General features: G+C 22.7%; 53 protein-coding genes and 1 pseudogene (2 of these 54 cut by a window edge). 41 read left to right on the top strand and 13 right to left on the bottom strand.

The window, feature by feature from the left end; all coding sequences use genetic code 4:
* Window positions 1-970 carry the 5' portion of a hypothetical protein gene (locus ACJA27_RS01755; protein ID WP_406618279.1) on the bottom strand. It extends 266 nt beyond the left edge of the window, so 970 of the gene's 1,236 nt are visible here — the first part of the coding sequence; its start codon is at window positions 968-970; its stop codon lies beyond the left edge, outside the window.
* 282 nt (window positions 971-1,252) lie between these two features.
* Between ACJA27_RS01755 and ACJA27_RS01750 the strand changes: the two genes are divergently transcribed.
* The 4 genes from ACJA27_RS01750 to ACJA27_RS01735 all read left to right on the top strand — a co-directional run bounded on the left by ACJA27_RS01750 (window position 1,253) and on the right by ACJA27_RS01735 (window position 7,699).
* On the top strand, window positions 1,253-2,926 hold the full coding sequence (locus ACJA27_RS01750; RefSeq protein ID WP_406618278.1) for an MAG3090 family protein: 1,674 nt from the start codon (window positions 1,253-1,255) through the stop codon (window positions 2,924-2,926).
* A gap of 91 nt (window positions 2,927-3,017) precedes the next feature.
* Window positions 3,018-4,382, top strand: coding sequence for a glycine--tRNA ligase (locus ACJA27_RS01745; protein WP_406618277.1), 1,365 nt, complete (start codon window positions 3,018-3,020; stop codon window positions 4,380-4,382).
* 10 nt (window positions 4,383-4,392) lie between these two features.
* Complete coding sequence (gene dnaG, locus ACJA27_RS01740) at window positions 4,393-6,228, top strand: DNA primase (protein ID WP_406618276.1); 1,836 nt, start codon at window positions 4,393-4,395, stop codon at window positions 6,226-6,228.
* Window positions 6,209-7,699 (top strand): RNA polymerase sigma factor, encoded by a 1,491-nt coding sequence (locus ACJA27_RS01735; RefSeq protein ID WP_406618275.1) that lies wholly within the window; start codon window positions 6,209-6,211, stop codon window positions 7,697-7,699. The genes dnaG and ACJA27_RS01735 overlap by 20 nt, the downstream gene beginning before the upstream one ends.
* A gap of 66 nt (window positions 7,700-7,765) precedes the next feature.
* On the opposite strand, the gene ACJA27_RS01730 is transcribed toward ACJA27_RS01735, so the two are convergent.
* A complete protein-coding gene (locus tag ACJA27_RS01730) occupies window positions 7,766-9,004 on the bottom strand; it encodes a hypothetical protein (RefSeq protein ID WP_406618274.1) in 1,239 nt (412 codons plus the stop codon).
* Window positions 9,005-9,288: 284 nt separating this feature from the next.
* Here ACJA27_RS01730 and ruvA point away from each other — a divergent pair, with 284 nt between their 5' ends.
* The 3 genes from ruvA to secDF all read left to right on the top strand — a co-directional run bounded on the left by ruvA (window position 9,289) and on the right by secDF (window position 13,584).
* Entirely contained in the window at window positions 9,289-9,888 is a 600-nt protein-coding gene (gene ruvA / locus ACJA27_RS01725; RefSeq protein ID WP_406618273.1) for a Holliday junction branch migration protein RuvA, read from the top strand.
* Window positions 9,875-10,834: a Holliday junction branch migration DNA helicase RuvB gene (gene ruvB / locus ACJA27_RS01720; RefSeq protein ID WP_406618272.1), complete on the top strand. Its 960-nt coding sequence runs from the start codon at window positions 9,875-9,877 to the stop codon at window positions 10,832-10,834. Before ruvA ends, ruvB begins: the two co-directional genes overlap by 14 nt.
* Before the next feature lie 122 nt (window positions 10,835-10,956).
* Window positions 10,957-13,584, top strand: coding sequence for a protein translocase subunit SecDF (gene secDF, locus ACJA27_RS01715; protein ID WP_406618271.1), 2,628 nt, complete (start codon window positions 10,957-10,959; stop codon window positions 13,582-13,584).
* A 42-nt stretch (window positions 13,585-13,626) separates the two neighbouring features.
* Here secDF and ACJA27_RS01710 read toward each other — a convergent pair whose 3' ends face one another.
* Complete coding sequence (locus ACJA27_RS01710) at window positions 13,627-14,085, bottom strand: Sua5/YciO/YrdC/YwlC family protein (RefSeq protein ID WP_406618270.1); 459 nt, start codon at window positions 14,083-14,085, stop codon at window positions 13,627-13,629.
* A gap of 64 nt (window positions 14,086-14,149) precedes the next feature.
* Window positions 14,150-15,334, bottom strand: a complete 1,185-nt coding sequence (locus tag ACJA27_RS01705) for a phosphoglycerate kinase (protein WP_406618269.1) — start codon at window positions 15,332-15,334, stop codon at window positions 14,150-14,152.
* 122 nt (window positions 15,335-15,456) lie between these two features.
* Here ACJA27_RS01705 and ACJA27_RS01700 point away from each other — a divergent pair, with 122 nt between their 5' ends.
* The 10 genes from ACJA27_RS01700 (at window position 15,457) to ACJA27_RS01655 (ending at window position 25,059) form a co-directional block, all read left to right on the top strand.
* The gene (locus ACJA27_RS01700) at window positions 15,457-15,753 is read left to right on the top strand and encodes a hypothetical protein (RefSeq protein WP_406618268.1); all 297 of its coding nucleotides are present in this window, start codon (window positions 15,457-15,459) and stop codon (window positions 15,751-15,753) included.
* A gap of 2 nt (window positions 15,754-15,755) precedes the next feature.
* The gene (locus ACJA27_RS01695; protein WP_406618267.1) at window positions 15,756-16,355 is read left to right on the top strand and encodes a diadenylate cyclase; all 600 of its coding nucleotides are present in this window, start codon (window positions 15,756-15,758) and stop codon (window positions 16,353-16,355) included.
* A gap of 21 nt (window positions 16,356-16,376) precedes the next feature.
* Window positions 16,377-17,876, top strand: coding sequence for a magnesium transporter (mgtE, locus tag ACJA27_RS01690; protein ID WP_406618265.1), 1,500 nt, complete (start codon window positions 16,377-16,379; stop codon window positions 17,874-17,876).
* Between the two features lie 42 nt (window positions 17,877-17,918).
* On the top strand, window positions 17,919-18,134 hold the full coding sequence (locus ACJA27_RS01685; protein WP_406618264.1) for a hypothetical protein: 216 nt from the start codon (window positions 17,919-17,921) through the stop codon (window positions 18,132-18,134).
* Complete coding sequence (locus tag ACJA27_RS01680; protein WP_406618263.1) at window positions 18,134-20,044, top strand: M13-type metalloendopeptidase; 1,911 nt, start codon at window positions 18,134-18,136, stop codon at window positions 20,042-20,044. Before ACJA27_RS01685 ends, ACJA27_RS01680 begins: the two co-directional genes overlap by 1 nt.
* A gap of 143 nt (window positions 20,045-20,187) precedes the next feature.
* The gene (locus ACJA27_RS01675) at window positions 20,188-20,631 is read left to right on the top strand and encodes a division/cell wall cluster transcriptional repressor MraZ (protein WP_406618262.1); all 444 of its coding nucleotides are present in this window, start codon (window positions 20,188-20,190) and stop codon (window positions 20,629-20,631) included.
* 1 nt (window position 20,632) lies between these two features.
* Window positions 20,633-21,541, top strand: a complete 909-nt coding sequence (rsmH, locus tag ACJA27_RS01670) for a 16S rRNA (cytosine(1402)-N(4))-methyltransferase RsmH (protein ID WP_406618261.1) — start codon at window positions 20,633-20,635, stop codon at window positions 21,539-21,541.
* A gap of 11 nt (window positions 21,542-21,552) precedes the next feature.
* Window positions 21,553-22,764, top strand: coding sequence for an MAG3720 family protein (locus ACJA27_RS01665; protein ID WP_406618260.1), 1,212 nt, complete (start codon window positions 21,553-21,555; stop codon window positions 22,762-22,764).
* A complete protein-coding gene (locus ACJA27_RS01660) occupies window positions 22,749-23,849 on the top strand; it encodes a cell division protein FtsZ (protein ID WP_406618259.1) in 1,101 nt (366 codons plus the stop codon). The genes ACJA27_RS01665 and ACJA27_RS01660 overlap by 16 nt, the downstream gene beginning before the upstream one ends.
* A 469-nt stretch (window positions 23,850-24,318) precedes the next feature.
* On the top strand, window positions 24,319-25,059 hold the full coding sequence (locus tag ACJA27_RS01655) for a hypothetical protein (RefSeq protein WP_406618258.1): 741 nt from the start codon (window positions 24,319-24,321) through the stop codon (window positions 25,057-25,059).
* On the opposite strand, the gene ACJA27_RS01650 is transcribed toward ACJA27_RS01655, so the two are convergent.
* Complete coding sequence (locus ACJA27_RS01650; RefSeq protein WP_406618257.1) at window positions 25,024-25,437, bottom strand: hypothetical protein; 414 nt, start codon at window positions 25,435-25,437, stop codon at window positions 25,024-25,026. The genes ACJA27_RS01655 and ACJA27_RS01650 overlap by 36 nt on opposite strands.
* Before the next feature lie 84 nt (window positions 25,438-25,521).
* Between ACJA27_RS01650 and ACJA27_RS01645 the strand changes: the two genes are divergently transcribed.
* From ACJA27_RS01645 to ACJA27_RS01610, 8 genes are all read left to right on the top strand, one after another.
* Entirely contained in the window at window positions 25,522-26,880 is a 1,359-nt protein-coding gene (locus ACJA27_RS01645; RefSeq protein WP_406618256.1) for an MAG4530 family protein, read from the top strand.
* Between the two features lie 707 nt (window positions 26,881-27,587).
* A complete protein-coding gene (rpsB, locus tag ACJA27_RS01640) occupies window positions 27,588-28,598 on the top strand; it encodes a 30S ribosomal protein S2 (RefSeq protein ID WP_406618255.1) in 1,011 nt (336 codons plus the stop codon).
* 20 nt (window positions 28,599-28,618) lie between these two features.
* A complete protein-coding gene (gene tsf, locus ACJA27_RS01635; protein ID WP_406618254.1) occupies window positions 28,619-29,506 on the top strand; it encodes a translation elongation factor Ts in 888 nt (295 codons plus the stop codon).
* Window positions 29,507-29,548: 42 nt separating this feature from the next.
* Window positions 29,549-30,286, top strand: coding sequence for a diacylglycerol cholinephosphotransferase Mf1 (gene mf1 / locus ACJA27_RS01630; protein ID WP_406618253.1), 738 nt, complete (start codon window positions 29,549-29,551; stop codon window positions 30,284-30,286).
* 191 nt (window positions 30,287-30,477) lie between these two features.
* Window positions 30,478-32,100 (top strand): sugar phosphate nucleotidyltransferase, encoded by a 1,623-nt coding sequence (locus tag ACJA27_RS01625; protein ID WP_406618252.1) that lies wholly within the window; start codon window positions 30,478-30,480, stop codon window positions 32,098-32,100.
* On the top strand, window positions 32,081-33,181 hold the full coding sequence (locus ACJA27_RS01620; protein ID WP_406618251.1) for an EamA family transporter: 1,101 nt from the start codon (window positions 32,081-32,083) through the stop codon (window positions 33,179-33,181). Before ACJA27_RS01625 ends, ACJA27_RS01620 begins: the two co-directional genes overlap by 20 nt.
* 64 nt (window positions 33,182-33,245) lie before the next feature.
* Window positions 33,246-33,809, top strand: coding sequence for an elongation factor P (efp, locus tag ACJA27_RS01615; RefSeq protein WP_406618250.1), 564 nt, complete (start codon window positions 33,246-33,248; stop codon window positions 33,807-33,809).
* The gene (locus ACJA27_RS01610; protein ID WP_406618249.1) at window positions 33,809-34,114 is read left to right on the top strand and encodes an MMB_0454 family protein; all 306 of its coding nucleotides are present in this window, start codon (window positions 33,809-33,811) and stop codon (window positions 34,112-34,114) included. Before efp ends, ACJA27_RS01610 begins: the two co-directional genes overlap by 1 nt.
* Before the next feature lie 68 nt (window positions 34,115-34,182).
* Here the strand turns inward: ACJA27_RS01610 and msrB are convergent, their stop codons facing one another.
* Together msrB and msrA are read right to left on the bottom strand one after the other, a co-directional pair.
* Window positions 34,183-34,620: a peptide-methionine (R)-S-oxide reductase MsrB gene (msrB, locus tag ACJA27_RS01605; RefSeq protein WP_406618299.1), complete on the bottom strand. Its 438-nt coding sequence runs from the start codon at window positions 34,618-34,620 to the stop codon at window positions 34,183-34,185.
* 36 nt (window positions 34,621-34,656) lie between these two features.
* A pseudogene (gene msrA / locus ACJA27_RS01600) lies at window positions 34,657-35,136 on the bottom strand (peptide-methionine (S)-S-oxide reductase MsrA); the annotation flags it as partial.
* 318 nt (window positions 35,137-35,454) lie between these two features.
* Between msrA and ACJA27_RS01595 the strand changes: the two are divergent.
* Window positions 35,455-35,907: a hypothetical protein gene (locus ACJA27_RS01595; protein WP_406618248.1), complete on the top strand. Its 453-nt coding sequence runs from the start codon at window positions 35,455-35,457 to the stop codon at window positions 35,905-35,907.
* Window positions 35,908-35,965: 58 nt separating this feature from the next.
* On the opposite strand, the gene ACJA27_RS01590 is transcribed toward ACJA27_RS01595, so the two are convergent.
* Window positions 35,966-36,760: an MAG0110 family membrane protein gene (locus tag ACJA27_RS01590; protein ID WP_406618247.1), complete on the bottom strand. Its 795-nt coding sequence runs from the start codon at window positions 36,758-36,760 to the stop codon at window positions 35,966-35,968.
* 472 nt (window positions 36,761-37,232) lie between these two features.
* Here ACJA27_RS01590 and ACJA27_RS01585 point away from each other — a divergent pair, with 472 nt between their 5' ends.
* The 15 genes from ACJA27_RS01585 (at window position 37,233) to ACJA27_RS01515 (ending at window position 52,266) form a co-directional block, all read left to right on the top strand.
* Window positions 37,233-38,150 carry a DnaB-like helicase C-terminal domain-containing protein gene (locus tag ACJA27_RS01585; RefSeq protein ID WP_406618246.1) on the top strand — a complete coding sequence of 306 codons (918 nt, stop codon included), beginning with the start codon at window positions 37,233-37,235 and terminating at the stop codon, window positions 38,148-38,150.
* A complete protein-coding gene (locus ACJA27_RS01580; RefSeq protein WP_406618245.1) occupies window positions 38,140-38,289 on the top strand; it encodes a hypothetical protein in 150 nt (49 codons plus the stop codon). Before ACJA27_RS01585 ends, ACJA27_RS01580 begins: the two co-directional genes overlap by 11 nt.
* A 282-nt stretch (window positions 38,290-38,571) precedes the next feature.
* On the top strand, window positions 38,572-40,287 hold the full coding sequence (locus ACJA27_RS01575; RefSeq protein WP_406618244.1) for a hypothetical protein: 1,716 nt from the start codon (window positions 38,572-38,574) through the stop codon (window positions 40,285-40,287).
* A gap of 14 nt (window positions 40,288-40,301) precedes the next feature.
* Window positions 40,302-40,904 (top strand): hypothetical protein, encoded by a 603-nt coding sequence (locus ACJA27_RS01570; protein WP_406618243.1) that lies wholly within the window; start codon window positions 40,302-40,304, stop codon window positions 40,902-40,904.
* Window positions 40,873-42,024: a htpn gene (locus tag ACJA27_RS01565; RefSeq protein WP_406618242.1), complete on the top strand. Its 1,152-nt coding sequence runs from the start codon at window positions 40,873-40,875 to the stop codon at window positions 42,022-42,024. The genes ACJA27_RS01570 and ACJA27_RS01565 overlap by 32 nt, the downstream gene beginning before the upstream one ends.
* Window positions 42,005-43,192 carry a hypothetical protein gene (locus ACJA27_RS01560; protein WP_406618241.1) on the top strand — a complete coding sequence of 396 codons (1,188 nt, stop codon included), beginning with the start codon at window positions 42,005-42,007 and terminating at the stop codon, window positions 43,190-43,192. Before ACJA27_RS01565 ends, ACJA27_RS01560 begins: the two co-directional genes overlap by 20 nt.
* 2 nt (window positions 43,193-43,194) lie before the next feature.
* The gene (locus ACJA27_RS01555) at window positions 43,195-44,265 is read left to right on the top strand and encodes a hypothetical protein (RefSeq protein WP_406618240.1); all 1,071 of its coding nucleotides are present in this window, start codon (window positions 43,195-43,197) and stop codon (window positions 44,263-44,265) included.
* 47 nt (window positions 44,266-44,312) lie between these two features.
* Window positions 44,313-44,846, top strand: a complete 534-nt coding sequence (locus tag ACJA27_RS01550) for a hypothetical protein (protein ID WP_406618239.1) — start codon at window positions 44,313-44,315, stop codon at window positions 44,844-44,846.
* 15 nt (window positions 44,847-44,861) lie between these two features.
* On the top strand, window positions 44,862-45,749 hold the full coding sequence (locus tag ACJA27_RS01545) for a hypothetical protein (protein WP_406618238.1): 888 nt from the start codon (window positions 44,862-44,864) through the stop codon (window positions 45,747-45,749).
* A 2-nt stretch (window positions 45,750-45,751) separates the two neighbouring features.
* Complete coding sequence (locus ACJA27_RS01540; protein ID WP_406618237.1) at window positions 45,752-47,158, top strand: hypothetical protein; 1,407 nt, start codon at window positions 45,752-45,754, stop codon at window positions 47,156-47,158.
* Entirely contained in the window at window positions 47,146-49,218 is a 2,073-nt protein-coding gene (locus tag ACJA27_RS01535) for a hypothetical protein (RefSeq protein ID WP_406618236.1), read from the top strand. The genes ACJA27_RS01540 and ACJA27_RS01535 overlap by 13 nt, the downstream gene beginning before the upstream one ends.
* 154 nt (window positions 49,219-49,372) lie before the next feature.
* Complete coding sequence (locus ACJA27_RS01530; RefSeq protein ID WP_406618235.1) at window positions 49,373-49,939, top strand: hypothetical protein; 567 nt, start codon at window positions 49,373-49,375, stop codon at window positions 49,937-49,939.
* Window positions 49,940-50,135: 196 nt separating this feature from the next.
* Entirely contained in the window at window positions 50,136-50,345 is a 210-nt protein-coding gene (locus ACJA27_RS01525; RefSeq protein WP_406618234.1) for a hypothetical protein, read from the top strand.
* 369 nt (window positions 50,346-50,714) lie between these two features.
* Entirely contained in the window at window positions 50,715-51,737 is a 1,023-nt protein-coding gene (locus ACJA27_RS01520) for a tyrosine-type recombinase/integrase (protein WP_406618233.1), read from the top strand.
* Window positions 51,738-51,777: 40 nt separating this feature from the next.
* Window positions 51,778-52,266 carry an ethanolamine utilization protein gene (locus tag ACJA27_RS01515; protein WP_406618232.1) on the top strand — a complete coding sequence of 163 codons (489 nt, stop codon included), beginning with the start codon at window positions 51,778-51,780 and terminating at the stop codon, window positions 52,264-52,266.
* A 156-nt stretch (window positions 52,267-52,422) separates the two neighbouring features.
* Here the strand turns inward: ACJA27_RS01515 and ACJA27_RS01510 are convergent, their stop codons facing one another.
* From ACJA27_RS01510 to ACJA27_RS01490, 5 genes are all read right to left on the bottom strand, one after another.
* A complete protein-coding gene (locus ACJA27_RS01510; protein WP_406618231.1) occupies window positions 52,423-54,294 on the bottom strand; it encodes an MnuA family membrane nuclease in 1,872 nt (623 codons plus the stop codon).
* 142 nt (window positions 54,295-54,436) lie between these two features.
* A complete protein-coding gene (locus tag ACJA27_RS01505; RefSeq protein ID WP_406618230.1) occupies window positions 54,437-54,877 on the bottom strand; it encodes an RpiB/LacA/LacB family sugar-phosphate isomerase in 441 nt (146 codons plus the stop codon).
* Between the two features lie 19 nt (window positions 54,878-54,896).
* The gene (locus ACJA27_RS01500; protein ID WP_406618229.1) at window positions 54,897-56,069 is read right to left on the bottom strand and encodes a hypothetical protein; all 1,173 of its coding nucleotides are present in this window, start codon (window positions 56,067-56,069) and stop codon (window positions 54,897-54,899) included.
* Window positions 56,044-56,787, bottom strand: a complete 744-nt coding sequence (locus tag ACJA27_RS01495; RefSeq protein ID WP_406618228.1) for a pseudouridine synthase — start codon at window positions 56,785-56,787, stop codon at window positions 56,044-56,046. The genes ACJA27_RS01500 and ACJA27_RS01495 overlap by 26 nt, the downstream gene beginning before the upstream one ends.
* A 14-nt stretch (window positions 56,788-56,801) precedes the next feature.
* On the bottom strand, window positions 56,802-57,671 hold the 3' portion of the coding sequence (locus ACJA27_RS01490; RefSeq protein ID WP_406618226.1) for a nicotinate-nucleotide adenylyltransferase. The gene runs 264 nt beyond the window's last position; 870 of the gene's 1,134 nt are visible here — the last part of the coding sequence; its start codon lies beyond the right edge, outside the window — the gene reads right to left on this strand; it ends in the stop codon at window positions 56,802-56,804.

Here is a 57,671-nt window from a genome sequence, read left to right as displayed (position 1 = left end):
CAATAAAATTGCTTACTAAAATATTTTTATTATTTTCTGTTAAATGTTGTCCTATTAAAAATATATCATTTGGATAAGTAAAACTATATGAAATTACTTTTCCATTATAAAAACCATTTCTTATTTTTGAAATTTCATTCAAAGAATTTTTTAAATAATATTTATTTGATAAATTAATGATTATTTCTTTTTCTTTTGTTAAAAAATTTAAACAATAAGCATATTGAAAAGCAAAATTTTCTGTAATTTTATTGTTAATTCATTCTAAAGAACCTTGTCTATATCCTTCCAAAACTTCTTCAATATTTATATTATCAATTAATAATAAAAATAAATTTGGTTCAGAGAAAAAAGAATATGTATTAGGTAAAATATTTGGGACAATTAAAGTATTTTTTTCATTTATTTTTAAATAGCTAAATTGCTCTTCAAAAGTTTCTTTTCCTATAATAAAAATGCTTTTATGTAAATTAAAATATCCAATATTTATTTGTAAAAGATTTATTAAATGTTTAACAAAATTAAAAAATTCATTTGTTGTTTTTTTAAACCCCATTAAAACTAAACCTGTTTTTTTCAAAGAAATTATTTCTTTTATATACTTAATTTTTTCATTTAAGACTACTGTAGAATCATTTTCTGAAATAAAAATTAGATTAATTTTTTTATCATTCAATAGATTGTTTTTTAATAAAAAATTATGAGCAAAATTAAAATTTGAAAAAATTTTATCATTGCCTACAATTATTAAATCTTCAATTTTTTGATTGTAAATTTCAGAACCAAACTCATAAACATTTTTTAAAATTTCTTCATCAAAATTCGAAGCAAGATCATGAAAATTAAAAATTTCAAAATTATCTATATCTTTAATTTTTATTTTTTTTATTAAAGCACTACTTTTTTTTCTTAATTCTTCATTGGAAAAATCTGGATAAAAATTAAAGGTTTTTAAATTTATTTTTTTCATTTCTTCCTTTTTTATAGACATATTCAAAAAATTAACTTTTGTTATACATTTAAGCATTTCTACATAAAAACAAAAATATTTTCATAAAAAATGTATTTTTTAATCTTAAAATATTATATTAAAATGACCATATAAATTAAAAAATAAATATAAATGTATTTACCTTATTAAGCAAAAATATCTTATATTTATATTCTTATTTACTTATATAATATAAGTATTAAATTTAAATAAAATAATCATTATATTTATAATGCTTTATTTTTAAATATTGGGGTAAATATGAAAAGATTGAATTGTTTATATGAAAATAAAAAAGATAAAAAATATCCTTGATTATTAAAACATCCAAAAATTAAAGATGGTTTAGCAAAGTTTCAAACTAGACAACAAGCTATTGATTGATTTTTATCATTAGATATGGAAGTTGCTCTTTGATTTCAAAATGATAAAAAGATTTTTGATGGTCAATTAACATCTGATTTTGATGAAAATAAATTTAGTTATTACATTAAAACTGGTGGTTTTGATGGTGGTGCTACTTATGAACAATGCTGTGATGAATTCTTTATTAGTCCATCAGAATTTACAAGAAATAGATATGCTGAACATGATAGAATAAGAAGTTTGGATTTTGTTTTATTAAATGATCCAAAAACCTACTTTCCTCCGGAATTAGAAATTTCTAAAAAAGCTAAAAAGGAAATTGTTGATGTAGAAGCAATTAAAAGTGCTTATCAACAACAAATTGATTTGCTTTTAACTCAAATGAATGATCAATCTGTTGAAGCACAAAATGCAATGGATCAACTAAAAGAAGAAATTGAAAAAAAAGATACCAACTTTGTTGAAATGCGCAAATCTATGGAACGTTTAAAAAACAATATAAAAGTTTCAGAAGGAATTAAATATTGTCGTTACATTGATTTAGATTCATCTGAATTTTTAGGAGCATTAGGTTTATACATTGAAAAATTAAATAAATTAAAACCTACTATTTATGCTAAGAAAGTTTCTTCAAAAGATTTTAACTTAATTAAAAATAATTTCCAAAATGTTGAAAATGAAATAAATGGTGTTGAATCAAATGAAAACTTTGAACATTTGAAAACTTTAAAAAGATTACATAAAGAATTCATAATAGTTAAAGATGAAATTATCTCACTTTTAAATGAAGATGCTTCAGTACAAGATTTACCAATTTATAGAGCATATTCAAAGGATTCAAAAACAAATACTTATACCCCTTTATCTTGAGATACTTCATATGTAATAATGAATATGAAACACATAGGTTTTGTTCCTTATGAAGATTATTCATATGCAATTTCATACCTAGCACAAAATGTTGTAAATAACTTTATGATTTTAACTGAAGATAATGAACCTGAAGAAAATATCTCTTCAAATACCAAAGAAGAAATTATTGAAGAAGTTGTAGTAGAAGAAACTAAGCCTGCTTCTTCGAAAGGAAAAGAGCAAATGAATGAAACTAATAATAAAGTAGTAGAAGAAACTACACAAAAAAATATTCAAGAAGAAACAGTTGTTGAACCAGAACCAGTTGTTACTAAACCTCAACCAGAATTGCAACCTGAAACTTCACAACAAACTGTAATTAATAGACAAGATCAATTATTAGTTCCTGAACCTATTGTTCCTGTAAATGAACCTAATCAATTTGTTCCTGCTCCGCAAACAACTAACTTGCCTACTATGGCAATGCAATCTAATTTAATGCCATTCAATGCAATGCCACCTGCTGTTGCTACTATGGGTATGCCAGTTCCTGTTACTCCTACTGTACAGGCATCTGAAGAAGTTACTGGTCCTGATAAAACTAATTTGTACAAAATTTTAGCCATTGTATTTGGAGTTGCTACTTTAGTATTTCTTGTTTTAATCATTTTATCTTGTTTACAAATTTTTGGTGATATAACCATTTTCAATTTTTAATAATCATTTATATAAAAAACACTTTATTTATAAGTTTTTCACTTATTAAAAAGTGTTTTTATTTATTTTATTGTAGATATAAGGAGAAAATATGCAAAATAAAGATAAAAAAATGATTGACATTGTCAATCATTTAAAAAGTGTTGGTTTTGTTTTTCAAGGTTCTGAAATTTATGGAGGTTTAGCTAATACATGAGATTATGGACCTCTAGGGTCAATTTTAAAAGATAATATAGCTAAACAATGAAAAAATTATTTTATTCACACAGAACCAAATTTTTATTTAATAGATTCAAAAATTTTAATGAATCCTCAAGTTTGAATTACTTCAGGACATGTTTTAAATTTTAATGATCCTCTTATTGAAAATAAAATAAATAAAAAACGTTATAGAGCAGATAAACTTATTCAAGAAATTAATCCTAATCTTATTCCTGAAAAAATGACATTTGAAGAAATGCAAACTTTTATAAAAGAAAATTTAAAAACTTATGAAAATGAAAAAACAGATTGATCAGGAATAAGAAAATTTAATTTAATGTTTGAAACAAAACAAGGAGTCATAGAAGACTCAAAAAATATTATTTATCTACGTCCAGAAACTGCTCAAGGTATTTTTGTTAACTTTAAAAATGTTCAAAGAACTACAAGAGCAAAATTACCAATGGGTATTGGTCAAATAGGCAAAAGTTTTAGAAATGAAGTAACCCCTGGAAACTTTATTTTTAGAACTAGAGAATTTGAACAAATGGAAATAGAAATTTTTTGTCATCCAAATGAAGCACAATATATTTATAAAAAATATATTGATAAAGTAAAACAATTTACTACTTTTTTAGGTATTCAAGAAAAAAATATTAGAATTAGAGAACACGAAAAGGAAGAATTATCGCACTATTCTAAAGGAACTAGTGATATAGAATATCTTTTTCCTTTTGGTTGAGGTGAACTTTTAGGAGTTGCAAATAGAGGTGATTATGATTTATCTTCACATATAAAAGCAACTAAAGAAAATTTAGAATATTTAGATCCTTTAACAAATGAAAAATATATTCCTTATGTTATAGAACCTTCTATTGGATTAGATAGATTAATGTTAGCAATATTGATAGATGCTTTCGAAATAGAAAAAAATAATAATGAAGAAAGAATAATTTTAAAACTAGATAAAAAACTTTCTCCTTACAAGGTTGCTATTTTGCCTTTAATGAAAAATTTATCAGAGGAAGCTAAGAAAATCTATAATTTTCTTATAGAAAACAATATTTTAGCTACATATGATGAAACTGGTTCTATAGGAAAAAGATATAGAAGACAAGATGCTATAGGAACTCCTTATTGTATAACTATTGATTTTGATACTCTAAATGATCAAAAAGTCACTATTAGAGATCGTGATACAATGAAACAAAAACGAATTTCAATTAAAAATATTTTAAAATTTATAAATAAATAAAGCAGATAAAATGAACAAATACATTGACCAAAATACTATTAATAGCATTATAAATGCTAATAAAATTGAAACAGTTATAAGTGAATTTCTTCCTTTACAAAAATATGGAAGAAATTTTCGTGCTATTTGTCCATTTCATAATGATACTAATCCTTCTTTATCTATCAATGTAGAAAAGCAAATATATAAATGTTTTGTATGTAATAATGTTGGAAATGTTGCTAAATTTCTTACTGAATATAAAAAAATTTCTTTTATAGAAGCTATTAAATGACTAGCAGAAAAAATTAATTATAATTTTGATTTTACTGATTATTTAAATCAAGCAAATTCAAAATATAATGAAGAAGAATTAAAAATATTAGACATATTAGAAAAAGCAAATAGTTATTTTTTATTAGAATCTCAATTATTACCAACAAATCATAAAGTTAAAGAATATTTTGATAATAGAAAATTAGATATAGAAACAAGAAAAATGTTTGATATAGGATATGTTCCAGAAATAGGGTTTTCTAATACATTTTTAAAGCAAAATGAAACAAATCTATTAATTAAAGCAGGTTTATTGAATAGTGATAATCTTTTACCTTTTTTTAAAAATAGAATTACTTTTGCTATCAAAAATGAAAATAATCAAGTTGTAGGTTTTTCAGCAAGAACATTAGAAAAAGAGCAAAAACCTAAATATATTAATTCACCTGAAAGTATATTTTTTAAAAAAAATTCCATAATTTATAATTATGGAATTGCTAAACCTTATATTGAACAAACTAAACAAGTTGTTATAACTGAAGGATTTTTTGATGTTATTGCTCTTTTTAAAGCTAATATAAAAAATTCTGTATGTTTAATGGGAACAGCTTTAACAAAAAATCATTTATATTTATTAAAAAATAAAGAAATTATTTTATTTTTAGATGGAGATATTCCTGGCATTCAAGCATCTATGAAATCTTTTTTAATTTTAAGAGAAAATCATTTTAAAGTAAAAATAGTTAATAATGATACAAGATTAGATCCCGATGAAATTTTTAACCAAAAAGGACCTAATGTTTTAAAATCATTGATAGATAATTCTTTGATTGGAATTGATTTTATATACAATAAATTACTTGAAAAAAATAACCTAAGAATTAAAAAAGATTTACAAAATATAAAAAATTTTGCTAATGAATTTAAAAATTATTTAATGTTTGAAGATAAAAATGATATTGATTTTTATATATCAAAATTTATTCAAGAATTTAATTATAAAATTGACATAGAAAATATACTTTTTGAAGAATCTACTTACACTCCTGAAGAAAAACAAGAAAATAATAATACTTATATATCTAAATCATATCCACTTAAAAATTATCAAAATGAATATGATAATACCAATTGAATCAAAGGCTTGCTTCTTATGCTTGTTAATTATCCAGAATTAATTTTAGACTATAAAAAAATAATAGAAGACGGAAAACAAAAATTTAATTTAGAAATGGAAAATGAACTCTATAACTATAGCTATAAAATAATTAAAACAAATCCAGAAACTAAAGAATTTAATGATTTAAAAGAAAAATTAAATGAAAAATTTAATGATATAATACAAAATACCATTTTTAAGAATAAGATAAATGATATTAAAGAGAAAAAAATAACTATTAAAAAATGCTTTCAAGATATATTTGAAAAAGCTAATAAACAAGTTCAAAATTTATTTAATGATTGATATAAAGATAAAACAAATACACAAGTCATAGATGATTTAGATGAAGAACTAAAATTAAAATTCTTTAAAAGAGAAAGAGAAATAGTTAAAGAAAGGTGTGATGACAATGCAAGAAAAAAACAATAGTATAAAAATTGTAGTTGATTTAATTAAAAAATGAACTAAAGAAAAAAATAAAACTCAAATATCACAAACTGAAGTTTATGATTTTTTATCTGATAAAAATTTAGAATTAGATGAAAATAGCACAGAACAACTTTTCGAAAAACTATATAAAAATAATTTAATTTATGAAGATCCTGATGAAGGTGATTTAGAATTAATTGATGAAGAGGAAATTGAAGAAGAACTTCCTAGTAAATATAAAAAAGAATATAACAAGAAAAATAAAAAAAATAAAGATATCTATGATGAAGATGATGATTCAAGTGATGAATTACATTCATACCTTTTAGATTCTGGATATAGCCAATATAGTGATGAAACTTCCGAATATGATCTTGATGATTATGATGATTATGATGATGGTGAAGATGAGGATGATGAAGAAGATGAAGATGATGAAGAGGAAGAAAAAGCTAGAAAATTAGAAGAAGAAAAAAGAAAGAAAAAAAATAAAAATGATGATCTTAAATTAGAAGATTATGATGAAGAAGTCGATCTTTCTATTTCTAATGATGAAAAAATTAAAGCAAAAGAATTAAGAAATAAATTAACTGAAACCAATGATATTGTTAAATGATATATGCGATGAATTGGTAAATATGGTCAATTATTAACTTCTGAACAAGAACAAAAATTAGCAAAAGAAATGGAAAAAGGCGGTTTCAGAGGAAAAAGAGCACGTGATAAATTAATTAAAAGAAATTTGCGTCTCGTTATAAATAATGCTAAAAAATATAAAAATAGAGGTTTAAGTTTTATAGATTTAATATCTGAAGGTAATTCAGGAATTGTTAAGGCGGTTCAAAAATATGATGTTTCTAAAGGATTTAAATTTTCAACTTATGCCACTTGATGAATTCGTCAAGCTATAACAAGAGCAGTTGCTGATCAAGCTAGAACTATAAGAGTTCCAGTTCATATGGTAGAAACTATTAACAAAATAACCAAAATTGAAAGAGAATTACAACAAGAAAAAGGCTATGAACCCACTGATGAAGAAATTGCTTTAAGATATGGAAATGGATATACACCTGAAAAAGTTAGATATATTAGAAAAATTAATATTGATCCCATTTCTTTAGATAAACAAATTGGTAAAGAAAATGATTCTGCATTTTCAGATTTTGTTAAAGATGAAAATGTTGTTAGTCCTAATGATTTTGCTTCACAAGAACAATTAAGTGAAAAAATGGAAAAACTCTTAAAAGATACTTTAGATGATGATGACTATCAATTGATTTGTAAAAGATATGGTGTTGGATATGATGAAAATGGTAATAAATATCGTCAATATTCTTTAGAAGAATTAGCTGAAGAAAGAGGCGGAGTTTCTAAAGAAAGAATTAGACAAATTGAAAATAAAATTTTAAGAAAATTAAAAAATAGTAATAAAAATGATAGTAAATTTTTAAAAGACTATTCAAAAAATTAAATTTTAATATAAAAAACTTAAAAATAAGTAGGCTAAAAAATTACCTACTTTTTTTAATTCTAATTATTATTCAAAATACATATTTTTTATACTTTCTATCATTTTATTTCATTCTTTAAAGATATGTTTTTTTGAAAAATAATTCATTTCATAAACATAACAATATTTTTTATAAGAAAAATAAGTAATAATTTGATATTTATTAGTTCAAACTTTTTTATATTTTGATAATAGAAAAGAATTTTCATTTTCCAATTTATAAATTTCTTCAAAATTTTTATATTTATTTTTTAAGTCATTTTTAAATTCAAATACTTTTAAATTTATTAATTTAATTGTAGTTTTACATTTTTTTGAATTGCCATCCTCTTCTATTAAAAAATAATTATCATCAAAAATAAAATTTTTAAAATTAGAAATTATTGGTAGTTTTAATTTACCTAATTTAACTAATGAATTTCTTAATTTATAACTATCTCATAATTTTAAATCTTTAAAACTACTTATATCTTCTTGATTTATTCCTTGTCATTTCTTATTTTTTATGTTTTGATATATATCTTTAGGAAAGAAAATATGTTGTTTCTTATCACATTTTTCAATAATATTTTCTAGAAAGTACACTGTCTCAAATTGTGCATTTTTCTCAAAATTTAACATTTTATTTTCAAAACTTCAATAATTTCATATATTAAATAAAGATTTATTCATTAAATTATCAATATTATTTGTTTTATCAACTCAAGGAAAAATATCATATAAAGAAAATATTCTAACTTGATATTTTTCGTTATAAAAATCTCATATGCTTTTAATTCCAATCATTGTTGCAAATTCATTTTTATTTAAAATTGGTGGAAATTCTCAATCTTCAATATTAAAATAACCAAATTTATATTTTTTAACATATTTAGCATTATTTTCCAATTTTTCAAGAGCATAATAATAAAAATAAGCTTTTAACTTATTAAAGTCTTCTGAATAATAATAATTTGTAAAATCTTGTAATTGATAATCTACTAAAAATTGATTACAAAATTTTTCAACAATTGATAAAGCATAATGATGGAATCCAGGTCCATATTTTAATGTATTAACTTTTAAATAACAATCATTGTTTAAATTTAAATATATTTTTATTCCCTCCAAATTTCAGAGAGGAATAAAAATATATATTTGTTTTTCTTCAAAAGAAAAATATGGTTCTCTTAAATTATTTAATTCACAAAAGTTTCTAATCTCCTCAAATAGAAACATATTTATTTCATGGTTTAAAATAGCAGTAACAGATAAAAAATTATTCATACCAATTATATATGTCTATTTTTTGCAAAAAAGTCAAAAAAATTTTAATTAATTTTAATTTTAGGAATTTTTTTATTTTTTGCAAAAATATATAAATAAATTAAGAAATATAACAAATAATTACAATTTGAATCAACTAAATAGCAAAAAAATTATACTTACCACTTATATATGTCCTTTTTTTGAAAAATATTAAAAAAAATTATTTTTTTTCTTTTTATTGGGAATTTTTTTATTTTTTCATTTTTTTATAAAAAAAGGACATATATAAGTGGAGGAAAAATATGATTTTATATCGCATTGGTGAATTAATTTATAAAAATAATAATAATATTGTTTTTGAAAGTCAAGGTATAGGATATTCCATAATTGTTCCTGATATTAAAAGATTTGAAAACAATACAAAAATGAAACTTTATATTGTCGAATTAAAAAATGATTATTATCAAGCAACATATGGTTTTAAAGATTTTAAAGAAAGACTATTATTTGTTGATTTAATAGCAATAAATGGTGTAGGTCCTAGAGTTGCATTTAATATTTTAAATAATGGATGAGAAAATACTTCATCTTTAATAGCATTAAACAATTATGAAGAATTAGTAAAAATACCTTATTTAAACCCTAAAATTGCCAAAAATATAATTATTGAATTACAAGATAAATGAAAGAAAATTCTAAATTTAACAGAAAAAGAAATTGATAAAAATATAAATAATCCTAATTTTAATGAAATCAAAGAAACTTTAAAAATGTTAGGGTTTAAAAATAATCAAATTGAATATGCATTAAAACAAGTTAAAGTTTCTTCTAATATTGAAGAAATGGTTGAATCTGCTATAAAAATTATTGCTAATAGTAACAACGCTAATGGAATATCTTAATTTAAGACCTTTAAATTTTAAAAATTTCATAGGACAGGAAAAATTAAAATCAACTCTTGAAACAATGATATATTCTTCTAAAAAACAAAATATATGTTTAGATCATATTTTATTATATGGACCACCTGGTACCGGAAAAACAACATTAGCTTCTATTGTTGCTAATGAAATTGGTTCTAAAATTCATTATTTACAAGGTGGTTTATTAGAAAAAAAATCAGATATTTTATCTATTTTTGCTAATGTTCAAGAAAATGATATTGTTTTCATAGATGAAATACATAGCATAAATAAAAATTTAGAGGAATTAATTTATAATGCTATGGAAGATTTTAAAATAGATTTAATTTTAGGTCCAGAGGGTAATGCTAAAGCATTAAGAATGAAACTTAAACCTTTTACTTTAATTGGTGCCACTACAAAATTAAATCTTTTATCCCAACCTTTAAAAGATAGATTTGGATTAAAAGCTAAATTAACAAACTATGAAATTTTAGACATAGAACAAATTATTGATAATTCTAGAATCAAAATGAATTTAAATGTAGATAATGGAGTTATTGAAACAATTGCTAAATATTCTAGATACACTCCTAGAATAGCTAATAATTTACTAAAACGTGTTAATGATTTTTCAATTAAAAAAGCAGAAGAAACAATTTCTTTACAAACTGTTATAGAAACTTTTAAAAAAATAGAATTATTTGAAAATGGTTTGAATCGTGAACATATAGATTATTTAAAATTACTAATAGATATTTTTGAAGAAAAATGAGCTTCTATAGATTCTTTAGCTGGAATTTTAAATAATTCTAAGGAAATATTAATCAATGAAATAGAACCTATCTTATTACATTTAAAATTAATTGAAAAAAGTTCCCGAGGAAGAAGAATAACTATTTTAGGTATAGACTATATTTTAAATAATAGAAATAAATTTTTATAAAGTAAATTTCTAGAATTTAAGTTAAGAAACATTTGTTTTTTAACTTTTTTATATATTAAATTGTTTTCACATTTATATATATTAATAAATATATATTTATTTAAATATGTTAATATTTTAATATGAAAAATAGAATTAAAAATGCTTTGCATTCTTTTTTTAGTTTAACCAATTGAAAAAGATGATTTATTATTTCTATAACATTTATAGCAACTATTTTGGCTATAATTTTTGGTTCTCATTTTTATATTGCTAAAAATATTAATAAATCAATTGAATATGGTGGTGGTTTGCAAACTATTGCTAAAATTGAAAGAACTAAAAAATCTCCTGATGATAAACCTATAACAGCTAAAGAAGAAGAAAATGTTGCTAATGCTGTTTATGAAAGACTAACAGGTGGAACTGGAATTGTTGGTACTAATGTTATAGCAGAAGGAAATGGAAGATTAAGAATAACTAAAAGTGGATCTATTACAGAAAGTGAAAAACGTCATTTTGAAAAACTTATTTCAACTAAGCCTTCTCTTATAATGACTGATAATCAAATGCGTCCTTTATTTTTAGATGGTTATTTTCGTGAAGGCCTTAAGTTAGAAGATTTACCTTCTAGTGAATGACATAGATTCTCTCCTCCATTAAAACCAAATGGTGCTAAATTAACATATTCTGGAACTAAACCTGCAGTAAATGTTGATTTACTTAATGAAGAAGCAGAAAGAGAATTTACTAAAGCAACTGCTTATATTGCTCAAAAATCAAGTTGAGCAGATAGACAATTACTTTTTTGAAATAATTTAGATGAATTAAAAGATATTGCTGAAAAAAAATATCCAAAAGAATGAGAAGCTGCTAAGAAGAATTTTTTAAATTTTGTTCATGTTAACAATGATGCAAAACCTAAATATAATTCTAAAACCAAAAAAACAGAATCTCCAATTTTAAAAACCCATAGTATTAATGCTAAAAGATATTTAATTTCACAAGTTTTAGTTTGAAGACCTCTTCAAGCATCATCATTTGTTATTTCATCTCCTAGTTTTGATATTGCTACTGCAAGACAATTAGTAGCAAATATGAATTATGGTTCAGCAGAATATAAATTAACTATTTCTTCTTCTACTTGAGTAAATCCTGAATTAAAAAATAACACTTTTGAAAAAGCTATGTTAGCAGGAGCAATTGTATTTAGTTTAATTACTATTTTTATGATTGTTAATTATGGTTTGTTAGGACTTATTAGTTCTTTATCGATTTCTTTATATATGTTTATGACGCTTCTGTTATATACAACTCTAGGCGGTGAATATTCTCCATCAATGCTAGCAGCTTTAATAATAGGAGTTGGTATATCTGTCGATTCTAATATTATTACTTTTGAGCGACTGAAAGATGAAATATACGGAGGAGATTCGGTTAAAAAAGCTCATAAAAGTGCTAATAAGTTGTCTTTATCATCAATTTTAGATGCTAACATTACCACATTAATTGTTTCCTTTATTTTATTCTATTTTGGTAATGCTCAAATTAAAGGTTTTAGTATTACATTAATCTTCTCAGTAATGTTTATCTTAATAGCAATGTTATTATTTACAAAATTATTAACTTCATTATTATTAAATATGGACATTTTCAATAATAAGTTATGGCTTTTAGGCGTTCATAAAAAATATATTGATCATACTAGAAGTAAAACCACTTGATATAAAAACTTTAACTATGTTAAAAATTCTAAGTGATTCTTAACTGGTTCATCTTCAATTATTTTAATAGGAATTATTATCTTTACCATTTTCGCTATATTAAATAAAAATATTGCTGATGGATTTAATCGTTCTTTTGCTTTTAAAGGTGGAGTAGATATATCTATCAAAGGAGATAATATAAATCCACTTGATAGTGATTTAGCTAGTCAAATTGAACAATTTTTCTTAGAAAAATATAAAGAATGAGGTTTTGGTTCAAATAATGTTAATGCTACTATCAAAAGATTACCATTAAATGTTGAAGGTACAATCTTTGATATTAACATTCGTGCTAACATAGGTAAAAGTGATACTATTGTTTCTACTTTAATTCAAGAACTCCAAAGTAAGTTTCCTAACTTATTAATTACTGGTGAAACTATTTCTAATACAGATGCTAAAAATTTAGTATTAAATGCTTTATATGCTATTTTAATAGCATTTGCCGGAATTATTGTTTATACTCTTGTAAGATTTAAATGAACATATTCATTAGCAATTGTTATTGGTTTAATTCATACAGCAGTTGCTTCAATAGCCTTTATTGCTTTATCAAGAGCTTCATTATCGCCAATTGTTATTGCCGCTATTCTTTCTATTGTTGCTTTCTCAATCAATGATTCAATTATTGTTTTTGATCGTATCAAAGAAATTATTAAAACTAAATGACATGATGAAATTTTAGATAAGCAACAAATTAGAGAAATTACTAACCAAGCTATTGGAGATGTAATTAAAAGAAGTTTTTATACCACTTTAACTACTATTGGTTCTATTATAGTGCTTTTATGTTTTGGAAATGCTACTAATATATGATTTAATGTGATTATGATTTTTGGCCTTTTAATCGGTTCTTACACTTCATTATTTATTTCTACATGATTATGAACTGCTTTAGAAACAAGAAGACAAAAAATTATTGCTAATCATCAAAAAAATCACTATTGAAATTTTGAAAAACATGATGAACAAGTCTTTAATGGAATCAATGATTTTATAGCTTAATTTTAAATAATAAAAATGCAAGCCTAATAACTTGCATTTTTATTATCGTTTAATTATTTCCCCATTATCTAAATTAATTAAAGTACTTGCTTCATTTGTTCCTTGTCCAAAATTATAAATGTTTTTAACTTCTGGAAAAACTTTTGTAACATCTTCAATTTTTATTGGTTCTTTACCAGATATATTAGCACTTGTGACATACATAGGTCCATTTTTAAGTAAAAAATCATTTAAAGGTGCTAAATTTGGCATTCTAAAACCTTGGTTATTAATTATTATTGAATAAGCTCCAGGTCAATATTTTAAGGCAGTTTCTGTTGCTAAATTATTTCATTCTTTAAAAGATTTAGCTTGATCTAAAGAACCAACTAAAATCATTATTTTTTTATTTTTTGGACGTTTTTTTAAAAAATAAATAGTTTCTAAAGTTTGTTCATTAATAGGTCCACCAATACCTGTAACTGTATCAGTGGTACAAATAAAAATATCTTCTAAATTCATCTTTTAGTTTTTACTTTCAATAAATAAAAGTAGGTAAAAACCTACTTTATAAATAAAAAATTAATTATTTTTCTTGAATTGCTTCAATACCAGGTAAAGGTAAACCTTCAAGTAATTCTAAACTAGCACCACCACCTGTAGAAACATGAGAAAATTGACTTTCCATACCTAATTTTTCAACAGCAGCAGCACTATCACCACCACCAACTACTGAATAACAACCTTTTAATTTTGCAATTGCTTGTGCAACAACTAAAGTACCTTGTTTATAATTATTAAATTCAGTAACTCCCATAGGTCCATTTCAAATAACTGTTTTTGCACCTAAAAGATTTGAAGCAAATAATGTTCTGGTTTTAGGTCCTATATCCAATCCCATTAAATTATCAGGAATATCCTTTTCAGCAATTTCTGGTTTTACATCAGCAAATTCTGCAGCACACAAGTTATCAACTGGTAAAATAATTTTATTTTGATTTTCAGCTATAAATTTTTGAGCAAAAGGTAAAAATTCATCTTCTACTAATGACTTTCCAATATTGAAACCTAAAGCTTTTTTGAAAGTATATGCCATACCTCCACCAATGATCATTTTATCTACTTGTTTAATTAATTTTTCCAAAACTTGAATTTTATCGCTAACTTTAGCACCACCAATAATAGCTACATATGGATGAGCAGGATTGATAGTTAATTTTGATAAAGCATTTAATTCTTTTTCAACTAAATAACCAATAGCAGATTCTTTTATATTTTTACTAATTCCAACATTTGAAGCATGTTCTCTATGAGCTGTACCAAAAGCATCATTAATAAATACATCACCAAGAGAAGCTCAATAAGCAGCTAATTCAGGATTATTTTTACTTTCAGCTTTATCATTTAAATCTTCAAATCTAGTATTTTGAATTAAAATAACATCTCCATTTTTCATTTCAGCAATTGCTTTTTCTAATTCTTTTCCTCTTGTTTGATCAACGAAAAGAATTGGTTTATTTAACAATCTAGCTAATTCATTAGAAATTGGTAACAAAGATTTTTTTTCTTTATCAGTTGCTTCTTTAATTCTTCCTAAATGAGAAAGAATAATTAATTTTCCGCCTGATTTAATAACTTTTTCAATTGAAGGTAAGGCGGCAACAATTCTTTTATTAGAAGTAATAACTCCATCTTTCAAAGGAACATTAAAATCAACCCTCATTAGAACTTTTTTGCCAGTTAAAACTAAATCATCAATTGTTTTTTTCATAACAAAAACTCCTTTATTTACATTAAAATAATATATTACATATAAATATATAATAATTATAAATACTTATTACAATATAATTTATAAATATAAAAAAATATATAGTTGTTAAAGGAGCATTTATGGAAAATATTGATGATCAATACCAAAAGAAAATAGATGAAAGAAAAGAACTTCTTTTAAAACTTTATCAAGAAAATCAAGAACAACTTAAACATCCTAGTTTAATTGAAGAAGAGGAAGAAAAAATCGATAAAGAATGCGAAGAATTTGGATGTTTAATTAGCAAAAAAGAATCAATGTCTAAAAAAGAATATCATTGATTAATTGCTACTAAAATTTTAATAATTAGTGTTATTTTATTGTCCATAGTTGCTTTAATGTTAGTTGGTTATGTGATAACCAAAAGGTTTGCATAATTATGAATAATCTTGAAAATCACTTACAAATAATTATCATTATTTCTGTAATTACTTTAACCTTAATGGTACTTACATTTTTAGCAATTATTATTCCTATCACTATTAATATTTCTAAAAATAAATTAAGAAAAACTAATTATGAAAAATTGGGAAAAAGTAGTCAAATTAGATTGATTAACCAATTAAGAGAAGCAATTCAAATTCTTTCTGAAACTAAAACTGGTGCTTTAATTACTATTGAAAATAATGATAATATTGATAATTTAAGAACTGATGGAATTATTATGGACGCAAATATAAGTTCTAGTTTACTAATATCAATATTTAACAAAAACTCTCCTTTGCATGATGGAGCAGTTGTTATTAGAGATAATAAAATCCATTATGCCGCTACTTTTTTTAGAATTACTAGAAAATCAATTGATTTGCAATATGGTTCAAGACACAGGGCAGCAATGGGTATTTCAGAATTATGTGATGCTGTAACAATAATTGTTTCTGAAGAAACTGGTGATATTAAATTAGTAAAAAATGGAATTTTTTACAATGTTAGATTAGAGCAATTCCAAGAACAATTAATTAAATATTTAAAAGACTAATATAAAAATAAAAAGGAAAAAATGCCTAAAACAAGAGAAATTATTTTAGATGATGAACAAAATTCCGAGAATCATCAAAAAAATGATGAACAATTAATTCAAGAAGAATTGATAAAAACCATAAAAGAAAAAGATTTGCAAAAAGTTCGTGATTTTGCCGAAAAATATCCAGATGCTACTATTGCTAAACTTTTAAATGTTATGTTAATTGAAGAACAGTTAACATTTTTAAGATTACTTAAAACTTCTGATGCAGCAGAAATTTTTTCATATTTAGATGAAGAAGTTCAAACTAAATTAGCACAATGTTTCACTGAAGAATGAGGTATGAAACTTTTACAAGAACTTCAATCAGATGAATTGGTTGATGTTCTTGAGGAACTGCCTGCTAATGTTACTAGTAAAATTTTAGCTTTTACCCCTAATGAAAAAAGAATTGAAATTAACAGATTATTAAGATATCATGATAATCAAGTTGGCTCTTTTATGAGCATTGATTTATCAAGCATCAAAAATACATATACTTGTGAACAAGCACTGAATAAAATTCGTCGTGATTATAATAAAGCTAGAGCTGAACTTATGCATTTTTATTTCGTTATTGATGGATCTAATAAACTTTTAGGTGCACTAACATTAGAAGATATTGCTTTTGCTGATCCTAATGCTCTAATTAACGATATTTATTATTCAATAGCATCAGTTTCTACTTATGACAATCGTGAACATGCAGCACAAGTATTTTCTGAACATGACTTATCTGTTTTACCTGTTGTTAATCGTGAAGGTTATTTAGTGGGAATGATAACTAGTGATGATGTTATTGATGTAATTCAAGACTCTGCTAGTGAAGATATGTATAAATTAGCGGGAATGAATCCTAAAGAAATTATTGAAACTACTTATTTAAAAACTTCTATTGGAAAAATTATTAAATCTAGAATTTTTTGATTAATTGCTTTATTAATGTTTGCTACATTAACTCAAATTGTTATTGATAGTTTATTAAGAGTTTTTAGTAAAAATTCTTTAAATTCAACACTTACAAAAGATGCTATTTTAATTATTTCTTTATCTAGTTTAATACCTATTTTGAATAATATAACTAGTAATTCTGGATTGCAATCCAATATTTCTATTACTAGAGCTATAACATTAAGAGAAATAAATAAAAAGGATTTTAATAAAATTATTTTAAAAGAAATGCTCATTTCTTTAATCATAGGTTTAATTTTAGGAATTATAAATTTTGCTAGATTAGCAATTTATTATAGTGCTACTAAACAATTACTAGATACAGAAATGAAAAAATATTTAATTATCATTTGTGTTTCTTCAATAACAATTCTTATTTCTATTCTTTTAAGTAATTTTATAGGAATTATTCTTCCTATTATCGCTTCGAAAATTAAAAAAGATCCTTCTTCTATATCAATTTCTTTAATTAATACTTTAACTGATGTTATTACAACACTTATAACTCTTTCACTTATGATTTTAAGCTTTTTCATTTTTGTTTAAATATTAAAAAATTTAAACAAATAAGTAAATAAAAGGAGAATAATGATTAATCATTTAGATCAATGTAAATGTCCCGCTTGTTTAACTAATCAAATTACTATTTCAAATAATGAATTAAATAATTTTAATAACCTAAATAATATGGAAAATAAAATCATAATGATAGTTCTAGGTTTAATATTAACCATAATCATATGTATATTTATCTTTAAAATGACAACTTATTTAAAAAATAAATACAAAGAAAGGAAAAAATAATGAATAAAGAAAATCTTAAAAAAAATTTTTATTTAGAAGTTAATCAAGAATGATTAGCAAAAGCAAAAATTCCTAATGATAAACCGGGAACTGGAGCATTTGAAGAAGTTGATAGAAAATTAGAAAAAAGAAAAAAAACTTTATTTAAAGAATGAAGTCAAGATGAAAATAAAATTCCTAACAACCCAACATTAAAAGAAATGATTAAATTTTATAATATGGTTTCAAATTGAGAAACTAGAGATAAATTAAGTGTTTCACCCATAAAAGAAATCATAAAAGAAATCAATAATAAATATCATTCTTTTAAAGATTTGGCAAATGATTATGAAAATTTAATTTTAAAAGGTTGATATTTACCTCTTGAATTTGGAATTTATAATGATTTTAAAGATTCAACTAAACAAATTTTGTGATTAGGTAATCCTTCAATCATCTTACCTGATACAACATATTATTCTAATGAAGAAAAAGCAAATAAAATTTTTAACGTTTATGAAAAAATGTGTACTTACTTTTTATTAAAATTAGATTATTCACTAGAAGAAGCAAAAAACTTGATTAATAAAGCTATTAATTTTGATAAAAAAGTTGCTGCATTTTCTTTATCAAGAGAAGAAAGTGCTAATTATGCTAAACTATATAATTTATTTTCTATTGAAGAAACTAAAAATAAATTTGAGTTTTTAAACATTAAAAAAATTGCTGAAAATTTAACTCATAAAAATGTTTTGGAATTTAGCATAGAAAATCCTAAATATTTAGAAAATTTTAATTTCATATGTAAAGAAGAAAATTTTCAAGAGTATAAAGCTAAATTAATTCTTAGTGTAATTTTACTATATGCACCTTATTTATCTAATGAAGAAAGAGAAATTAGTGGAACATTAGGAAGATTTCTTTCCGGAATTGATAAACCTTCAAAACCAGAAAAAGCATCAATTATTCAAACTTTAAAATATTTTGGAATGCCATTTGGAATTTATTATGGTCAAAAATATTTTGGAGAAAAAGGTAAAAATGATGTTATTAAAATGGTTAAAAATATGGTTAAAATATATCAAGAAAGATTAACCCATAATACTTGATTAAGTAAAGAAACTAAGCAAAAAGCTATTTTAAAACTTGAAAAATTAGGAATTTATGTAGGTTATCCAGATATATATAAGCCATATTACGATCAATTTAAAGTTAAAACCTATGAAGAAAATAGTAACCTTATAGAAAATATTATTAATTTTGATATTTTAATTAATAAATATGTTTTTTCTCAGTATTTAGAACCAGTTAATAAAAAATATTGAAGTATGTCACCTGCTATGGTAAATGCATATTACAATCCTATTTACAATCACATAGTTTTTCCAGCTGCCATTTTTGATGATCCTTTTTATTCAATTAAAAGATCATCAAGTGCAAATTATGGAGCTATTGGAGCAATCATAGCACATGAAATTTCTCATGGTTTTGATAACAATGGAGCTTTATTTGATGAAAATGGTAATTTAAAAAATTGATGAACAGAAGAAGATAAAACTAACTTTGATTTAAAAACTCAAAAAATGATAGATTTATTTGACAAAGTTCCTACTAGTGTAGGTGAATGTAATGGAAAATTAGTAGTTTCTGAAAATATAGCAGATGCTGGTGGTATTAGATGTGCTTATGAAGCTGCTAAATTAGAAAAAGATTTTAATCCACAAGATTTCTTCATTTCATGAGCTACTCAATGAAGATCATTATATAAAGATGAATATCAAAAAATGCTTTTGGTAGTTGATGTTCATGCTCCTACAATTTTAAGAGCTAATCAACAAATAAAAAATATGGATGAATTCTATGAAGTTTTTAATGTTAAAGAAAATGATGAAATGTATATTTCTCCAGAAAAAAGAGTAAAAATTTGATAAAAAAATTAAAAAATCAAATCTAACAAAAAATGTTGGGTTTGATTTTTTTCTTCATTTTTTATAAAAAACTAAATTTTTTTAAGGAAAAATAACATATAACGCTTAAAATCATATATAATAATTTTGAAAGGTGGGGAAAAGTGGTGAAAATAAAGTTCTTTGGCCAACATTCTAGAAATATTGACATTAAAAATAGAATTGCTTTACCTTCACAATACAGAAATGTACTTGGGAATAGATTTTTCATTCTTATCGGAATTGACGGACATCCAGAAATAAGAAGTGAAGAATCTATTAATTCATTTTTTGAATCTCTAGATCGCCAAAGTGTTTTTGATGCTAAAGTTCGTATTTTAAGGAGAACATTATTTGGAAGTTCCCAAGAAATTGAACTTGATGCTCAAGGTCGTTTCATCATCCCTAAGTTATATATGGAAAAAGGAGCCTTTCAAAAAGAAATATTATTTATAGGTAGTGGAGATTATATTGAATTATGAGATCCTAAAACTTATGAAGAATATGAAAAACAATTTGACACTGATAAAATTGTTGCTGCTGCACAATCTTTAGCGGATGGAGAAAAATAAAATGACTAAAAATGAACATTATTCAGTTATGCTTAAGGAGACCATTTTGAGTTTAAACATTAAACCTAATGGAACTTATGTAGACTTAACAATGGGAATGGGTGGTCATTCAATAGCTATTTTAAAAAGATTAAATAATGAAGGAAAATTAATTTGTTTTGATAAAGATAAATTCGCTATATCAATAACAAATGAAAAATTAAAAGTTATAAATTCAAATTACATTTTAATTCATTCGGATTTTTCAAATCTTAAAAATGAATTAAAAAAACATAACATTAATTCTGTTGATGGAATTATTGCCGATTTAGGAATGAGTAGTCCTCAAATTGATAACCCAGAAAGAGGATTTTCTTATTCACAAGATGCATATTTAGATATGCGAATGAATCAAGATGAAACATTAGATGCTTACAAAGTTGTTAATTCATATTCTGAACAACAACTAAATGAAATTTTATATAGCTATGCTGATGTAAAGCTTGCAAAACAAGTTGCGAAAGCAATAGTAAAAAATCGTCCTATAAAGACAACTTTTGAACTAGTTAAGATTGTTAAAGAAGCTTATCCTGCAGCTCTTTTAAGAGAAAAAAATCCTGCAAAAGCTATTTTTCAAGCTATACGAATTGAAGTTAATCATGAATATGATTCTATAAAATCTATGTTAGAACAAAGCATTGAATTGTTAAAACCTAATTCATCATTATCTATAATTACTTTTCATTCAGGAGAAGATAAAATTGTTAAAAATTTTTTTGGTAATTTAATAAAAAGCAAAATTCCAAACAAAATGCCTATTATTGAAGAAAAAAAATATTTAACTAAAAGTATTTATCCTAGTAATGAAGAAATAGAAATTAATAATCGTTCAAGAACTGCTAAATTACGGATATTAACAAAGTTAAAATAAGGAAAATATTTATGGAAGTTTCAACAATTATATTTAACTTAGATTTTGATAAAACTGAAATTAAAGTTGCTTCAAAAATCAATAATAATTATGAAATTGTAGATAATTTTAAGTTTTCTACTGCTTTTTTATTTGAAACTTTAGAAAAACAAAAAGAAATTATTTCCATTTATAAAAATTTAAAAACTAAATATAAAGGTGCTGAAACTTCATTATGTATATATGATTCTTATTTTAAAGATTTAAAAATTAAAGAAGATGTTTCTATTTTTAAACTTAAAAAAAATAGTATTAATGAAACTAATTATTTTAAAATTTTAGAAACTTTAAAAGATATAAATGATAAATTAAAATATTCAAAATATCAATGAAATTTATTTAAATTGTTTATTGATGAAGAAACAATTAAAAAGTATAATCATTTTCCTTTTGACAAAAAAGGTGATAAACTAGAAATTATTTCATATTTAATTGAACTAGATATGAATAGTGAATTTCAAAATTTATTAACTTTTTTTGAAAAATTTAATTTAAAGTTTAAACATTATTTTCTAAAATCACAAGTTATTGTTCCAAGTTATGGAACATTAGAAGGAAATAATATTTTTATAAATATTGAATCTAATGCAATAATAATTAATAGTTTTTTTAATGGCGTTATAAATAAAAGAGAAACTATTTATTCTAATTTAAAAGAAAAAATAATGGAAATTTTAAACTCTAAAAATATTTTTTGAAATGTTAAAAAAATCCATTTATTTATTAAATCCATATTTGCTAATTGAAAATATTTTAACAATAATAATTCTAAAAATGAAATTGCTAATTTAGTAACAAATATCATAAATAAAGAACTTGAAGATATTAGTTTAAAAATATTAAAATGTATTGATAATATCAAAAATTTTGATAAAAATAGAGGTTATGTAATAACAAAAGGTTTTGGTGCTAACTTAATAAATAAAAAATTGTTAAATCAAGGCTATACTTGTAAAAATCATGATCCATTTTATTCTAATGAAGTTTTAAAAAATGATATTTTATCTGGCATATTATTTTTAACTAAAAATTATGTTCCTAAAATTTTATCTAATGTTAATACCTTGGATAAAAGTATGGTTATTAAAACTAAACCTAAAAAAATTCATTTATTTAACATTAATGAATGAATAAAAAGCAAAAAACTTAAAAAACAAGGAGAAAGGGAATGCAAGATTTACTAAGTCAAAAACCTATTAATATGAAAGTCATAGGTATAGGTGGTGCTGGTAATAATGCAATAAATCTTATTATTTCAGAAAAAGAAAACTGAAATGATGTGGAATTATTTGTAGCTAATACTGATAGTCAAGATTTAGCTAAATCAGCATGTAATAATAAAATTTTTCTAGGTTCATCCACTCGTGGACTTGGAGCAGGAAATGATCCAAATATTGGTGCTCAATGTGCTAATGAATCACTTTCTGAAATCCAAAAAGTTGTAGCAAACACTGACATTGTTGTAATAGCAACAGGACTTGGCGGTGGTACTGGTACTGGTGCTTCTCCTATAATTGCTAAAGCTGCAAAAGATGCTGGTGCTCTAACTATAGCTATTGTTACAACACCTTTTAAACTTGAAGGTAAAAATAAATCTTTAATAGCGAATAAAGGTTTAGATTTACTTAAAAAAAATGTTGATGCTTTTATTGTTTTATCAAATCAAAAATTAATTTCTTTATATAATAAACTACCTATAATTGATGCTTTTAGAGTTGCTAATATCACTTTAAAACAAAGTATTAAAGCTATACATGATACTATCTTTAAAACTGGATATATCAATGTAGATTTTAATGATTTGCGAAGAATATTGCTTAATGGTAAAGAATCAATTATAAGTATAGGTACAGCTCATGGAAAAGAAAGATCTAAAAAAGCTATACAAGAAGCTTTTTCCGCTCCTTTATTTGAAAAAGAAATTAAAGGTGCTGGAAAAATGATTGTTCTATTTCAATGTGATAAACATACTAATTTAGAAGAAATTGAATCTGCTAGTGATATGATAGATGAATTGATATATTTAGATGCTGATAATATTGAAAAAATCATTGGTTTTCAACTACTTGAAGATCAAGAAGACTTTTTTCAAGTTAATATTATTGCTTCTAATATTAAAAATGAGGCTCCTTTTTCAAAAAATAATGATACTATTGAACAAAAAATTCATAATTTGGCCAATAATACCATTAACAACTTCAAAAATCAAACTAATAATAATATTGATGAAGAAACTAAAGATTCAATACCTAACTTTTTCAAAAATTAAATTTTATTGTTGATGTTCCGAAAATAATAAAATAAATAATAATGAGCTTAGTTATAAGCTCATTTTTTATTTAATTTTAAAGACATCTCTATTTAATACAAAATATTTCTTTTTTTGATTCATATTCCATTATAAAACTACAATCATTTTTACAAAACCAGTATTATTTATTGTATGATGTGCTTTATATAAAGAAAAATAATAATCTATAATTTATTTTCATTTTTATAATAACTAGTGAATATCAATTTTTAATTCATTAAAAATTTAATTGTAATTTAGTGGTTTTACCATTCCTTAAATAAATGAAAAAATTTAAATACACTAGGTAAATAGTTCATTGTTTATATTATTTTTAATTAAAAGTACTACATCTATATGTAAACATTTTAATATTATCAACAAATCTTATTTTTAATAAATGTAAAAAATATAATTAATAAGCAATAAATTATAAAAGGGAGAATAAATGATATATCAATATAATACATACTATAATAATGAAAAATATATTGAAGAAAAAACAACAAATAAATTTAAAAAAGAAATTGATTTGTTGAACCAAGAATTTTTAAATAAAATAAAAAAAATAAATAATAACATTAAAAATAATATCAATTTATTTTCAGATACTATGTATCACATAAATATAAATGATTTTATAAATAAAAAAGAATGAAATGAAATTAATGAAAAAATTTATTCACATATAGAAACTTTTTTTCATTTCCATACTACAGTTAGTAGTTTTTTATCTGATTTAAAATCATTTCTATATAATTTAAATCCAGCATGAGATGCATTTGGTGCAATATCGGAATTTCTTTCGGCTTATACAGATAGTGGAGGTACAGGTAACCAATATATTGATGGAACAGTTGCAATTGGAGAAGTTGTTAGTACATTCCTAAGTTTTTTACACCAAAATGAAAAAAACTTAGAATATTCAAAACAATTTATACTAAACATTTTTTCTATAATATTAGAAACAACAAAATTAAAAAATATTGAAAAATTAAATGAAGTATTAAAAGTTTCTAATGAAATACTAAATAAAATGGAATATAAATATTACAATTTTTTTAGTTTATGAGTATCACAAAAAAAGGTAGATAAAACATATAAGGTTGTTAATAAATTTTTTTTATTAGCTAAAAATAGATATGAAACGCATTTAAGAACCAGTGCATGAGACGGTGATAATTACTAATATGTTTATAAAAAATTTAAAAAGAATATATGTTGAATTAACATTTATATTTATATTTTCTTGTGTTATTTTTTTACTTTTTTTATTGCAGAGTTTATCTTTATATTTAGAAAATTTAAATGTAAGATTTTTTTTCATTGAAGAATTTGCTATTGTAGCTTTATTTATTTTATTTATTTTAATTATATTTTTTGGTTTGTATTTTTTTATAGATGTTTCAATTTTTCCCCATTTAAAAAAAATTAAATTAATTATATGTTTGTCAGAAATATCAATAATTATTATTTCAATATGTTGTTTTATTATGCTATTTTTTTTAAAAAATGAATTTTTTGTAAGTATATTAGAAACTACTTTATTTTTTATTTTTTGCTGCATAATATTATTTTCGTTTATGAAAATGAATAAAAAATCTAAAAAAATAAAAAATATTTTTAAATTGTAAAAACAGAGGTGAAAAATATGTTATTAGAAGAAAAAATTCAATTAATGAAAGATGGAAAATATTTAAAAAATAAATTATTAAAATACTATTTTTTTTTATTATTTTCAATATTTTTATTTGTTTTAAATTTTTATTTAATATTAATACTCTATGAAAAAAGTATTCCAATTTTTAAATCATTTGATCTATCAAAAATAGATAAATATCAAAAAAGTTATGTATTAATATGAATATTTATGATAATTTTTGGTTATCTTGAAATCAATTGATTTATTAATTCACTATCATCAATATTACTTAATAGATATTTTGAATTTAATATTTTTAGATCTTTGAAATGGTTTAAAGTTAAATTATTTACTTCATTTAAATTTAGTTTATTTAAGCAAATTAAACAAAAAATAGAAGAAAATAATATGGAATCAAAAGATTTTATAAATTATATGCAAAATAATAATTTCATTTTACATGGTAGTCAAGCAATATCATTCAAATATTCAGATTTTTGGAGGAAAACTAATGATTTAGATTTTATGTCAAAAGATTTAAATTCAAAGTTGAAAAATATAGATAAATATAAAAATATAAAGATAAACTTTATTGATAATATAACTGCTAAATTGGAACTAGAACAAACAAAAATAGAAGTTTTGATAGCAAAATATATTCCAAATAAATATATAAGTAAAATAAATGAAATAAAAATTCCAAATATTAAATGAATGATAGCAATGAAAATTCATCAATTATTTAGATTATATTTAATGAATAAAAATGAAATTAGTATTTCAAAAAACAAAATTCAAAACACTTTATTAGATTTGGCTTTTTTATTAAATAAATCTAATAGCTGAAAAATGAATAAAACCATTAATGCAATTGCTAATTTATATTTATCTAATTTCTTTATTTCTTATTATATAAATACATATTGTTTCGATTTAACTAATAAAGAAGATAATCAAAACTTATTAAAATATTTAAAAAATAAAATTGAAGAAAATAAAATGACAAATGAATTATTATTCTTTTTTGATGAATTATTAAATAAATTAAATAATGAAAAAACTATTCAAATTATGTCAAATAAAATAAATGAAATTGTAAAAAATAAAGAAGAACTTGAAATTAAATTTATTGAAACATCAACAAATGAAAATAAAGAAATTTCCACATTAAAAAGATTATTTTTAACAAAACTAGAAAAAGAAAATTTTCTTAAAAACCAATATAAAAACTCAAATATCAAAAATAAATATATAATTTTTTTACTTAAAGATTTTGAAAAAATAAATGAAAAAGATAATGAATTAGATATAAGAAAAATCCTTTTATTAGAATTAAATAAACAAATCGAAGAAGTTAAAAATAAATAATAAAAGTCAAAAAATATTTAATACAAAAGTTTATTTTTTAATTTCTTTTTTTATTTATTGTTTTTATAACGCTTATTATTGGTATCACATTTAGAACTTTAAAAATAAAAGAATTCAGTGTTATTTATCTAGAAATAGTAATAGAATCAATTCAATTTATTTTGATAATTTTAATATTATTTTTTAGTATTTACTTATATATTGATTCTCTAATATTTCCAAAATTAAAAAATATATTTTAATTATTTTATTAATTTCTATTTTATTTTTAATAACATTTATTACATATTTAACCACTTTTATGATTTTATCATAAAAAGTTTCATTAAAAATATACAGTAAAATTCCTCTAATTTATAATAGCATTATGTTTGTAATAATAAATGTATTAATTTCATTTTTAATTTTATTTATTTTAAAACTAAAAAATAAATTTTAAATAAAAAACATAGAAAAAAACATTAAAAATTGTCTTTTGCTTTTTATTAAAATATCTATAAATAAGCAAAATAAATAAAATATATTTAACTAATCCTTGATATATTTATCAATAAAAAAATTAATAAATATAGTAAAATATAAAAGAATTTTATAAATTCATTTTTTTATATAACACTATTATGGATTCATTTGGGTGTGCTTTTAGAAAAAGTGCTAAATGTTCGAAATAATAGGATGCTAAACAAACTAAAAGGAACATAAAATCAATGTCAGAAAAAGAAATTAAAAATCCTTCTTTAGAAAAAAAAGAAGTAAAAGAAACTAAAAAAGTTGAACAAAATTCAACAAAAGAAAACAAAGAAACAACAGCAAATGCTGAAGTTAAAAAACCTATTGTTTCAAGAGAAAAACTTTTAGAAGCAGGAACATATTTTGGACACAAAGCTAGTCAATGAAATCCAAAAATGAAAGAATTCTTGCTTCCAAAACCAAACAAAGGTGTTCACATTATTAATGCTAATTTAACTTTATCAAGATTAGAGTTTGCATATCAATTGTTACACAAATTAGCAAGTAACAAAAAATTAAATTTTATTTTTGTTGGTACTAAAAAACAAGCTAAAGAAGCTATTAAAGAAAATGCTATAAGAACTAGATCTCACTATGTTTCAGAAAGATGATTAGGTGGAATTTTAACCAATTCTTCTACTATTTTTTCTAGAGTAAAAACTATGGAAGATTTAGAAAAGAAAGCAGAAAAAAACTTTGAAGGCTACACTAAAAAAGAAAGTCTTTTATTTAAAAAAGAACTTGATAAATTACATAAAAACCTTGAAGGTATTAGAAATATGAACGCATTTTCTAATTTTCCTAATGTAATGATTGTTGCTGACCCTATTGAAAATGCTATTGCAATTAAAGAAGCAAGAAAAAAGGGTGTAAAAGTATTTGGAATTTTAGATTCTAATGCTGATCCATATTCATTAGATTTTGGTATTCCTGCTAATGATGATTCTGCAAAAAGTATTTCATTAATCATTACTATCTTAGCTGATGCTATTGCTACAGCAAGAGGTGGACAAGCTAAATTTGCTTACCAGCCTGATGAAAAAATTGTTTTCCCAGAATTTATTAATCCAGAAAGAAGAGAAAATAATTTCCAAAGAAGACCATTTGTAAAAAGAGAATATGGTGAAAGAAATAACTTCAAAAAAGAAACTACCAATACTCAAAAAGAAGTAAAAGAAAACACTACTTCTACACAAGAAACTAAATAATTTAATAAGGAGTGATTAAAATGGCTGAAATAAACAAAATGGCTCTTATTAAAGAATTAAGAGAAAGAACCAATGGTGGAATGATGGATTGTAAAAATGCTTTAGAAGCATCTGAATGAAACATCGAAAAAGCTATTAATTGATTAAAAGAAAATGGAAAAGTAAAAGCTGCTAAAAAAGCAGGTAGAATATCAGCAGAAGGTTTAGTAACTATTGCTGGTGATGAAAAAGAAGCAGTATTAGTTGAAGTTAATTCAGAAACTGATTTTGTTGCTAAAAATGAAAAATTTATTAAATTAGTTGATGATATAGCTAAAGCAATATTAAAAGCTAAACCAAAATCAAATGAAGAAGCTTTAAAAGTTAAAATTGGAAAAGAAACTATTGAATCCCTATGTGAAAATGCTACTGCAACCATCGGAGAAAAAATTACCTTTAGAAGGTTTGCTTATAAAAAAGCAGGTAAAGATGAAGTTTTAGGTAATTATGTTCACATTAATGGTCAAATGGCATCTATTGTTTTAGTTAAAGGAAATAATCAAGAAGCAGCTAGAAAAGTTTCAATGCATGTATCTGCTATGAATCCTGAATTTGCTTTATTAAAAGATTTACCTCAAACTAAAATATCTGAAATAGAAACAAAATTCGAAGAACCTGCTGGTTTTGATAAAAAACCTACTAATATCCAAAAAGTAATTAAAGAAGGTTGATTAAATAAACAATTTTCAGAATTTGTTTTAGAAAAACAAAATTTTGTTATGGATGAAGGTTTAACTATTGAAAAATTCTTATCACAATCAAAATGTGAATTAATTTCTTTTGTTCGTTTTGAAGTTGGTGAAGGAATTACCAAAATAGAAACTGATTTTGCTGCAGAAGTTGCTGCTGCTCAAAAAGAAGCTAAATAACTAAAATCCTGTTTTAAACAGGATTTTTTAAAATAAAATTATATGAATAATAAACAAGAAAAAGTTTTTAATTTATTTAAAGAATTCATTTATATAATGGAAAGCAATAATTTACAATATTCTTTGATTTATGGAACCTTATTAGGTTGTATTAGAGAAAAAGGATTCATCCCTTGAGATGATGACATTGATATAGCTATTCCTATTGAAACATATGAATGATTAATAAAAAATTATCCAAACAAAATTAAAACCAATTATAATAGTGCTAATTTTTTACTTTATCCTAAATTTACCAATAATAATGAAAGTGATATGGAAGCAGTTTTTATTGATCTTTTTATAACTCTTAAAACCTCAGAAATAAATATTAAAAAATATCTATCTTTAAAAAATAAATTAAGATACCTTCATAGTTTTTCTCATAGATCATTACATAATGAACAATTAAAATTAAAAATTGCAAATAAACTATTATTTTGAACATGGGGATTTAAAAAATATAAATTATTAGATGCTATAAGTGATTTAAAAAATGATAACGGTGATAAAAATATAATAATAAATTGGCCTTTTAAAAAAATAACTATTAATAATACTTTTAAAGATTTAAATTTCAATAATTTTGAATATAAAGAATTCGAAAATATATCTTGTAAAGTTTTTAAAAATTATAATGATATACTAGAACAAAACTATGGTAAAAATTGAATGGTTCCTATTAAATATAAAATGTCAGAACATTTAGGAATGTACGATATGAATTTAAATAAAAAATAATCAATAATTTCCATATTTACCTATAAAACAGCATAATTAAAAAATTAAGCTGTTTTTTTATAAATAAATTTATTTTATAAAGTAAACATTTTAACGAATAATTAAATATTTCATCTAGTATTTTGTTCTTTATTTTTTAAATAAAATTATAATTAAAAATATATTATTTTATATTTTAATAAGGGAAAAATATGCTAAAAATTAATTCAAATAAAATTGAAAAAAATGCAGTGATATTGGCTGCTGGTTTTGGTTCTCGTTTAGTTCCTTTAACTTTTGAAAAACCTAAGGGTTTATTAAAAATAAATGAAAATCAATCAATGATTGAAAGACAAATTATTTTTTTAAAAGAAAAAAATATAACTGATATTACCCTTGTTGTTGGCTTTAAAAAAGAATTTTTTTATGAATTAAAAGAAAAATATAAACTTAACATTATTGAAAACAAAGAATATAACAATACTAATTCTTTATATTCTTTGTTTTTAGCAAAAGATAAATTAAAAAACACTTACATTTTAACAAGTGATACTTGAATTAAAAATAATTATTTTAATTCTGATAACGAATTTTCTTATTTATCCATTGTAAAAAATATTTCTGATAATTCAAACATTTTTGAATGAAAAATAGAATGGGATGTTGAAAATAATATCAACAAAATTAAACCTTGTTATTTGAAAAAAAACGACTTTTTCATTACTGGAGCTTCTTATTTTAATGAAAAAACTTCAAAACTATTTATTGAAGAGGCAACTAAAATTTTAAGTGATCAAGAAAATAAAGAAAAAGCTTATTGAGAAGAAACGTTATTTGCTCTTATAAAAAAAGATTTTATAAAAATAAATAATCAAGATCAAAATATTTATGAAATAGATAATTTACAAGATATTTATCAAATTGATAAACAAGGTGAAATTTTAAAAAAAAATATTTGTTTAAAAGAAATTTGTTCAATTTTTAATGTCAAAATTAAAGATATTAAAAATATTCAAACTATTAAAAAAGGCTTAACTAATAACTCTTTTTCATTTGAAATTAATGACACCAAATATGTTTATCGTTCCCCAGGAATCGGTACTGAAAACATAATCAATAGACAAAGAGAATATAAGGTTTATCAATTAATAAAAAATTTTCCTAATGCTGAAAAATTATTTTTCTATAATCAAAAAACTGCTTCTAAAATTTCCTATTTTGAAAATGACCATAAAAATGTTGATCAATATAATGAAAACGAAGTTTTTAGTAGTTTCAAAATGATAAGAAAATTTCATGAACACAATTATTTATTGGGAAATAATTTTGATATAGAAGAAGAAATTAATAAATACAAAAAACAAATAAATAAAAGCAAGTATAAACTAGATTTAGAAAAAGAATTATCCGAAAAAGTCTATAAAATAATCAGATATGTCAATAATTTAAAGATAAAAAAAGTACTTTGTCATATAGATTTTATACCAGATAATCTTCTAATAAATGATAAATATGAAGTTAAACTAATTGATTATGAATATGCAGGTGATGCTGATCCAATGATTGATATTGCTGCTTTTGCTACAAGTGCTTTTTATAATCAAGAATGACTAGATAAAACTATAAATATCTATTTCGACAATAACGCACATAAACAAGAAAAAATAAGAGTTTATGCATATATGGCTTTATTAGGATATTTATGATGGATATGAACATATGCTTTCATTGATAAAGGAAATAACATTTCTTATAATTATTTAAATCATATGTTAAATAATGCTAAATACTATAGTAATCTGTTAGAGGAAAAATATGACATCTTTAAAAAATAAAATAAAAGAAATTGAAGGCGGGATTTTTTCAGCAATTTCTTGAGCTATTGGTGGGATTTTATTAACTTGATTTTCAATTCTTAACTCTAATCTAGATAATCAAATAGGTAGTCTAAAGTTTGGAATTTTATCTGCTTTTGTTGTTGATTTATTCTCATTAATGTGAGCCTTAATTTTAGTTCCTATCATTAAAAAAGAATATAGAATAAGCAATTTATTTCCTTTTAAAAATAAAAATATCTGAATACTAATTTTAAGTTCTTTTATAGGTGCTCCTTTGGGGACTGCTATGTATTATATGGCTATTTTAGAAATATCACCAACTAAGGCCTCTTCTATTTCTACTTTATTTCCCATATTATCTACAATGTGTGTTTATTTATTTTTTAAACAAAAAACTCATTGAAACACTATTTTAGGTTTAATCATTGCTGTGACTGCCGCATCTTCTTTAGGAATTATTGAAAGCATAAACCAAAGCAATAATTGAAAAGGTTATTTATTCATTTCTATTTCAGTAATAGCATGAGGAATGGAAGCCTTTCTTTCTTCTATTAGTTTAAAAAATGATATTGATCCTTATATTTCTATTCTAATAAGAAGTTTAACTTCAGTAATAACTTTTATTTTGATTTTATTACCTTCTTTTGGTACATATAATAATCAAATAATTATTAATTATTTTAATAATTCGAAAAAAACTTTATTTTTGCTTTTTTTATCTGGACTTTTTGTATGCATTTCTTTTATGCTATATTATCGAGCTATTGATAAATTAAGTGTATCTAAAGCTACAGGTATAAATATTACTTATGCTTTTTGAACAATGGTTATAGAACCACTAACAAAAATATTAGATAGTTCTTGAACTCCACACAAATGATATATTTATATATTGGGATTTTTAATTTTATTTGGAGCAATTTTTGGATTATTAGATTTCAAAGTTAAAAACAAATTAGAAATAGGATATAAATCAAAAATTAATATACAAATTTATTTAAAAAATAAAAATTATTCTAAAAAATATAGATTAAAAAGATGTACTACACAAAACTATAAAAAATTAGTAAAATTATAAGCATCAAATAAATATATATAATTATCTTTATCAATAATTTAAAGATTTTATTAAAGGAGAAAAAATGATTAATGTAAATAATTTTAAAGTTGGTATCACTTATGAAGATGAAGGTGAAATTTACATTGTTTTAGAAGCTCAACATTCAAAACAAGGTCGTGGACAAGCAAATGTTAAAGCTAAAGTTAAAAACTTAAGAACTGGTTCTATTACCATTAAATCATACACTGGTGGAGAAATGATTAAAAAAGCTCATATTGAAAAAAGACCAATGACTTTTCTATATGATGATGGTGTAAATATTGTTTTAATGGATGAAGAAACTTTTGAACAAATTGAAATTCCTTTGGAAAAAGTAAAATGAGAAATGAATTTTATTAAAGAAGGATCAAAAGTTCAAATTAGAAAATTTGAAGAAGAAGTTTTAGATATTGAAATTGCTGATAATGTTGATTTAATTGTTACAGAAGCTCCAGATGCTGTTAAAGGAAACACTACTACCAATCCACAAAAAAAAGTTAAAGTAGAAACAGGATATGAATTAGAAACTCCTATGTTTATTAAAGAAGGTGACAAAATTACTATTTCTACTGAAACAGGAAAATATACAGGAAAATCAAATAAATAATGAATATCTTAACTCTAAATTGTGGTTTAAATCAATTTGCTAATATCAATGAAAAAGTTTTTTTTGATTTGATTAATCAAGTATCTAAAAAATATAAATCTATAAAAATTTTGAATGATTCTAAAATTATTTTTTCAGATGACCAAAATAATATTTCTATTAAATTAAATATAAAAATCAAAGCTTCTAAAAAAATTTCTTTAGCAATTATTGAGGATTTTCAAAATGATATAGAAAATTTAATTAATTCTACTATTGGGATTAAACCCACTAACATTCAAATTTGTTATCTAGGACTAGCATAAAATAATAAAATTCTATAAAATAAAATGAAACTCATATCAATCATTGTGAGTTTCATTTTATTATTTTCTTATTTGTTCTTATTTATATAACTTTTAAAATAAGGTAAAAAATTTTCATATGGAGAATTCATTAATTTTGATAAAGGAACAAAATCTAAAGCAGCACCATTAATGCAAAATCTTAATCCACCTCTATTTTTTAAACCATCTTCAAATACATGACCTAAATGAGAATCTTGAATTTTTGATTTAGTTTCAATTCTACTTAAATTATGTGAATAATCATTTGTATAACTAATACAATCAGTTGTAATTCCTTTAGTAAAAGAAGGTCAACCACAACCAGCATCATATTGATCTTCACTTGAAAATAATGGTTCTTTGCTTATTTTGTCTATATATAAACCTTCTTCTTTTTGTTTATTAAAAGAAGAAGTAAAAGGTTCTTCTGTATCTTTATATATCATAACTTCATAAGATAAAGTATCTAAATTCATTTTATCAATTTCTTCTTTTGAAATTTTTTTAAAATTTGATAAAGGTTTATTTAAAATATTTAAATTAATATGACAATATCCATTAGGGTTTTTATCTAAGTAGTCTTGATGATATTCTTCTGCATTTACAAAATGATTTAAAGGTAATACTTCAATAACCACTTTTTTATTATTATGTAATTTTTCAAAAATTTTTAAAGTTTCTATAGCACATTTATGACTATATTCATCTAAATAATAAATCCCACTTCTATATTGTAATCCTTCATCTTCGCCTTGTTTGTTTAAAGAATAAGGATCAACAATTAATAAAAATCTTTCATAAATTTCTGCTAAATTGATTATATTTTCATCATAAATAATTTCAAGTGTTTCAACATGACCGGTAGTTTTAATTTTTTGGTAATTTGTGTCTTTAGTTAAACCATTAGCATAACCTACTTTAGTTTGAATAATTCCTTTAATTCTTGAAAAATATGCTTGCATTCCTCAAAAACATCCGCCAGCTAAATATATTTTTTTCATTTAATTTCCTCCATAAAATTATTTATTAATTTTATTACAAGATAAAATAATAAAAAGTTTGTCTATGGAAATTTTTAATAAATTATCTTAACATCAAAAATTATTAAATAAAATAAAAACTAAACATACTATTTTTTAAGTAAACTTAAATTTCACACCACTTCATTATTATTAAATTACCAATTTAACAATTTAATGAAAATGGAAAAATAAGCGATTTTTGTTAAATTATTATTTTTTTATTACTTTTTTTAATAAATATGACATATATAGATGAGCAAAGCTCTTTTCTAAAATTTATTTTTATATGGAGTTTAAATGCAAAAATATAATAATGATGAAATTTTAGTAAGCAAAAAAGAATTTAATAAAAAAATTAGTGAATTTGAAAATCCAAAGTTTACAATTAAATATATAAAAGATTTCGGAATAATCAAATGTGAAGGAACTTGTGATTTAAATGATTTAAAAGTTCTTAAACCACCAAAGGAGCCTGATATGACTGTCGGAAGTTTAACTATTCAAGAATTAACTACAATTATAAAAACTGTAATTGTTAAAAACACGCTTTCAAAAGAAAACGTTATTCAAATTGTTGATGAAAAGTTAAAACCCATCAATAATGAAATTACCTTCATAAAACAACAAATGGCCACTAAAAAAGAACTTAAACCAATTCAAAATGATATAAAAGAAATCAAAGAAGACATTAAGATGCTTAAATCTTTCACACTAAGGACATTAAAAATTATTACAAAAATAAATAAATAATTTAAAATTAAAAAATAAACCCATAAATTTTTTTGTGAGTTTATTTTTTATAAATATTCTATTTTGAAACTGCTTGATAAATTCTAAAAACGTATAAAAGCATATAAATAAAATCAATAGCTAAATGTAAACCAAATAATAAACCTAACCTATTTAATTCTTTTTTTTCAATTTGAATTTCATATTCAGTAATATATTTTCCTTGTTTTGAAATAATTCAAAAATCTAGTCCCATATATAATGCCATTACAATAAAACCTAAAACAGATATTAATAAAGTTAATATTCTTTGATTACTATTATTAATAGTAAATACCGCTATAAGTGAAACAACTATTAAAGATATAGATAACGCTAAAATTAATGGCCATAATTTTTTAAAATTAATAACATCAAAATATCCTAAAAGTCCCATTACTAACATTGTTACTGATGGTATTAAAATTAAGCCAAAAGAAACACTTAATGGTTGTGACACAAAAAATTGGATAATAGGAATTATAAATACACCCATCATAAGTGCATACAAAGTAGCGAAAAATGCTAATCATCCTAAAGGTAATTTATGAGCAAAAAAACCTACAACTAACATTAAAACAATTTGGACTATTGATAAAGATATAATTAAAGTTCAAGCAAAAATTGGATTTCTTGCAAAAATACTACTTATTCATATTTTTATAACTGGAGCTTGTCAAGTTAATAAAGCACCAAAACTAAATGTTACAATTAATATATATGAAAATCATATTAAAGATAAACTTAAAATAGTATGTTTTTTTAAACTTTTTGGATTAACCAAATCTTTTTGATTTTCATCTTTTTCATTAAATATTTGTTCTTTTAATTCCATATGCTTATTATATTATTTTTATAAAGTCCCGTGGTGGACTTTTTTTAATTCCCTTTCATAAAATTCTTCAGTTAATGAAAAGTTAAAAAACAAATATTTTTTAATGATTATGTTTTATTTTAACACTTCAAAATTTAAATTAAATAAGGTTCAACACTCTAATATTTTTTTAATGGTTTCATAATCTATGTCATTGTTTGCGTCTTATATACCTATTTGTATAACAAATAGAGTATATAAGAACATAGCAAACAATGACCTATATTCTCCAAATCAAATAAATGTTATTGTTTTTCACTTTCTTATATCTAAATTTTGAAGTGTTAAAGTTTCGGGACTTTATAGATATTAAGTTCCCAAATTAAGGGTTTTCGGGACTTTATTAGCAAATTATTGTTAAATATTGACCCATACCCTAAAAAAAATTACCCCCTAAAATATTTAATGCTATACCAATTTTTGAAAGGAAAAAATGAGTTCAAGTATTTACGAATTATCAAATCTATCTGATAAATATGATGAGTTTAAAAAAATGGAATTACAAGATAAAAAATTATTTACAAATTTTAGAAATATTGACAAATATATCGATGGTTTACAAAATAGATGTTTATACATTTTGGCTGCTAGACCAGGAACTGGTAAAACAACATTAGCACAAAATATAATGACTAATGTTGCTAAACAATTAAAACAAGATGAATACGTTTTATTTTTAAGTTTAGAACTATCGGCTGTTGATGTTTATAAGAAGTTTTTACAAATTGAAAGTAATTGACTTACTAGAAATGAAATAAATGATTTAGAACCAACAGAAGCAATAAAAAATGAATTGAATAGAGTTAAAGATTTATTCAAAGAAAGAAAAATCTTAATTTTTGACAATGAATTAGGAGAAAGAATAACTCCAAGTTATATTCAAAATATGTTAGATATTTTAAAATCTCAAAACATAAAAATTAGAACTGTATTTATTGACTATTTTCAACAATTAGAAAGCAACTTAATTAATTCAATTGAATATAAGGCACAAGAAGATACATCTAAACAATTAAAACAAATAGCAAAGATAAATAACATAAATGTTTTTTGTTTATCTCAACTTTCTAGAGAATATGAAAAACGTAGAACTATGATTCCGACTTTTAGTGATTTAAAGGGAACAAGTTCAATAGAGCAAGATGCAGACATAATTATGTTTTTATATTCACAAAATTCAAATTCATATGAAACAAAAACAATTCAAGAATTATCTTTAACAATTGCTAAAAATAGAAATGGTTTATGTAATACATCAAGTTTAATCTTTAATACAGAACAAGCTAAATTTTATGAAAAAGATAACTTTACAGTTATTGAAAAATATTCAAGGAGTGAAAATGGCAAATAAAGAAATAAAAAATGTTTCTTATTGCAATATTTCTGATAAGGAACTTGAAGAAAGAATAAGAGAACTTCAAATGGAATTTTATGAAAAAAGAATTAAAGAATATGCAATTGAATTGTTAGAAAAGAGAAAAAATGAATAAATGTATCAAATGCAATAAAACAACTAATTTACGCAAATGAGGAAACTTTATTTGTTGTGACAAATGCTTCAATGATGTATCAACTTGAGCCCAAGAATTTGATATATCAAGTTTTGAAAAAAATTAGTATAAAACAACTTTTGAATTACTAGTATGTATATATCTACATATACCTAAAGGTATATATGTAGATAGATATATACATACATACTAGTAGACATAAATACAAAACATTAGTATGTATTAAATCAAACTAAATTGTTATTAAGAAAGGACTAAGGAATGTTTATATCTTCAAATACTATTGATAAACCTCCAATATTTACAGAAAAGAAATTAGAGGAATTATTACATTACACTGACAATGATGTTAACCCAACATATAATGCTTATAAATCTAATTCATTTTACAAAATTTATTCGGGTGCTAAAGGTGTATCAAAATCGTTTAGTAGAATGATAGAAACAATCTATAGACTTGTTAATGAAAATAATTTTTGTAGTGTTTGATGTAGAAATCAATTTAACCATATTCGTAATACATTAAAACCAATGTTAGAAAAAGTTTTATATTATCTAGCAGAAGAACACAATTTAGATTTTAGAAATTTTATTTACGTTACTAATGAAGCAGCATATTGAAAATATGAAGATGGTGGAATAGATAGAGCAATATATTTTCAGAATTGAGAAAAGATACAAGCATTTCAAGGTTTTACATTAAAAAATTCTAATTTTAGATTTGGAGAATTAGTTATTGATGAACCTTTAGAAGATACAGCAGATACTAATAAATTACCTCATGAATTAGAAGAGATATATGCTTTACAAGAAGAAAAATTACCATTACTAATTGCTAATACTGTTTTAAGAGAAGTAGCTCCAGAAAATTTTAAAATCAATGTAACGTTTCTTTATAACATTTTTACAACTAATCATTTTCTAATAAAAAATTATCATCAACAAGCTATAAAAATTTTAGAGGAAGATGAAACAATAAATCAAAATGTGCTATCAGAACTTTTAGAGAATCATTTTATTCAAAGAGAAAACAAAGATTTTAACAAAGGTTTAGGAATTATCGTAACTATGTTTTCTAAATACTTTATACCTAAAAAATATTTTTCTGAAATTCAACAAAGAAATTTAGATTTATTACGTGAAACAAATTATCGATTATGAGTTATTACTGTTGTAGGGTTTGCTTTCAACTTTGAAGACACTAAATTAAATTATTTTATGAAAAATATAATTTTTGATAGTGATGGAAATATCAGAAAAAAAATAAAAACAATATCTAAACATAAATTTTATGAATATTTATCTAATCAGGAAATTATAGGAATATATCACGGTTATGACCCAGGAATTCACGATAATGCAGCATTTGTATCAGTAGCATTACATAGAGATGGTAGAGTTATAGTTATCAAAGTAATTGAAGATATTAAAACACTTATACCTAAAAACACAATTTGAAAAAATAAAGCTATAAATCAAAAAATAGTAGAAATAATAAAAAAGTTTAATCAAATAGTTGAAAAACATTTACCTTATGGGTTTTCTCAAAATAATTTTTTATATAGTAAATCATCTGTTTTGTTTTGTGATAACCATTCAAGTATAGAAGCATTAAATTTATTATTTGAAGAGAATAAAATCAATTGTTGAGCAATAAAAGCAGTTAGAAAACCAACACAAAATTTTGGAATAGTTGATAGACAAATGTGGCAAAAAAATATATTTGAAAATGGTTTAATTAATTTTTTACCTAATACAGAAACATTACTTAAATGTTTAGCAAAACAAGTTATTATCAAAGACAATACAAAACCACTAGATAAAATTGAAAAAAGAGATGAATCAATCAACCCAGAAATTTATGATGTAGTTAATGCTTTCGAAATGAGCTGTAGTTTATTGTTTAAATATCAATATTCATTAATTTTTGAAAATTTAGAAAAAACAAATGAATATATATCAAAGAATGATTTTTAGAAAGATTAAAGTAAATGGAACAAATAGATAATTTGAAAATAAGATATGTAAATTGTGATGAACAAAATTTTATTTGTTTACGTGTAGATGATTGAACAAACTTAAAACAAAAACATTACACAGATCCTAATTTAATAATTTATAAAAATTTTGATACTGAAAGTTGAAGAAAAGGGTCCGAATTATGTTCATATAAAAGAATTGAAGAATGAGGATGACAAACAATAAAACTAAATTATAAAAATCCTGGTGATATGTATTTAGAAAGAAAAAGAATAATAAATGAATACATAGCTTCTATGATGGCAATTAATATAAATGAAAATTTTATTAAAAATTATTTAGTTATTTATGAATCAACAGAACCATCTTTTTTTTGAGAATTTTTAAATCATCATAATTCTCTAGACACAACGAATAGAAAAATTTTTAGTATAGATAATGGGAAAATTAAAAAAGATTTTTTTGTTTTATCAAATATAAAAAGATTTCCTAATGCTAATAAAGTTTGAAAAAGTTATAGTGATTTTGAAAACTATGTATTTGAATTAGTTAAAGAAAAAGAAAATAAAGAAAGAGAAAAAAATGACAACAGAACAAGCGATAGAAAAATTTAAATTATCTTTAAATGAAACAACTTCAAAATTAAAGAAAGAACCAATAAATTCTAAAAATCAATTTTTAAAATATGGTACACAATCAACCATTCAAACACTATGAAGCAATTTCCCTAAAATTGAATGTAAAAATATTGAGTTTAATAGAATTGGTTCATCATATGCTTTATTAGCCCTACAACGCTTGGAAACACTATTATATGCTAAAGGAATAGCAGCATTAAGAAGTAATTGATTAGTTGCTGATATATTAGATTATATTGAAATAAATAACAAAATTAAATATCTAAAAACAAAATTAGAATTTAATTATTCTAAATTAACAATATATGTGTTTGAAACATTTGAATATAAAAATGATAAATTAGTATTTGATTATTCAATTGTTAAACCAGATAAAATAACAGAACAAGAAGTTAAAGAAATTTTATTTAATTCATATGAATATAAACCAACAAAATATATTGAAATACCTTATAAGATTTTTTATAACAATACATTAAAACAACCTGATTTAAATTTAGTAAATGGTGAATTTTTTAGACTATTAGATAAAGATATTGAAGTATTAATAAAAGATTCATATTTATCAGCTCCTTGAATATTTGCAATTGATAATAATGGTATTAAAAAGCAAATTCAAGAAGGTTTAGATAATTTAGATAAAAGATTTATAGGTTTATCTCCACAGCTTCAAATGTATGATTATGACCCTTTAAGAATATTACAAAGTAATTCACAATCACAAATAGTTATTCAAAAGATTGAAAAAAATATAAGTTGAATTAAACGGTTTGCTTATTTAAAACAAGATTCGAATGATTTCGGAACAAAGAATATGCATAATGTTGAAGCACAATCTCTTAACTCTGATTTTGAAGATTATGTTGAATCAAAAGCTAATTTAAGAGAACTTCAATTTAAAGAATTTTTAAATAGTTTTTACCCAGAGTTAGAAGTTGAAAAAGTTTTAATTTATGGTTCAACAGAATGATTAATAACTGAAGCTAAAAAATATGCGGTTAATTTAGATGGAAGTGTAATAAATCAAAATCAATTATTACAAAATAATAACAATAAAAATAATGAAGAGGAATTAAATGGAAATTACGAAGATTAATGAAGTTGTAGACAAATCAGTCCTTGAATATTTCTATGCTAAATTAATTCCTATAAATGAAATTTGTACTATTCAAGGTGCTATTAATATTATTGATTTTGAATTAGAAAAATTACCAAAAATAAAGGGAATGATTAGTGATTTAGCATATAATCAAAGTCCATTATCTGAAGAGATAGATTCAGATGCTAAATATACAATTATTTTTAATGAAAAATTAGACTTTACAAATAATGTTTTAATTTTAAAAAACTTAATAGCTAAAAATCAATATTATGTAGTTGAAAACATTAATACAACATTTTCACCAGAAAAATTAAATGAAGTTGTTAATGTTGCTGTTTGTCAAAGATTAGAAGATTATGTTAATAATAAAAAATTTATTATTTACCCAAATGTGATTGATAAACCATCTGAAACAATCAATATAAAAATTAGAGATAATTTTTTATATCAAAAGGCTTATATTGAAAATCATAATAAATTATTAAAAGAAGTTCAATTAAATAAAAATGCTATATCAATGATAGTTAACCCTGTCGAAGTTAATGAAGAACAAGAAAAAATATTTATGACTTCATTATCTAAATTTGGACTAATTGATATAAGAGATATTTGTTTAAGTGAAAATGATTATTCTATTTATTGAGAAAATCAATATGATGAAAGATATAAAGAATTTTTTGAAGATATATTAGAAATTTATGAACATCAAAGTTTAATAATGTCTGGTTTTGCTGGTAAAACAAAAGAAGAAATAGCTAAATTTAAAGAATTAAATTATAGTGGAACAAATGCTGAAGAATATGTTAACTATAAATTATCTATATTAAAAGATAGTTCAAAATTTTCTAAAGAACAAATTGAATTATTAATATTAATGTGTTCAGGCTTTTTAAAATCAACATTTTGTATTGGTGGTGGTTTTTCAATAATTCATAAATTTATATTACCTTTTTATTTTGATTTAATAGGAGGAGTTCTTTATTTAAAAAGTGAATTTTATGAATTAAGTAAAAAACCTGAATTATGAAGAGTAATAGAAGACCAAACTTGAAAAGCAGAACAAGAAAGATTGAAAAAAGAACGGGAAGAAAAAGAAAAAAAGGAACAAGAAGAAGCAGAAAAACGTAAAAATAGACGTGGTGATGGCAGAAAGAGAGGTTAATTATGGCAATAATAAGAAATGATTATTATTTACCTGGTAATGGTTACGGAAGTGCTGGAGGAAATATTTCATCTGGTGAAGAGCCTAACAAGAAATATTTACATTATTATCGACCAGTAATTGAAGATACAGTAAATAAGAAATATAGAAATTGACAAGCTATAGATTACTATGATATTCCTCTTAATTTAAAAGAAGTTAATATTGATTTAGATTATTCAAAAATAACAGCAGATTATTTAAAATATAAAGTTAATTTAGTAATACCTGAAAAAGCTCAATCAATTTATAGTTTTTTATTTAAAAATCAAAATTTAATAAATGGTAAAGGTGAAACTTATAAAGTTGAAGATAAAAGAAAAATTACTTTAAACCCTGCTGATTTTGAAATAAATAAAAAATATGATGCTAATTATTTCAATAATTACATAAAAGAAAAATATGGAGAAGAATGGTCTATTGTTTCAAAATTTCAAGTATGCAAATGCGATGTACCTATGGACGTAAGATATTTTGGACAAGGTAGTGGAGTTATTAAAGACCATTATGTAAAACCTAATAATTATGTTCCTAGTGGTTTTAAAAAATGAATTCAATATGATAAAGCTAAAAATTGAAAAGTAGTAAATGAAGAATTTCAATATGAATTTAAAGCTTATGTTAAGGAACTTTGATATCATAGTGGTAATGCTAAAGTAGTATTTAGTTGATTGAGTATATTTTTAGCTAACCCTGCGATGATTAATTCATTAGTAAATATAAATTATTACCATACAGTTCAAATTAATACAGTTGAGTTTTGAATTCAAAAAAATGCTGAAACAAATTTTGATGATTACCCAACATCTACAAAACTCTTATTTGAAAATAATTTTATTTTAACCCCTTCTACTTGGAAAGATTTTTCTTATTCATTAGGAGAAATTGAACCATTTAACTTTTCCATAGGACCAGAAGAGAAGCTAATTATAAAAGGTTTATTTTTACCTAAATTTATTGAAATAAATGATATTGGTATTGTATTACCTAATATTAAAAATTTAACACAATTACATATAAAACACATTAAATAAACAAAAATAGGAACTGTTGCCTTAAAGTCGGAAGAAAGTGAGTAAAAATGAATTTACTTAAAAAATTAGCTGAATTATTTGAATTAGAAGAAGCTGAAGTATTCAAAAAATTAAATTTAGAAGAAGGAGCTTCAACTAAAGAAATTAAAGACGCACTAGGTATTTATGGTCTTTTCCTAGATAAGACAGAATTAGAAACATACATAAAAAATAAAGTCCAAAACAAAATAAGTGAAGTGGAAAAACTAAATCAAGAATTAGAAAACAAAAATAAAACTTTACTTGATTTTGAAAAGGTGAATAAAGAATTAGAAAACAAATTTTCAAAAGTAAGCGCGCAAATAAAAAATAATTTTGAAAAGGAATGAACTAATTTAAAACTACCTAAAACTAATTTAGAAGATATTAAATATGAAGAATTAGATTTTTTAAATCTAAAATCTGAAGCTTTAAAAATAGCTAAATTAAAAAATATAGCTCCTGAAATAATTGAACCTAAAGAAATAGATAATTTAGAGACTTTAGGAAGCAATTTAAATAACACACAATCATTTGATATAGGAGCAAGAAGAATTAAATAATACAAAGGAAATAAAATGGAATTTAAACAATATTTAAACGCATTATTTGCTAACCAAAAAGAAGGTGAAGCATTTTCACTAGACCAAAAAACAAGAAATGAAATTAATTCATATATAGTTCAATATTCTTTAATTGGAACATTAGGAACAAACTTATCATTAGGAAGCGTTTCAGAAGCTTCGGCAACTTTTATTAAAAACATTGGACAAAGTTGAAATGAAAAGAAAAACCCAGGTCCTGGAGAATTTGAAAAAGGAAACTATACAAAAATAAGTTTTAATTGAAATACTCCACAATATCAATCATTAGCATTTACACACGCTGATACATTATTAGGAGTGCCTGCTGCTGCTTCAATTAAAATTGAAAAAGCTTCAGCTGATTTTAATGATAATTTTGAAGCTTATTGTTGAGCAGAATTGGAAAAGAAAGTTAAAACAACTGATACACATAAACAAGTTAAAAATTTATTAGATGAAGCTATTTCTGATAAAGATGTTAGAAAAGCAGTTATTGCTTTAGGAACTGCTTTAACTAAACATAAAGATGATAAAGAAGGAATAAATGGAATTAAAAAATCTGACATTATAATTCACGTTAAGCCTGAAGTATTAGACAGATTGAGCGAATCTGGTTTAGTAGGAAATTACGCAGAACAAATGTTTGTAGGAGGACAATATTCAATAGCTACAGTTGGTGGTTATACAATCATTGCTAATAAATATTTAACTGATATTGATGCTATTGCTTGTACAAACTTTGCTGTAGCATCTATGATTAATGTTAATGCTGCAAACTATGAAAGATTAGCACCTACAAATGACTACGGAATGTATTATGAAGCTATGTCATTATTTGGTGTAGCTTACCCAACTTGTTTTAGAACAATTTTTAATAAATAACAATGCTTTATTATGCAGGTAAAAGCGATTATGCTTATCAATCAGTAAAAGCTGATAAAGTTAAACCTATATTAAAAAATAATTGATGATTTAAATGGTTAAGAATAGCTATTCAAACAATATCATCAATTCTTTTGTCTATAGCTGCTAGATTTATAGATGGTTTTGTTCCTGGTTTAGGGTTAGCATTAGAATTTGCTTTAGACACTTTAATTGATTTACTATTTAATTGACTTGAAAATGATGGAAAAATAGATTGAACTGATTTTAGCATTACAGCTGGTTTTAATGCTGCAGGAGCTATTGTTAAAGGTTTTAAATTATTTAAAGCCGTTAGAGTTCAAAATAAAGTTTTATCACTTGCTGATAATATTATTGATAGTAACAGACAATTTAAAAAACAATTTAAAAATACAGCTAAAGAATTAACAAAATTTGGTGCTTCAAAAGTTAAAGAAGTAACAACTACACATTATGAAGCTATTAAAGAAAGTGCTTTAGCAGTAGAGGAAAAATTAAATAATAAAATATTTAAAGAAACAACAAAATCTTCAAAAATAATATTTGATAAAACTAAAAAGGTTTTAGATAAAACAACAAAAGTTTTTACAAAAATAAGAACTTTTGTTTCTTTATTAACTTCGCCAAGATATGCTGCTAAAAAAGCAGTTGACACTTTAATTAAAAAACCTAGAAGAGAAATAGTTAAAAAATTTAATAAGTTTGCTACTGAAAAAGTTAAAAAAATTATTTTTAAAGGTAAAAAAACATTGGAAGAATCAATGAAACGTATACCACTTGCTAGTTCTTGATTAGATACTATAACTATTTTGCGCAGCAATAATGTTTGAGATTTTAAAAATGTTAATGCTATTATAAGGTTTAAAAAACAGGAAACTCATAATAAAAAACCTGTTATTTTATGACAAAAAGATAAAAAATTAATTTTAGAGTTTTTAACTACATCTTCACCAGGCGAACATTATTTAAAGCATTTTGCTTGGGGTTGAGATATAGGAAGAATTTTAAGAAATTTTAATGGTTTTATTGCTTTATCAAAAATACCTTTATTTTCAAATTTAATTAGTACCATAGCACATAGTTATAAAACAATTAATGCTATAGCTAAATCAATTAAAAAAGATAAATGATTATGAAATCAAGATAAAAAAGATTTTTCTTCTGATATTTTAAGTGGTGCTAAAGAAGGAGTTTTAAAAGGTTGAAACTTTAAGTATATTAGGCCATTAGTTAGTTTTACTCGTAGTGCTATTGAACACAGTCCAACTTATGGCATTAGAGCAGCATCTGTAGGGGTTAGAAAAGCAATTTTTTATAGTTCATTTTCTAAATCGATAAAAAACTATAGTTATAAAAAAATGAAAGGAGCAAGAAAATGGAAGAAATAAATAAATTGAATTTTAGTATTGATGAATTTAAAAATAATTATTGATATTCAAAAAATATTGATATTCCTCAATTTGTTAAAAATATTGAGCCAAATATTACTGAAGAGCAATTTTTCAATAAACTTTTATTAAATGTTTTTAATACTTGTGATTTATTTATAAATCAAAAAATGTCTCAATTTTTAATTCTAGATATAACATTAGAACAAATAAAAGATATTTTAGGAGAACAAAGAGTTAAAAACTTTATTAGTTCTGTTTATACTGAAATTAAATATCGAATAGCTTCAGAAAAATTTCCTGAATTTTCTCAAAGAGATAAATTAATAACATCTAATTTTTCATTAGCTCAAGCGGGTAGAGAATTTAATAATTTTCAAGGTTTATTATCACCTGAAGCTATTGCTTATCTTACAAGTCCTTCCTGAATAGATTTAAAATTTAAAAAAGATGATTATTTAAATATTGTTTCTATTATTGAAAAACTTAATTTATTCGATAATAGAATTGAAAAGCTTTTAAAAGATAATTCAGAACTTGATGAAAACTTAAAAACTTCATTTTTAACATTTAAATCAAATCAAGAAACTAAAAATATTAATTTACAAGATGAAATAAATAAAAAGCAAAATTTAATTGAAAATAAAATATTGGGTTTTTTAAACAAAAATGTTTTAAACGATAATGAATTAGGTAATAATGATGGTGAATATTTAAATATTAATTTTGGTGATAGTGGTAGTGATATAGGAATAACATTGAAAAGTGAATATTTTAATACTACAATTGAACCAAGTGGGATTCAAATTGAAAATGTTTCAGAAGGTATGAGTTATTTAGATTCTTCTAATTTGGAATTTAAAGACAGCGAAAATAAAACAATTTCTAAATTAACCGCTCAAAATTTAAATTTACTATTAAATAATCTTGATAAAACTAAATCATTAGAAGATAAATTTAATTTATTTGATAATAGAATTGAAAAGCTTTTAAAATATAATTCAGAATCAGATGAAAACCTTAAACTTTCTTTTTCTAAATTTAAATCAGAACAATTAGAAATAAATGATAAAAAAGAAAATAAACTATCTGATAATGTAAGAAATTTTCTAAACAATAATATTAACTCACCTGATTATTTAGGTCTAGAAGATGGAGATGATTATGTAAAAATTACGTTTGATAATGACGAATTAGGAATGGATGTATGCCAAGAACAATACCGAACTTACATTCGACCAGAAGGTATAGAGATTCTAGGTGCCGGAAAGGGAATAGATTTATCTTATGATAAAATTTCCTTTCCACATCCAGATGATGAATCTAAACCAAAGCAAACTATTAATTATGAAAATGTAGAAAAATGAAATACTTCTATTAAAAAAGCAATTAACAATGAAAACAAAATAAGCGATATTTATAATAAATTAAAAAATGATACAAGTATTAATTTATATGAAAGCTTAAAAACATTATTTCAATGTCAAGAGTGAGACATTGATGACAAGCAAAACAAAACTATTGATAATTTTTATCAATGATATTTAGAAGATGATACTATTTTAAATGTTATTTTTCAAGACAAAGAAAAAAATATAGCTATGAGTTTGAAAAATGAAGACAATGAAGATATGTTTTTAGATTTTTCTAACACTGAGCAATGTTGAATAAGAAACCACCCTTTTATTGATGATGCTGAATTAAGAGCTCAATTAGGAAAGAAACAAGATCAAGACTTATGAATTAAGTTAAAAAGTGATGATAACTATTCTTTAATTAACTTTTCAAAAGAGCAATCAAAAATAAGATTTGGTTCTAATTTATCTCAGGGATTTATTTCAAACTTTTTCTTTGATAGAGAAAGAGATGGAAGGAATATAGTTAGATATATTGAAAAAGAAAATGAAACTTTTTTAAATTTAACTCCGGCACTTCAAGGCGATACTCATGTTGAAATTGGAATAAAAAATTCCAATAAATACATTAGTTTAAAAATAGACAATGAAGAATTATTTTTAGATAAAACAAAATTATTAAAACTAAAAAGTTTACTAAGTTAGAAAATTATGAAAATATTTAAATGAATAATTGGAAGAATAATAAGTTTAATATTTATATTTTTCTGTTTATTATGAACATATAAAAATTTTAATATTCAATGATTAAATTGACTTTTTGAAAAAATGAAAATATTTATAAAAAGATAGGAGAAAAATGAAATTAGAAACTATTAAAGAATTAATACTAATAATCACACCTTTTGTTGTTACTTTAGGTGGTGTTATTAGTGCTTTATTTGTTAAAGTTTACAATGCTAAAAATAATTACAAAGTTTTAAAAGAAGAAATAACAAAATTAAATGAAGAAACACAAAAACGTCAAGTTAGACACACAGAAGAATTAGCTAAACGAGATATCATCATTAAAGATTTAAAAGAACAATTAGCTCAAGCTTTAAATACTATTGAACTTTTAAAATCTAAAATTGAAACTAAATCAGGAGACCCTTATATTTCAAAATTAGAAGCTAATAATGATGAATATAGAACAGCTTTAATTAAAGTTAGAGAATTGCTAAAAGCTAAAGAATTAGAAAATGAAAATCTTAAGAAAAGTTTAGGAGAAATTCAAGCAGAAATAAAAGCTATGAAAGAATTAGCTGAACTTAATAAGAAAATTAAGAAAGATGAAGAAATTACTCCTAAAAGTTTATTAGATAATCCAAATATAAAAAATCAAGAAGATAGCTCTAAAAATAGTGTAAAAGCAACTTTATATTAAAAAATATAGCTAAAAAACCACCTTTGTAACGACAAAATACATACAACTATACATCTTTATGTAAAAATCGTCGTTATACGGGTGGTTTTTAGTACGGTTTTTTTAAGGTATTTAGCCATAAAAGCGACCTAATTTATCTAATTTATAAAAATATAATCCTTTTCCAGCATAGCAGCATCCACCAATAAAACCAAATATGAATATAATAGCAGTAATAGTAAAAGTAATAGCTCCTACATCAGTAAATCAATTAACTTTAAAAACAAAAATAAAATATATCACCACTCATTGAGCATATAAAATTGATGTAGCAATAATAAAAGGTATTTGATATTTTTTAAATACAAAAATACCAGTAAAAGAAAAACAAAATAAAATAAAGAAAATAGAAAAATATATCAAATAAAATTTACACCATTTAACCAATATTTTTCACATTTTAGCAGGTTCTAAATCAAAAATTTTACTTCGTCAATCTCTCATATATCTTAATTATATAAATTTATTAGAGATTATGTTATAATATTATTGCTAAGAAATATAGGCTTTTTCTACTACGACCCTAATAAATTAGCAATTTTTAAATGTAAACTTTCATTAATTGGGGACGTGGTAGAAAATAATAATCTATCACTTTTTTTATTTTTTAGCTTTGGAGAAATTTCAGAATAAAAAAAGAGCAATTTCTCCAATTTAACTACGACGAGAAATTGCATAATCATTATAACATAAAAATTGAGATTGTGCAGTTTCTCCAAAAAAATTAGGAGAAAATATGAAAAACATTGAACAATTAGAAATTTTTTATGCTGAATATGAAAAAACTATTAAAACAAATAATAGAAGTATACACACTTTAAATACCTATAAATGTGTTTTAAAAAATCTTCAAAATTGAGAAACAACTGATGAATTATTAAATCAAATCAATTTTTTACTTGATAATTCACAACTAAGTCAAAATTCACTTTTTACAAATAGAGCAATTTACAAAACATTTTGTGAATGATTTGCTAAAAGAAACAGAATTTATATTCCTTTTAATGAAAGAATTAACAAATATAAAATTGAAAGAGGAACAAGAAGAGCTTACAATAAAGATGAGTTAAATATTCTTCTTTCTGAACTTAAAAAGTTTAATAATTATAAATTTGAAATTATTTTTAAAATTTTATTAACTACAGGAATAAGAGTTAGCGAATGAGAATCTATTAATTGAACACAATTAAAAGAAAACAATTATGAAATTATTCTAAAAACTGCTAAAAATAATAACCCAAGACCTTTTAAAATTATTGATGATAAAACTAATGAATTTAAAGATATAAGATCTGCTATTGAAAGCGGTTTAAATTTAAATATTAGTGCTAAAACTATTAAAAATTTATTTAATATCTTTAAAAATTTTGTAATGGAAAACCACCTAGATTTTCAAAATAAGATATCTGCTCATATTTTAAGACATACATTTGTTACTGTTGCCGCTGAACAAGCTTCAATTGAAGAAATATCTAAAGTTATAGGACACGTTAATTCAAATACAACAGCTTCAACATATTTAACTTATAACCCAACTTTAGCTAATAAGAAATTAGGTAAAATGCAACAAAATATATCACACTTTTTAAATGATGAAGAAATAGATGAAGAATTAATTATTGATGAAAATAAAAGATTAAAAATTGAAATAGAAAATTTAAAACAACAATTAAAAATAGCTGAACGTTTAGAAAATACTTCATTTCCATTTTATGCATTTGAAACTAATACAAAATTAAATAAAGAAAATTTAAAATAGCTTATGCTATTTTTTTACTTTTTGCTATTAAAATTTAAGTATGTTAAAACTTCCAACGTATAAAGATTTAGGCATAAATATTAAGAAAATTCTTTGAGAGAATAATTATCAATCATTCGAAGAATTTAAACACGCTTATAATGGTGTTTTTTGTGCGAAATTAGGCCATTATTTACACAAAATGAATAAACACACGTCTGATAATTTTTTATATGCTTATAACGTTATTTTTTACTATGGCTATATAAATCAAAAAAGAGAACAAAATTTATTGAATTTATTAACTAATAAAGGGTTTAATGTTAAACCTAGTTTTTTAATTTTAGATGCTATTGTTGGAGTTGATTTAATAGCTTCAAAAGATAATATAAGTTATGTTATACAAGTTAAGCCTAATGATAAGTTTAACAATATTAAACACATTAAAACTTATGCTAATAATCATCATTTTAAAACTATTTTTGCTTATAAAATTCAAAATAACTGGTATTTTTTGAATGAAAATATGCTAAAAATATCAATTTTCTAAAAATTTGTATTAAAATTATTTTTGAAGAGTAAAAGTTTCGTTTTTTTGTTAAACAAATAAGAAGAATTCGGGACTTTATGATGGGACTTTTTTTGGGACTTTATTTTTATAATAATAAGCAAAAGAAAAAAACATCCGATTTAGATGTTTTTATCATTATCTAGGGTCTTTTGAATCAAGTTCTAAATCATAACTTACAGGACAGTGGTCAGATACACCACCTCCTCCATATAATGATCTTGCTGCACTATTGGCTGTTTTTGTATTAACAGTTTTAGTATATTGATATCATTCACTCAATGAATTAATAGTTGCTCAATGAAAAATATTTTCATTTACAAAATTTCATAATTTATAAACTTTAGCATTTGAAGCTTTTAAATTAGAATAATGTAAAATTTTGTCATAAGGTTGAGCATAATTTCCTTCAGTTGTTCTTAAAGAAGAAGCATTTTCAGAAGTATCTTTTAAAAGTGATCATTTATCTTCTACATCATCACCAAAAGCACCTCTAGCTTTATTTAAAGGTATATTTGTGTCGCCTTGGAAAACTAAATCATCATCTTCTGCTTCTTCACTCATTCATTTAAAAACATTTTTAATATTTCATGCCTCATTCGCTTCACATGAACCAACTCCTGCACCTAAACCAGAAGCACCTTCTCCAGCAGCTTTTGTTCCAGGGCCGTCAAAGTGAGAAATAGCAAATGTAAAGTTAGCATTTTCTACATTTTTTACCAATGATTGAAATTTAACAACATAAGGAGGTCTTTTGTATTCAGAACCTAATGAACCAGAAGTTCCAAATTTATTTTCAAAATATTTATTTTTATAAAATTGACCTATAGCTCCATTTTTAAAAGCAACTGGTTTAACAATATTAGATTTATAAAGATATGCAGCTGCTCTATCACCAGAACCTGCTTGTGCTCCAGCTTCACCACTTTCATTTTTATAATCTCCAACTATTGCTTTTCAAACATTATTAGTACCCTTTTTTCTTTCAATTTCGTTCAATAAATCAGCTAAACGATGAGGAACATTAACACTATCTAACTCTGTTAATCCACAAACATCATATTTTTGATTATAAATAATTGAAGCAATAGCTTGTCCTTTAGCAGTATTTTGTTTAAAACCAGTATCACCATAATTACATACATTTCAATGTGCTAATCTTATTTTATATTTATAACCACCATCTGGCGATGGATTTGGTTCTGGTGCGGGACCTGGATTAGGTGTAGGGTCTGGATTAGGACCAGGGTTAGGATTTGGTATTGGATTATTTTCTTGTTTTTTAAATCCTTCAAATTCTTGTTCATCATCTATAACTAAACTTTTTTGTTCTTTACTTATTAATCTGTAAGAAATTTTTAATGAACCATTTTTATTATTTGCTTCTAATTTTAAAAATTGAATAGAAGCTTTACTTTCATCTAAACCACTAACATTTATATCATTTTTAGTAATAGCAGATGGTAAAGTATCAGCAGGTTCTTTCTTAAAGGTAAAATTAATTGCTTCTTTTATATTATTTAATTCTTCTAAAATTCTTGTTTTATCATCTTCACCAATTCCTGGATCAGGTGTAGGCTTAGGTGGAATAGGTGTATTATCTTTTAAGTAATTAGTAATATCTGATCATACATATTCTTCTACAGAAACTTTTTTATCTGTATCAGTAATTTTAACTTTTAATAATAAAAAAGTTTGGCCAGAAGCATTATCTTTTTTATCATCAATAGAAACAATTTCTGTTTTATATAAACCAACTCCATCGACTTTATTTTCAGGATTTCAATTTTTAACCTGTGTTAAAAATGTTGGATCTTGTATATTTTGATTTTTATCAATTTGAGTACCTTCAGTAGGAACATATGTTAAATTTTTTGCATATGCTCTTAGTTCTTCAATAGTTTTTTTATCATTTTTACATGAAGTAAAAATTAAAGAAGAACAAGAAGCAAAAAGTGTCACACTTGTAGTAAGTGCGGGTAAAATAAATTTTACTTTCTTATTTTTCATATATATGTTTTTATTCCTTGTTTTTAATTTACATAAAAAATATATATTTTTTATTTTTTTATATAAGTTAATATGGAAAAAATAAAAATTTTACACATTTACGATTAATGTGTAAAACCATTGATTTTTAAATTATTTTTAATTAAAATTCATCAATTTGTTCTATTCTTGCTTGATGTCTTCCACCCTCATATGGAGTATTGATTCATTCATCAAACATTTTAATAGCATCTTCTAACTTTGTTTGTCTTCCACCAAAAACTAAAACATTTGCATTATTATGTTGTGAAGCTAAATGTGCATCTTCAATGCTAGTACATCTTGCTGCTCTAATACCTTTGTGTCTATTTAAAGCATAAGAAATTCCTAAACCTGTACCACACAAAGCAACGCCTAAATTATTTTTATCTTTTAACACTTCATTAGCAACCTTATGACCTTGTAAAGCATAAGAAACTGGGGTTTCACTATTTGCAGGTCCTAAATCTTCTATTTGATATCCTTTTGTTGTAGCATATTCAATTAATTTATTTTTTAATTCAGCACCACCATGATCACTACCAAAAATTATTTTTTTATTCATTTTTGTTTCTCCTTTAAAACTAATATTCATTAACAAGTGATTTTAATTTTAAATAAAAATCTTTTAAATTATTTAAAACTTTTAAAAAGTTTAAATTATAAGTTTCAAAATTATTTAAAACTTCTTTTTGAAAAATTTCTAATTTAGAAGTATCAAAATCTTTGAATATATTTTTAAACTTATTAAATCATTTAGTTAAATTAATTACTTCTTGATCTTTTGAATTATGGACTAGTATTTCTTCATCATTATTTTTAAATAAATCTTTAAATTTATTTAAAAAATCATTTACTTTATTAAATTTACTATTTTTAGAATCAGAAACAATACTTTTTCACTCATTAAATAAATTTAAAATAGCATGTACGTGTTTTCCATTATTTTCATCATATAAATTACTATAATCAATATCTTTCAAATTTTCATTTCAATACTTAAAAGAAAATTCATCATTTTTATCATTTTTTCCATTATAAAAATTCTTTATTTCATCTAAAAGATTTGAAAAGAAATTATTTCTTAGTTGATCTCTTTTTGTTTTATTTTTTATATTCAAAAATGAAGGATTATTAGCACCATCATTAGCTTCTTTTCATTCATTATTATCGGAAAATAAAGCTATTTTATTCAAGTTATACAAAGAACTTTTTTCGGTGTCTATTTGTGAAGAATAATCATAAAAAATTTTATTTAATTCATCATTGAGATTAAATAATCTAACTAATTCTTTATCTATTAAATTATCTCCATTAGGATTTAATTTTTCAAAATAAGAAAGAAAATTAAATAATTTATTAATAATATTTGTATCTAATATTTTTTCTTTATTATTCTTTTTTATAGTAAAAAAAGAAAATTTCTTATAATCATTTTCTTCTAAATTTATCATTTTATTAATATCATCAAAAATGTTTTGTTTTTGAATTTCTTTTGATAAATTTTCTATTTTTTCATAACTATCAAAGTAATATTTTTTATATATTTTTTCATTCATTAAATCTTTAAATCCATTATATGAAGAAATAATATTTTTTTCAATTTTAGAATATTCATTTAAAAATTCTTTGCTTTTATTTTCTTCCTCTTTTGTAAATCCATTACCACAACTAATGGATAAATTATTTAAAATAATTGGTAAGAAAATAGTTCCTAATCAAAATATTTTTTTATGAAATTTTTTCTTTATTTTCATTCTTAATCCTTTCTTCATTTAAATGAATTAAAGTTTTAATGTTTTTTAATTCATTAATGCTTAATTTTCGATACTGTCCTACCATCATTTTTTCAACTGTTATCCCAGCATATTCTATTCTTTTAAGATTTATTACTTTTTTATCAACAATTTTGAATAATTCTTTAATATGATGATAAGTTCCAAGATTTAAAGTAACCAAATAGGTTTTATTATCTATTTGTTCTACCAATTGATTAGAGAATATTTCATTTATTTTTACTGGTTGATTTAATTTTTTAATTTCATTAATAGTTAAAGGTTCATTTAATCTAGCGCGGTATTTTCTTACTATATTAAATTTAGGATGAGTTAATTTATAAGCAAAATCTCCATCATTAGTTAAAAATAAAACCCCAGTAGTATCATAGTCTAATCTACCTACTGTAAAAATTCTTTTATCTGTATATATTAAATCAGTTACTTTTTTTCTATTTTGAGGATCATTTAAAGTACAAATAGTTTTAGGTGGTTTATTTAAAAGAAAATAAACAAATTTTTCTTTTTGATTTATTTTCTTTCCATTTATATAAATGTGATCATTCAAATCAACTAGCATACCTATAGTTGCTAGTTGATTATTAACTTTAACTTTATTTTGAATAATTAATTCTTCAGCTTTTCTTCTAGAACAATATCCAGATTGAGCAATAACTTTTTGAATTCTTATTTTTTCCACAATATTCTTTCTAACTATTTAATTTTAATTCATTTTTCATTAATTAATATTTGCTCTGAATCTAGTTGTTTTCCTTTTAAAATTTGATGATCATAATTCATTTTAACAACTGTTGCAAAACCTTTATTAAAATCTTTTAAAGCTAAATTTCTTATCTTTTGAATTCCTTCATAATTTCTTCCTTGACAAATTTTGTCTGCTATAAAAACAATTTTATCTAAAGTTGATAATTCAAAATCCAATGTTGTATGAACTTTAATAGCATGGATAATTTCTTGATTATTGCATTTATAAACATTTTCTAATCATAAAGCACCACAAATTTGATGTAATTTATGTTTAGGAAATAAAGATAAATCATTTCCATCCATATTAAAAGAGGAAATGAATTCTCTTGATTTTTCTTCTCCAAATTCTTTTGCAATATCATGAAATAATCCAGCATAATACGCAATTTTCGCATCATAATTAATTGTTTTTGCTAATTTTGCAGCAAATTCAGCAGCAAAAAAACAATGTTTAGCTCTATCTGCTGATAAATAACTTTTAATAATTGAATCAGCATATAAAAAATTATTTCCTATATATTTTCTTACTTCTTGATCTAATAATTCAAATTTGTTTCCTTCACGTATTTCAGTAGAAGAAACATCAAGTATTGTGTTTGAATTATGAAAAATAATTTTTTCTTTGTAATTTTTAAAATATTTATTAAATTTACTTAATGTTTCTTTTTCAATTTGATTATTTCTAGTAAAAAAAATAATTTTAGAAAGATTTTGAATAATAAATTTTGCTTCTTTTCATTTATAAAAATCTCTAATATTATCATTACCCAAAAGTAAAAATAACTCATCATTAGGATATATTTTTTTAAAATGTTT

It is taken from the genome of Mycoplasmopsis lipophila, from assembly GCF_045276895.1.
Classification (GTDB): domain Bacteria; phylum Bacillota_I; class Bacilli_A; order Mycoplasmatales; family Metamycoplasmataceae; genus Mycoplasmopsis; species Mycoplasmopsis lipophila.
This window is presented reverse-complemented; position numbering and strand designations above follow the sequence as displayed.